The organism is Achromobacter sp., assembly GCF_050285565.1.
Lineage (GTDB): Bacteria > Pseudomonadota > Gammaproteobacteria > Burkholderiales > Burkholderiaceae_B > Achromobacter.
On the sequence record NZ_JBLZXG010000013.1, the window covers coordinates 1 to 55,512 of the forward strand.

Below are 55,512 nucleotides of genomic sequence, written 5' to 3' on the forward strand. Positions count from 1 at the left end.
CCAAGAAGCAAGGCCGTATCAAGGAATCGCTCGACCTGGCCACCAGCATCGGCATCCCCCAGTGGGTGGAAGTCGACACGACCAAGCTGACCGGCACCTTCAAGTCGGTTCCCGACCGCGCTGACGTCGCTCGCGACATCAACGAATCGATGGTCGTCGAACTGTACTCGCGTTAATCACGCTGGCCGGCGTCTCCTTTGCAAGGCGCCGGCGAGCTGGTTTCGCGACCGGTTTGCAAGTCTCGCAGCAGCCCGCTTTCCGTCATTTGGCGGGGCGGGCTTTGCGGTAAGTATCGGGCGGTGTTTTGTCGCTGCCCGCGATTCACGTTTCAACCTGTCCATCAGCCTTATCGGTGTAACGAGCCGAGGGTATTGAAAAGGAACACAGTACATGTCCACTCAAGGTTTCCTGAAGCCGCGCTCCATTGAAGTCGAACCGGTCGGCACCCACCATGCCAAGATCGTGATGGAGCCGTTCGAGCGTGGCTACGGTCATACGCTGGGCAACGCCCTGCGCCGCATCCTGCTGTCTTCGATGACCGGCTACGCGCCGACCGAAGTCCAGATGACCGGCGTGGTGCACGAATACTCGACCATCCCGGGCGTTCGCGAAGATGTCGTCGACATCCTGCTGAACCTGAAGGGCGTGGTCTTCAAGCTGCACAACCGTGACGAAGTCACCCTGGTTCTGCGCAAGACCGGCGCCGGCACCGTGCTGGCCAGCGACATCGAGTTGCCGCATGACGTCGAGATCATCAATCCCGGCCACACCATCTGCAACCTGACGGACGCGGGCAAGCTGGAGATGCAGATCAAGGTCGAGAAGGGCCGCGGCTATGTGCCGGGCAACGTGCGTGCGCTGTCGGAAGACCGCACGCACACCATCGGCCGCATCGTCCTGGACGCCTCGTTCAGCCCGGTCCGCCGCGTCAGCTACGCGGTTGAAAGCGCCCGTGTGGAACAGCGCACCGACCTGGACAAGCTGGTGCTGGACATCGAAACCAACGGCGTCATCTCGCCCGAGGAAGCGGTGCGTCAGTCGGCCCGCATCCTGATGGACCAGATCTCTGTCTTCGCTGCCCTGGAAGGCGCTGGCGATTCGTACGAAGCCCCGGTTCGCGGCACGCCGCAGATCGACCCGGTGCTGCTGCGTCCGGTCGACGACCTGGAACTGACCGTGCGTTCGGCCAACTGCCTGAAGGCCGAAAACATCTACTACATCGGCGACCTGATCCAGCGTACCGAAAACGAGCTGCTCAAGACCCCGAACCTGGGTCGCAAGTCGCTCAACGAGATCAAGGAAGTGCTGGCTGCACGTGGCCTGACCCTCGGCATGAAGCTCGAGAACTGGCCGCCCCTGGGCCTGGAGCGTCCCTAAGTCTTGAAAGGGTGCCGCCCCTGCGAAGGGGCGTCTCCCGCAGCGCCCGGCCTTTGTTGCCGGGCGATTTGCGAAATCGTCGTAAAATGCCCCGTTTTCTACCGGACCGCAGCCTGATTGCAGGCTGATAGAAGAGCCGGCAACCCGATGGCGGAAACGCCGTCTTTAGATTCAAAGGAAACTTATCATGCGTCACGGTAATGGCTTGCGTAAGCTCAACCGCACCAGCAGTCACCGTCTTGCCATGTTCCGCAACATGGCCGTTTCGTTGATCACCCACGAAGCCATCAAGACCACGCTGCCCAAGGCGAAAGAACTGCGCCGCGTCATCGAACCCCTGATCACGCTGGGTAAAGAACCGACCCTCGCGAACAAGCGTCTGGCTTTTGCCCGTCTGCGCGATCGCGATGCCGTGGTGAAGCTGTTTGCCGAAATCGGCCCGCGCTACGCGGCCCGCAACGGCGGCTACACCCGCGTGCTGAAGATGGGTTTCCGTCAAGGCGACAACGCTCCCATGGCTTTCATGGAGCTGGTCGACCGTCCGGAAGTCGATGAAGCCGCTGAGGACAGCGCCGAATAAGTTTCGGTGTCTAGATAAGCGACAAGGGCGGGTCTTCGGACCCGCCCTTGTTTTTTGGGCGGCGCCTGCGGGCCGTCCAGGCGGCGCAGGCGCGCCGATCGCTACGAGGCGTGCAGTTCGCCCCGCAATTGCGCGGCGGTGGCCGCCAGCGTTTCCTGGGGCGCCTGCGGCGGCATGCGGAAGGTCAGGTCCTGCTGCTCGATGTACTGGGTCGAGGTGACGTCCTGCGGGTGATGCATCGGGATCACGTGCGCGTGGGTGTGGGCCACATGAATGCCGGTGAAGGCGAAGCCGACGCGGTCCACGCCATACAGCCGCTTCATGTGGCGGCCAAGCTTCTGCCCCAGGTTGACGATGTGGCCGGCCAGGTCGGCGGGCATGTCCTCGTAATAGGGATAGTGCTGCTTGGGGATGATGAGCGTGTGGCCGGGCCGCACCGGTTGGATGTCCAGGAAGGCCATCAGGCGGTCGTCTTCGTGGATGATGTGGGCCGGGATCTCGTGGCGGGCGATGCGGCAGAACAGGCAGTTATCGGACATGCTTGCCTCGTTGGGAATGGATGCGCGGTGGCCGCGGGCCCGGCTGCGGGCGGACGCGGGCGGCGATACCGATAAAATACCCCGAGTTACATCCCACACGGGTATTCCCAGGAGGCTCCATGTTGCGCGATGACGACGTCGTGCTGGTCATCAGCAACGCGCCGGATCTGTTGCTGGCCAAGCGTATTGCCCACGTGTTGGTCGAGGATGGCCTGGCCGCCTGCGTGAACCTTGGCGCACCGGGCCTGTCCATCTACCAGTGGCAAGGCGAGGTGGAGGGGGCCGAGGAAATCCCCATCCACATCAAGACCACCTACGCGCGCCACCAGGCCGTGGTCCAGGCCCTGGCGCAGATGCACCCCTACGACGTGCCCGAAATCATCGTGCTGCCGGTCATCGGCGGCGCCGCGCCCTATCTCGACTGGGTGCGCCAGCAGACGGCCGTCGTGCAGAACAAGAGAGACTGATGTTGCAACCCGCGGTCCGGCTCCACGCTCCGATGCGTGCCTTTTTCCCCAAGCTGCTGGCGTTGCTGGCCATGGCCATGCTGTGGCTGGCCTGGAGCGCGCCGGCGCGCGCCGAGGCCGAGTTCCTCGAGCCCGAGAAGGCCTTCGTCTTCAGTGCGGCGATGGCTACGCCCGATACGGTCGAACTGCGTTTCCGCGTGGCGCCCGGCTATTACATGTACCGCGAGCGCTTCGGCATCAGCATCAGCCCGCTGGGCGCGGCCACGCTGGGCGAGCCGGTCTATCCCAAGGGCGACGTCAAGTACGACCCGACCTTCGAGAAGGACATGGAGGTCTATCACCAGGACGTGTTGATCCGCGTGCCGGTGACGCCCGGCGGCCAGCCGTTCACGCTGACGCTGACCGGCCAGGGCTGCGCCGATGCCGGCCTGTGCTATCCGCCGATGGACAGCAGCGTGAAGCTGACGCCGGTAGCGGGCGGCTACGCGCTGGCGGGCAGCGGCGGCGCATCCGCCGCGCCGGCCGGGGCCTCGGGTGGCGGCCTGAGCGCGCTGGTGAGCGCCGGCGACACCGGCCTGGCCGACGCCCTCGGGGGCCTGGGCTGGATCAAGACGGCCGGCGTGTTCCTGGTGCTGGGCCTGCTGCTGGCGTTCACGCCGTGCGTGCTGCCCATGATTCCCATCCTGTCGTCGATCGTGCTGGGCGGCGCCAGCCAGGAGCGCCCCTCGCGTGGCCGTGGGCTGGCCCTGGCGGCAACCTATGTGCTGGGCATGTCGGTGGTCTACACCGCGCTGGGCGTGGCCGCGGGCCTGAGCGGCGCGGGCCTGGCCGCGTGGCTGCAGACGCCGTGGATCCTGACGCTGTTCGCGATCCTGCTGGCGGCGCTGGCGCTGGCGATGTTCGATGCCTTCACCTTCCAGATGCCGTCCGGCATCCAGGCGCGGCTGACGGAACGGTCGTCGCGCATCCCCGGCGGCCGCTATACCGGCGCGTTGCTGATGGGCGCGCTGTCGGCGCTGATCGTCGGGCCATGTGTGGCCGCGCCGCTGGCCGGGGCGCTGCTGTACATCTCGCAGACCGGCGACGTGGTGCTGGGCGGCTCGGCCCTGTTCGCGATGGCGTGGGGCATGGGTGTGCCGCTGCTGATCGTCGGCGCCTCGTCGGGCGCGCTGCTGCCCAAGGCCGGGCCGTGGATGGATGGCGTCAAGCGGCTGTTCGGCATGCTATTGCTGGCGACCGCCTGGTGGATGCTGATCCCGGTGGTGCCGACCTGGGTGCAGATGACCGGCTGGGCTTTCCTGGCGATCGTCGGCGCGGTGATGCTGCGGGCTTTCGACGCGCTGCCGGCCGGCGCCGGCTCGGCGCGCATGTTCGGCAAGGGCATCGGCCTGTTGCTGGCGCTGGCCGCCGCCGCGTGGCTGATCGGCGCGGCCAGCGGCGGCCGCGACGTGTTGCAGCCGCTGTCGCATTTTGCGTCCGGCGGTCCGGCCGCGGCCGGCACCGCGGCGCATGCCGGCCAGGTGCAGTTCAAGCGCGTGCGCAACAACGCCGAGCTGGACGCGCTGCTGGCGCAGAGCCAGCAGCCGGTGATGCTGGATTTCTACGCCGACTGGTGCGTGTCGTGCCGCGAGATGGAACGCTTCACCTTCACCGATCCGGGGGTGGCACAACGCATGGCCGGCATGCTGCTGGTGCAGGCCGACGTGACCGCCAACAACGCCGATGACCGCGCATTGCTCAAGCGTTTCCGCCTGTTCGGCCCGCCGGGCATCATGTTCTTCGAACCGGGCGGCAAGGAATTGCCGGACGCGCGCGTGGTGGGTTTCCAGGACGCCAAGCGCTTCACCGAGTCGCTGGACCGCGTGCTATTGCGTTGAGCGGCGGCCGGCCGCTACCATGAGGGTTCGCGTCGCGTGGGCGGCGCCTCCCACCCTCAGGCCGGCGCCCGTGACGTCTCCGACAGTCGATGCAAGTCAGGACCGCACCGGTCTGATCTATCTGCAACTGATGTTCGTCATGGCCACCTGGGGCCTGAACATCGTCTCCATCAAGTACCTGACGCAGCACATGGATATCCGCGCCCTGGCGGCCTTGCGGATCGCCGTGGCGTTCGTTGCCGTCACGCTCATCGTCAAGGCACGGCGCGGCCGCATTCCGAAGCTGGGGCGGGTGGAACTGGGCTGGGTCGCGCTGGCCGGCTTCCTGGTGGTGTACGCGCATCAGACCGCGCTGGTGTACGGCTTGCAGTTTTCCTCGGCCGCCAATGGCACGCTGCTGATGGCCACCAGTCCTTTGCTCTCGGCTTTGCTGGCGGCGCTGTTCTATCGCGAACGGCTGACGTGGCCGCGGATCGCCGGCGCGCTGTTGGGCCTGGCCGGTGTGGCGCTGGTGGTGGTGGGCGGGGGCGCCCAACTGGGACTGACCGGCTGGGGCGACGCCATCGTCTTTCTGGCGGTGGCCGTGTTCGTGTTCGGCGGATTGGTGATCCAGCGCATCTCGCGCACGCTCGATCCGCTGGCCATGCTCTGGTACATGTATCTGGCTGGTGGCCTGATGCTGGTCGCGCACGCGGCCATGACGCCGTCTTCGTATGCGGCGGATAACTGGAGCATGGCGTGGTGGCCCTGGATTGTGCTGCTGTTCTCGGCGGTGATCGCCTCGGGCGTCAGCAACATCCTGTGGAATGCGGGCATTGCGAAGCTGGGCATCAGCCGCGCGGCGCTGTTCGTGAACTGGTTGCCGATCTTCGGCCTGCTTTTCGCCGCGCTGTTTCTGGATGAGCACGTCACGCTGGTGCACGTGGTGGGGCTGGCCTGCATCCTGGGCGGCACCTGGCTCGGCCTGCGCCGCGGCGCGCCGGCGGCGCGTTGAAAACGCGGCGGGCCGTCCGGACCCGCCGGCGCTGTGCGCGCATCACGCCGATGCGCGCGGACAACAAGCGGGGCAGGGCCGTGAAGGCCCCGCCATTGGGGGCTCAGCGTTGCTGCTTGAGCAGCCGCGCCGCTTCGATCGCGAAGTACGTCAGGATGCCGTCGGCGCCGGCGCGCTTGAACGCCAGCAGGGCTTCCATCATGACCTTGTCGTGGTCCAGCCAGCCGTTGGCCGAGGCTGCCTTGATCATCGCGTATTCGCCGCTCACCTGATAGGCGAAGGTCGGCACGCGGAAGGTGTCCTTGACGCGGCGCAGCACGTCCAGGTACGGCATGCCGGGCTTGACCATGACCATGTCGGCGCCTTCCTGCAGGTCGGCGGCCACTTCGCGCAGCGCCTCGTCCAGGTTGCCCGGATCCATCTGGTAGGCCATCTTGTTGGACTTGCCCAGGTTGCTGGCCGAGCCCACGGCGTCGCGGAACGGGCCGTAGAAGGCGCTGGCGTACTTGGCCGAGTACGCCATGATCTGGGTGTGGATGTAGCCGTTGGCCTCGAGCGCGCGGCGCACGGCACCGATGCGGCCGTCCATCATGTCGCTGGGGGCGACCATGTCGACGCCGGCGGCGGCCTGCGTCAAGGCCTGCTTGACCAGGATCTCGACAGTCGGCTCGTTCACGACGTAGCCGTTTTCATCGATGACGCCGTCCTGGCCGTGGCTGGTGTAGGGATCCAGCGCCACGTCGCACAGCACGCCGAGATCGGGGAAATTCTTCTTCAGCTCGCGCACCACGCGCGGGATCAGGCCATCGGGGTTGGTGGCCTCGATGCCGTCGGGCGTCTTGAGCGCCGGGTCGATGGCGGGAAACAGCGACAGCACCGGGATACCGAGCGCCACGCATTCCTCGGCCACCGGCAGCAGCGTGTCCAGCGAATGGCGCACCACGCCCGGCAGCGACGGCACCGCCTGCTTCAGGCCGGTGCCCTCGGCCACGAAGACCGGATAGATCAGGTCGTTGACGGTGAGGGCATTCTCGCGCACCAGGCGGCGGGTGTAGTCGTCGCGGCGCAGGCGGCGGGGGCGGGAAACCGGGAAGTCGGGGGTGATGATCTGCGGGTTCATGGTACGACCTTGGGAGAAATCCAGTTTTCTATGTGCGCGCCAGCTTCTTCCAGACCGATGCGCTCCGGCGCCGAGAAGGGGATGGTGTGCAGGGCGCCGATGTCCGCCAGGTCTTTGCGCACCGAGAACACGGTACGCATGCGTTGGCCATAGGGCAGCTTGTCGGCTTTGGTGAGCAGCGCCAGCACCGGACGTCCGGTGGGGGCGATGAAGTTGGCCAGGCGGCGGTCCAGTTCGGTGACGCCGCGGCGGATGTCGATGAGCAGCACGATGCCGACCAGTGATTCGCGGTCGCGCAGGTAGCCGCCCAGGATGTCGGCCCATTTCTCTTTTTCGTCGCGGGCCACGGACGCATAGCCGTAGCCGGGCAGGTCGACGAGATAGCCGATGTGGCCTTCCGGATTCAATGGGTCGGGCAGGCCGAACATGTTGATCAGCCGCGTGCGGCCTGGCGTCTTGCTGGAAAAGGCGAGACGGCGCTGGTTGCACAGCACGTTGATGGCCGTGGACTTGCCGGCGTTGGAGCGGCCGACGAAGCAGACCTCGGGCGCGTCAGGAGGCGGCAACTGGTCGAGGCGAGCGGCCGACGTAAGGAAAGAGGCGCGATGTAGGAGGGACACGGATGGCTTTGGCTACAGTTGGTTTCGAGCCCTATTGTATAATCCGGCGTTTGCAACAGTGGTCCCCGTGCGCGGAGCCGTCTCTTTTGCTTACCGTTGAGGGCATTTCGTACCAGCCGGCAGTCCGGTGTTCCAGGTACCCCCGCCTTTGACGCGCAGGCAGACAGGCAAATCAGGTTCGATACGGTTTTCCAGATGTGCGGGCAGGCGTGGGCGCCTTTTTGCGCCTTGATCGATGTGATCGTCGAGGTCTTCATGAAGCGTGTGCTGTCCCGGATGTTGGTTGCGAGTGGGCTGTTGCTCGGCGCCTCCGCCTTTTCTACTACGACTCTCGCCGCCGACGGCGCCGCGGGCCCGGCCAAGCCAGATGCCGCCAAGGGCGGGCAACTGTTTGACCAGGGCGATGCCTCGCGCGGCATCATTGCCTGTGCTTCCTGTCATGGCGCGGCGGGTAACAGCACCATCCCGGTGAATCCCAACCTGGCCGCGCAACCCCACGAATACCTGGTCAAGCAACTGACCGACTTCCAGGTCAAGCAGGGCGCCAAAATGCCGGTGCGCAACGGCCCCGGCGGCAATCCCACCCCCATGACCGCCATGGCGCAGAACCTGACGCCGGCCGACATGCAGAACATCGCGCTGTACCTGGCGCAGCAGCCGCTGAAAGAGCCCGCCACCGCCGGCCAGGAGAAGTTGGTTGATCTGGGTCAAAAGATCTGGCGCGGCGGTTTGCCCGAGCGCAATGTTCCGGCCTGTGCCGCATGCCATTCTGCCAATGGCGCGGGCATTCCGGGCCAGTATCCCCGCCTGTCGGGCCAGTTCCCCATGTACATCGAAGAGCAGCTCAAGCTGTTTCGCAGTGGCGATCGCGCCAACGACGTGATGCGCGCCGTGGCCGATCGGATGTCGGATGCCGACATCAAGGCCGTGGCGGACTACGCGGCGGGCCTGCGGTAGCCATACGCCGGGCAGGCGCGCGGCTGGTCCGCGTTCACGCAACCTGAGCATGGCGGAACCTGGTTCGGTCATGCGCTGTCTACGAGGGGGGTAGCCGATCGTGCGGACCCCCCTTTTTTCATGAATTCGACTCCTCAGACACACTCCCGTCCCTCCCTGCGCAACCTGCCCCGCGACCTGTTTGAATTGCTGGGCTCGATGCGTTTCGCGGTCAGCCTGCTGATGTTCATCTGCGTGGCGAGCCTGGTGGGGACGGTGCTGCAGCAGAACCGGTCATCGAATAACTACATCGACCAGTTCGGCCCGTTCTGGTTCGAGGTGTTCGACAAGTTCTCCATCTGGCACGTCTACAACAGCTGGTGGTTCCTGCTGATCATGGCGTTCCTGGTCATTTCGACTTCGGTCTGCCTGATCCGCAATGCGCCCAAGATGCTGCGCGACGCGCGTTCGTTCCGTGAGCACGTGCGCGGCGGCAGCCTGCGGGCCTTTCCGCATCGCGTCGAGACCGAGGCGCCCACCGGCGTGCCGCAGACCGCCGCCGGTCTGACGGCGCTGCTCAAGCGCATGGGCTATGCGGTGCGCGAGCGCCGCGACGACACGGGTGTGCTGCTGGCCGCCAAGAAGGGCAGCGCCAACCGGCTGGGGTATGTGTTCGCCCATGCCGCCATGGTCATCATCTGCATCGGTGGGCTGCTCGACAGTGAGTTGCCGGTACGCTTGCAGGTGATGTTCGGCGGCAAGAAGCCGATCGTCGAAAACATGCTGATTTCCGAGGTGCCGGAAAGCGGCCGCCTGTCGGTCGACAACCCGAGTTTCCGCGCCAGCGTGCTGGTGCCGGAGAATGGGCAGGCCAGCACCGCGGTGGTGATGGTGGGGGACGGTGCCCTGGTGCAGCCGATGCCCTTCACGCTGAAGCTCAAGAAGTTTGTTGTCGATTACTACTCGACAGGTATGCCGAGCCGCTTTGCCAGCGAGGTGGAGGTGACGGACCCGGACACAGGCAAGCGCTTCGATTCGACCATCGAGGTCAACGAGCCGCTGCGCTTCAAGGGCATGACCGTGTATCAGTCCAGTTTCGATGACGGCGGCAGCACGGTGGTGCTCAAGGGCTATCCACTGGTGGGCGCGGGCAGCGCCACCTTCAATGTTGACGGCACCGTGGGCAAGACGTCCGAAGTAACCGCTCACACTGCCCGTGGGCCGCGTAGCATGGGCGTGGAAATCACCGCGCTGCGTCCGATCAACGTCGAGGACCTGACCCGCGGCGAGCCCAAGGGGGGCAACCAGAGCTTCGCCGAGCACGTGGCCTCGGTGGCCGGCAGCGCCGCCGGCAAGAAGAACGAGAACCTGCGCAACGTGGGCCCCAGTGTCGAATACAAACTGATCGACGAGGCGGGCCAGGCGCATGAATTCCAGAACTACATGCTGCCGGTGCAACTGGACGGCGCCAGCGTGTTCCTGGCCGGCGTGCGCAACAATCCGTCCGAACCGTTCCGCTACCTGCGGATCCCGGCCGACGACGACAGTTCGGTGGCGGAATTCATGCGTCTGCGGGCCACGCTGGCCGATCCGGCCGCGCGCCAGGAGGCAGCGCGCCGCTTCGCCGAGCGCAACAGCCCCAGCGGCACGGATCGCCAGCCGTTGCAGACGGCCGCCGAGCGCGCCCTGGAAACCTACGCTGGCGGCGGCCTGCAGGCCGTGGCGGCATTCCTGCAGGCCAATACCCCGGCGGCCGACCTGGAACGCGCGGCTGACGTGGTGATCCGGCTGATCGGTGCCAGCATGAACGAACTGCGCGCCATCGAGCGCGAACGCGCCGGGCTGCCGCCCGTGCCCACCGATGGCCCCGAGGCCGAGCGCGCCGCGCTGTGGTCGCGCCTGGCGGTGGCGGCGCTGTCTGATCTGACCGTCTATCCGGCGCCGGTGTTCTTCTCTCTGGCTGATTTCAACCATGTGCAGGCCAGCGTGTTCCAGGTCAGCCGCACGCCGGGCAAGAACACGGTCTACCTGGGCTGCCTGCTGCTGGTGCTAGGCGTGTTCTCGATGTTCTATATTCGGGATCGTCGCGTCTGGATCTGGGTCAAGCCGCAGCAAGGCGGCGGCAGCGACATCCTGGCGGCGATGACGTCGCAGAAGCGTACACTCGACTTCAATCAGGAGTTCGATCGCTTCAAGCAGGCGCTGCTGCGCCAGAATGGGTCTTAAGGTTTCCTATGTCCACGACCACCACGCAATCCCCCACGCCCGAAAACCTTTGGCAGGATAGTCTGTCCGAAACCGGTGACAGCCGCGCGCAGCGCGGCCGGCCGGACTGGACGGACGTCGTGTTCTTTCTGCTGCTGGCGGCGGGCGCCGGTTTCGCGCTGACCCGTTTCAGCGGCGCCATGGATTATTACGAGAAGATCATCCTGTGCGGCACGGTGCCGGTGCTGGCCTGGATGGGCTGGCTGTGGCGGCCCCTGCGCCGCCTGATGGTGGCCTGTGCGATCGCGGCCGGCCTGGCGTTGATGCTCTACGGCAACGACCTGGCGCGGGCCGAGCAGGTGTTCTTCCTGAAATACCTGTTTTCGTCGCAGTCGGCCATTCTGTGGATGAGCGCGCTGTTCGCGCTGGCCATGGTCTGCTACTGGATCGGTTTCTTCAGTCCGACCGCGGCCTGGCTGGGCACGGCGTTGACCTGGGGCGCGGTGTTCGCGGGCGTCACCGGCCTCCTGGTGCGCTGGCGCGAAGGCCACCTGATGGGCCCGGATCTGGGCCACATCCCGGTCAGCAACCTATACGAAGTGTTCGTGCTGTTCGCGCTGATCACGGCGCTGTTCTACCTGTACTACGAACGCAAGTACGCCACCCGCGCACTGGGCGGCTTCGTGCTGCTGGTGGTGACGTCGGCGGTGGTGTTCCTGCTGTGGTATTCGTTCACGCGCGACGCGGGGCAGATCCAGCCGCTGGTGCCAGCGCTCAAGAGCTGGTGGATGAAACTGCACGTGCCCGCCAACTTCATCGGCTACGGCACCTTCTCGCTGGCGGCGATGGTCGGCTTCGCCTACCTGGTCAAGCAGCACGGCCAGACCTCGTCATGGCTCAAGTTGACGCCGCTGTTCGTGCTGGGCGTGCTGCTGTGCGCCGAGCCCATGGTGTTCCGCACCGACGGCCTGTCGGCCACCTGGATGCTGTATTTCGGCATCGGCGCGGTGATCGTCGGCGCCATCCTGCTGGGCCGGCGCCGCATCGCCGCCGCGCTGCCGCCGCTGGAGGTGCTGGACGACATCATGTACCGCGCCATCGCCATCGGCTTCGCTTTCTTCACCGTGGCGACCATCCTGGGCGCGCTATGGGCCGCCGACGCCTGGGGCGCGTACTGGCAGTGGGATCCCAAGGAAACCTGGGCCCTGATCGTCTGGTTGAACTATGCGGCCTGGCTGCACATGCGCCTGATCAAGGGTCTGCGCGGCACGATGGCGGCGTATTGGGCGCTGACGGGCCTGCTGATCACCGGCTTCGCCTTCCTGGGGGTGAACATGTTCCTGTCGGGCCTGCATTCCTACGGCCAGCTCTGATCCTGGCATGCATCGCCATAGGCTCCGTCGAGACGGGGCCTTTTTCATGGCGTGGGAACGGGTTCAGGGCAGGGTGGATTCGCCGCGCAGCAGGTCGTCCAGCGTCTCGCGCTGGCGCACCACGTGGTAGCGGCCGCCGTCGACCATGACTTCAGCCGCGCGCGGGCGGGTGTTGTAGTTGCCGGCCATCGTCATGCCGTAGGCGCCGGCCGATTCCAGCGCCAGCACGTCGCCTTGTTCTAGCACCAGCGCCCGTTGTCGCGCCAGCCAGTCGGCGCTTTCGCAGACCGGGCCGACGACGTCGTAAGCGAGCGCGTCACCGGCGCGCGGGCGCAGCGGCAGCAAGCCGTGCCAGGCGTCGTACAGCGCCGGGCGCAGCAGATCGTTCATGGCGGCGTCGACGATGGCGAAATTGCGTGCCTCGCCGTGCTTGAGGTATTGGACGGTGGTCAGCAGCACGCCGGCGTTGCCCACCAGCGAGCGGCCGGGTTCCAGCACCAGACGCAAATGGCCCTGGCCACGCGCCTGCAGGCGCTGGAACACGCCGTCCAGCAGCGCCTTGGGCGAGGGCGGTGTTTCGTCGCTGTAGCGGATGCCCAGGCCGCCACCCAGGTCCAGGTGCGACAGGCGGATGCCAATGTCTTCCAGGTCGGCGACCAGGTCGAGCAGCTTTTCAAGCGCATCGAAATAGGGACTGATGTCGGTCAACTGCGAGCCGATATGGCAGTCCAGGCCGGTGATTTCCAGGCCGGGCAGCAGACGGGCGCCGCGATAGGCGTCCAGCGCCGCCCCGATGGGGATGCCGAACTTGTTTTCCTTCAGGCCGGTGGAGATGTAGGGATGGGTCTGCGCATCGACGTCCGGGTTGACCCGCAGCGCCACCTTGGCGCGCCGCCCCGTTTCCCGGGCCACGTCGGACAGCCGTTGCAGTTCTGCCTCGGATTCGACGTTGAAGCACATGACGCCGGCATCCAGTGCCGCGCGCATTTCCCAGGCCTGCTTGCCGACGCCGGAGAAGACGATGCGGGCGGGATCGGCGCCCACGGCCAGGGCGCGTTTGAGTTCACCGCCGGAGACGATGTCGAATCCCGCGCCGAGGCGGGCGAATTCCTTCAGGACGGCCAGGTTGGAGTTGGCCTTCATGCCGTAGCAGATCTGCACGGGGCGCTGGCCGACGGCACTGTGGTAGGTGTTCCAGGCCGCGCGCAGGGCGGCACGGGAGTAGACGTAGAGGGGGGTTCCCAGTTGTCCGGCCAGGTGGTCCAGCGGCACATCTTCGGCGTACAGCACATTGTTGCGGTACTGGAAGAACGGATGCCCGGCCAGTTCGGGCGGAACCGGGAACGCGGTGGTCATGGCAGCGTGGGCGCGGATGGGATCTGCGGCACCTGGGGCGTGGTCTGGCCCTGCCCGGGGGGCGGCGGCTTGCCGTCAGGGGTGGGCATGTACAAAGGGCCCTTGTAGCCGCACGCCGCAACCATGGCGGTCAGCGCGAGCGTGGCTACAATGCGGAGAGACATGCGGCTGAATGCCAATTGGAACACTGGGAACTCCGTAATTCTTGCAGGCTCGATTATGACCGAATCCGAATTTCTTGCGTTGATCGACCAGGTGCTGAACAGCATCGAAAGCCAGGCCGATGACTGGGCGGCTTCGCTCGACGTCGACGTCGAAACCAGCCGCAGCGGCAATGTGCTGACCATGGTGTTCGAAGACAATACCCACGTGGTGGTGAACAGCCAGGCCGCCATGCAGGAACTGTGGGTGGCCGCGCGCAGCGGTGGTTTCCATTATCGCTACGACGGCCAGCATTGGAACGATACCCGAGGCGGCCCGAAGCTGCCGGACGCGCTTTCGCAGATCTGTTCCGCCGCGGCGGGCGTGCCCGTCACGATCCGCCTGTAGCGTTCAACAACAAGGCCGGCGAATCGCCGGCCTTTTTCATTGCGCTCAGAACGGGATCTTCTGCGACCAGGGCTGGGCATTCTGGGTGCCCACGCCCGGCGCGACCTTGATGCGGTTGTCTTCGCCGCTGTCGCTGTTCAGGCCGTTCAGGAACTCGCCCAGCGTATCGGCCTGCGGCAGGCCCAGTCTGGCCACCGCCTGTCCCGGCGGGAATTCCGAGAAGTAGTATTCGCCGTTCTCGACGATGATGCCGTCGGGACGGGGGCGCGGCTTTTCTTCCGGCACGCCCTTGAGCACGTCCTGCATGTAGTCGACCCAGATCGGCATGGCCACGCCGCCGCCGGTTTCGCGCGAACCCAGCGACTTGGGCTGGTCGAAGCCGAGCCAGGCGGTGGCCACCAGCGACGGCGTGTAGCCCGAGAACCAGGCGTCCACCGATTCGTTGGTGGTGCCGGTCTTGCCGGCGATGTCGTTGCGCTTGAGCAGCACGCGGGCGCGGGCGGCGGTGCCGTAGGTGGCCACGCCGCGCAGCACGTCGTCCATGATCCAGGCGGTGCGCGGGTCGATGGCGCGGGCGGCGGCGTCGCCGGCCACGGTGGGCTTGGCCTGCATCACGATCTTGCCGCTGCTGTCGGTGACACGGTCGATCAGGTAGGGCGTGACGCGGTAGCCGCCATTGGCGAACACCGAGAAGGCGCCGGCCAGTTGCAGCGGGGTCACCGAGCCGGCGCCCAGCGCCAGCGGCAGCACCGCGGGCTGGCGCGCCTTGTCGAAGCCGAAGCGGGTCAGGTAGTCCTGCGCGTACTGCGGGCCGATGGCCTGCAGGATGCGGATCGAGACCATGTTCTTGGACTTGTACAGACCCTGGCGCAGCGTCAGCATCGGCTCGTACTGGTTGCCGTAGTTCTTCGGGTTCCAGGCCTTGGAGCCGGTTTGCGCCGCGGTCAGTTCGAACGGCAGGTCGGAGATCTGCGTGGCCGGCGTCAGGCCGCGCTCGAGCGAGGCGGCGTAGATGAACGGCTTGATGTTGGAACCTGGCTGGCGCCAGGCTTGCGTCACGCGGTTGAAATTGCCGCGGTAGAAGTCGAAGCCGCCGACCATGGCGCGGATCGCGCCATCCTGCGGCGACAGCGCCACGAACGCGGCCTGCACCGACGGCAGATTGATGATCTCCCAGTTGTCGCCCAGCTTGCGGATGTAGACCACCGAGCCGCGCTTGATGCGCTGCTCGGGCTTGGCCTTGTCGTTGAGCGCGCGCGCCACCACGCCCAGCACCTTCTTGTCGGTGACGGTGATGATCTCGCGCGAGCTGCGCGCCAGCTTGACTTCGGTGGGGCTGGCCGACAGCACCAGCGCGGTCAGCAGGTCGCCGCTGTCGCTGAACTTGTCGAACACGCCGTCCAGGAATTCGTCCAGGGCCTGCGGGTTGTTCTCGGTGCCCGGGGGCAGGTCGAGCTGTTCCTCGGGACCGGGGTAGGGCGCGCGGCGGGTGTATTCGAGCACGCCTTCGCGCACCGCGCGGTAGGCCGCTTCCTGGTCCTTGGACTGAACCGTGGTGTAGATGTTGATGCCGCGCGAATAGACGTTGTCCTGGTACACGTTGAACAGCAGTTGGCGCGCCAGTTCGGCCACGTATTCACCGTGGATGCTGTAGCCGCCCGCCGGCGTGCCTTCGGCCGACTTCATGACGATCTGCTGCGCCATCGCCGTCTTGTATTCGGGCTCGGTCAGGTAGCCCAGCGACAGCATGCGGCCCAGCACGTAGCGCTGGCGCAGTTCGGCGCGGGGGCGGTTGGAGATCGGGTTGAAGCGCGACGGCGCCTTGGGGATGCCGGCCAGCATCGCGGCTTCGGCCGGCGTGACTTCGGACAGCGGCTTGCCGAAATAGGTGCGCGAGGCGGCGGCAAAGCCGTAGGCCCGGTGGCCCAGGTAGATCTGGTTCATGTAGAGCTCGAGGATCTGGTCCTTGGTGAGCTCGGATTCGATCTTGAACGTCAGCAGCAGTTCGTAGAACTTGCGCGAGTAGGTCTTTTCGGACGACAGGTAGAAGTTGCGCGCCACCTGCATGGTGATGGTGCTGGCGCCCTGTGTCTTGGACATGTTGATCAGGTTGGTCAGGCCGGCGCGCACCACGCCGGTCCAGTCGATCCCGCCGTGCTGGTAAAAGCGGTCGTCTTCGGCCGCCAGCACCGCGGACTTCATCACGTCTGGAATTTCATTGAAGCGCAGCACGTTGCGGCGTTCTTCGCCGAATTCGCCGATGAGCACCTTGTCCGCCGTATACACGCGCAGCGGCACCCGCGGGCGGTAGTCCGTCATGGCGTTCAGGTCCGGCAGGTTGGGCCAGGCCAGCGCCAGCGCCATGCCCGCCAGCAACACGCCGCACAGGAACAGGCCGGCAAAGAAAATGCCGGTCTTGACGAAAAAACGCAATATCGGGGAACCGTTATTGGCGGGCTTGTCTTTTTTGGAGGAATTCTGCGGCTTGCTCATCGCGGCGATTTTACGGGTATCTCCGGTCCCGCCTCAGTGTGGCGGATCGGTTTCTGTAACAAGATAGTTCAGTGTGGCGCGCGGGCAACTTGGCGGCAGATGTGATAATGCCGTCATGAACTTTTCCGCTCACTCATGTCCGGAGGCTGACCCGGACCCGGCGCCCACCGGCGAGGCGCCCGAAACCCCGCCTTGCGCCTCGGATTGCGCAGGCAAGGCCGTGTCGCTGCCGCACGATCTGCCCGTCTTCCTGGTGGGAATGATGGGGGCGGGCAAGACGACCATCGGCCGTGGCCTGGCGCGCGCCCTGGGGCGCGAGTTTGTCGATCTGGACCATGAGCTGGAGGCGCGTTGCGGCGTACGGGTGCCGGTAATTTTCGAAATCGAGGGCGAGGCCGGTTTTCGTCGCCGGGAATCCGCCGCCCTGGAAGAGTGTACCCAACGGCGCAACATAATTCTCGCCACCGGCGGCGGCGCCATCCTGGCCGCCGAGAACCGGGCGCGCCTGCGCGAGCGGGGCATCGTGGTCTATTTGAGGGCCAGCGTGGACGAATTGTTCCGCCGCACCTGCCGCGACCGTAACCGGCCGCTGCTGGCCACCGCCGATCCGCGCGGCACGCTGCGGGATCTGATGACCCTGCGCGAACCCCTCTACAAGGAAGTCGCCGACCTGGTGGTGGAAACCGGCTCCATGCCGATCCACACCCTGGTCAAGGCGCTGCTGCCGCAATTACAAGCCTTCGAGAAGCAGATATGAACGTTGTTGAGGTCGATACCCCGGGTGGGCAATACCCGATCCGCATTGCGCCGGGGCGCCTGGATGCCCTGGACCAGAGCATCCCCGCCGACGCCACCGCCATCGCCGTGGTGACCAACCCGACCGTGGCGGCGCTGTACGGCGCACGCGCCGAGGCCGCCCTGGCGCGCACCGGCAAGCGGGTGCTGCGCATCGAACTGCCTGACGGCGAATCGTACAAGGACTGGCAGTCGCTGAACCTGATCTTCGATGCCCTGCTGGGCAATCGCTTGGATCGCCGCTGCGTGCTGGTGGCGCTGGGCGGCGGGGTGATCGGCGACATGACCGGCTTCGCCGCCGCCGTGTACATGCGCGGCGTGCGTTTCGTGCAGGTGCCCACCACGCTGCTGGCACAGGTCGATTCGTCGGTGGGCGGCAAGACCGCTGTCAACCACCCGCTCGGCAAGAACATGATCGGCGCGTTCTATCAGCCGCTGGCGGTCGAGATCGACACCGCGGTCCTGGCCACGCTGCCGGCGCGTGAAGTGTCGGCTGGCCTGGCGGAAGTCATCAAGTACGGCCTGATCCTGGATCCGGAGTTCTGGGCCTGGTGCGAACAGAATGCGCAAAAACTGCGCAGCCTGGAGCCGCAGGCCATCGCCTATGCCATCCGCCGCTCCTGCGAGCTGAAGGCGCAGGTGGTGGGCAAGGACGAACGCGAATCCGGCCTGCGCGCGATCCTGAACCTGGGTCATACGTTCGGCCACGCCATCGAGGCGGGCCTGGGTTATGGCGTTTGGCTGCACGGCGAGGCCGTCGGTTGCGGCATGGTGCAGGCGGCGGAACTGTCCGCCGATGTGGCCGGTTTTCCGCGCGCCGACGTTGCCCGGGTGCGCGCCCTGGTCGAAGCCATTGGCTGTCCCGTGGTCGCGCCCGACCTCGGCGCCGACCGCTGGCTCGATCTGATGCAGGTCGACAAGAAGACCGAGGGCGGCGAGATCCGCTACGTGCTCATGACCCGCATCGGCGCAGCGATGATGCGGGCGGCGCCGGCCGATGCCGTGCGCGCCGTCCTGGCTCGAACCACTCAATAACAACCGCAGGAGAGACGGTGTCGCAGATGAAAGAACTGGCTTCCTACGCATCCGACCCGTCCCGAACGCGCGGCCGGGCCTATGCCGAACCCGCCCCGGAAAACCGCACCGAGTTCCAGCGCGACCGCGACCGCATCGTGCATTCCGGGGCGTTCCGGCGGCTGGAGTACAAGACCCAGGTGTTCGTGAACCACGAGGGCGACCTGTTCCGCACCCGGCTGACCCACAGCCTGGAAGTGGCGCAGATCGCGCGCACCTTGGCGCGCAGCCTGGGGCTGTCCGAAGACCTGACCGAAGCCATTTCGCTGGCGCACGACCTGGGCCACACGCCGTTCGGTCATGCCGGCCAGGACGAACTCAACGCCTGCATGCGCGAACTGGCGCCCGAGGCCGGCGGCTTCGAGCACAACCTGCAGAGCCTGCGGGTAGTCGACGAGCTCGAAGAACGCTACGCCGACTTCAACGGCCTGAACCTGTGCTTCGAGACCCGCGAGGGCATTCTCAAGCATTGCTCGGCGGCCCATGCGCGGCAGTTGGGCGCCGTGGGTGAACGCTTCCTGGCGCGCACCCAGCCGTCGCTGGAGGCGCAGATCGCCAACCTGGCCGATGAAGTGGCCTACAACAATCACGATATCGACGACGGCCTGCGCTCGGGGTTGATCACGCTGGAGCAGTTGCAGGGCGTGTCCATCTTCCAGCGCCATCACGCCGAGGTGCTGGCGCGCTATCCCGGCCTGGCCTCGCGTCGGGCGGTGGCCGAGACGATCCGTCGCATGATCAATACGCTGATCGGCGACCTGACGCGCACGTCGCTGGCGCGCATCCGCGACGCGGCGCCGACCAGCGCCGACGATGTGCGTCGCGCGCCGCCGCTGGCGGGGTTTTCGGATGACATCCGGCGCGAGGCCGACGAACTGAAGAAGTTCCTGTTCGACAACCTCTATCGCCACTATCGCGTGTTGCGCATGACCACCAAGGCGCGGCGCATCGTGCGCGAGCTGTTCGCGGCGTTCCTGGACGATCCGCGGCTGTTGCCGCCGGACTACCGCCGCGCGGTCTTCAACGACCAGGCCCGCGCCATCGCCGACTACATCGCCGGCATGACCGACCGCTACGCCATCCGCGAACACAAGCGCTTGTTCGACATGGCCTGAAGGCCGGCCGCGCCCGCGGGTCAGCGGTGCTTGCGGTAAGGTTCGTCGGCCTCGACGAAGGTGGCTTCGGCGCGCGCATCGCGCATCCATTCCTGCATCGCCGGCAGCGCCAGCACCGCGTCCATGTAGTCGCGCACCGGACCGGCCGCGGCGATGCCGTAGGTGACGAAGCGCGACACGACGGGCGCGAAGAAGGCGTCGGCGATCGAGAACGCGCCGAACAGGAACGGGCCGCCCTGGCCGAATTCGGCGCGTGTGTCCTGCCAGATGGCGTGCATGCGGGAAATGTCCTGGCGCGCGGCCTCGGAGATGTCGATACCGGGCAGGTGCGCTTCGATGTTCATCGGCAGCGCCTGGCGCAGCGCGCCAAAGCCGCTGTGCATTTGCGCGGCCAGCGAGCGGGCGCGGGCCCGGGCGCGGACGTCCTGCGGCCACAGGCGCGCCTCGGGCCGCTGTTCGGCCACGTATTCGCAGATCGCCAGCGAATCCCACACCGCCAGGTCGCCGTCAAGCAGCACCGGCACCAGCCCGGCGGGCGTGATTGTTGCCAGGTGGCGGGCGAAGGCCTCGGTGAACAGGCCGAGCTTCTGTTCGGTGAAGGCGACGCCGGTGGCGCGCAGCGCAAGCCAGGGGCGCAGCGACCACGAGGAGTAGTTCTTGTTGCCGATGATCAAGGTGTACATGTCGATTCCCCTGAGTGACTGGCCCTGTCGCGCCGCGCGGTTCAGCCGCCTGGCGCGCGCCGCAGCAGTTTGCCGAGATAGTGTCCGGTATGGCTTTCGGGTGTGGCCGCCACGTCTTCCGGCGTGCCTTGCGCCACCACCCGGCCGCCGCCGTCGCCGCCTTCCGGGCCCATGTCGACGAGCCAGTCCGCGGTCTTGATGACGTCCAGGTTGTGCTCGATGATGAGCACGGTATTGCCGCTGTCCACCAACTGGTTGAGCACCTGCAGCAGCAGTTCGATGTCGCGGAAATGCAGGCCGGTGGTCGGTTCGTCCAGGATGTACAGGGTGCGGCCGGTGCTGCGCCGCGACAGTTCCTGCGACAGCTTCACGCGCTGCGCTTCGCCGCCCGACAGGGTAGTGGCGCTCTGACCCAGCCGGATGTACGACAGGCCGACGTCGATCAGCGTGTGCAGCTTGCGCGCGATCGCCGGCACCGATTCAAAATACTCCAGCGCCTGCTCGACCGTCAGGTCCAGCACTTCGCTGATGTTGCGGCCGCGGTAGCGGATCTCCAGCGTCTCGCGGTTGTAGCGCTTGCCGTGGCAGACGTCGCAGGGCACGTACATGTCCGGCAGGAAGTGCATCTCGACCTTGACCACGCCGTCGCCCTGGCAGGCCTCGCAGCGCCCGCCCTTGACGTTGAAGCTGAAGCGGCCGGGGTCATAGCCGCGGGTGCGGGCCTCGGGCACGCCGGCGAACAGCTCGCGGATCGGCGTGAACAGGCCGGTGTAGGTGGCCGGATTGCTGCGCGGCGTGCGGCCGATCGGGCTCTGGTCGACGCTGATGATCTTGTCGAAATTTTCCAGGCCCTGCATCGCGACGTAGGGCGCGGGCTCGCTTTGCGCATGGTGCAACTGGCGCGATACCGCCACCGCCAGCGTGTCGTTGATCAGGGTCGACTTGCCCGAGCCCGACACGCCGGTGACGCAGATCAGCCGGCCGGCGGGCAGGCGCAGGTCGACGTTCTTGAGGTTGTTGCCGCTGGCGCCCGTGAGCGTCAGCCAGGGCAGGTCGTCGGTGACCGGGCGCCGCTTGGGGATGGCGATGGCGCGCTGGCCGCTCAGGTACTGGCCGGTGAGCGAATTCGGGTCGCGCTGCACGGTTTCGGGATCGCCCTGGGCCACCACTTCGCCGCCGTGCTCGCCCGCGCCCGGCCCCATGTCCACGACCCAGTCAGCCATGCGGATCATGTCTTCGTCGTGCTCGACCACGATGACGCTGTTGCCCAGGTCGCGCAGGTGCTGCAGCGTGCCGATGAGGCGGTCGTTGTCGCGCTGGTGCAGTCCGATGGAGGGCTCGTCCAGCACGTACATCACGCCGGTCAGGCCGGAGCCGATCTGGCTGGCCAGGCGGATGCGCTGGGCCTCGCCGCCGGAGATGGTGTCGGCGCTGCGATCCAGCGACAGGTAGTTCAGGCCGACGTTGTTCAGGAAGCTCAGGCGCGCCTCGATCTCGCGCACGATGCGCTGCGCGATCTCCTGCTTGGCGCCGGTCAGGGTCAGGTCGCGGAACCACGCCAGGCAGGTCGACAGCGGCATCGCCTCGACTTCGTAGATGGCCTGGCCGTGGCGCTCGCCGCCGCGCGGGTCCTGGCCGATCAGCACGTTGCGCGCTTCCGGGCGCAGGCGCGAGCCGCCGCAGTCCGGGCAGGTCTTGATGTTGCGGTACTTGCCCAGTTCCTCGCGCACGGTGGCCGAATCGGTTTCGCGCCAGCGGCGCTCCAGATTCGGGATCACCCCTTCGAAGGTATGGCGCTTGACGGTGCTGCGGCCCTTTTCGTTCAGGTACAGGAACGAGATTTCCTCTTCACCCGAGCCGTACAGCACCTTGTCGCGCAGCGCTTCGGGCAGATCCTCGAAGGGCGCCTCGATGTCGAATTCGTAATGCGCGGCCAGGCTGGTCAAGAGCGAATGGGTGAAGGCGTTGCGGCGGTCCCAGCCGCGGATGGCGCCGGCCGCCAAACTCAGCTCGGGGAAGGCGACCACGCGCTTGGGATCGAAGAAGCCCACCTGGCCGATGCCGTCGCAGCTGGGGCAGGCGCCCATCGGGTTGTTGAAGCTGAACAGGCGCGGTTCCAGTTCCGGCAGGCTGTGACTGCACACCGGGCAGGCGTAGCGGCTGGAGAAGACCTGTTCGCGGCCGCCATCCATGTCCAGCGCCAGCGCGCGGCCATCGGCCAGTTGCAGCGCGGTCTCGAAGCTCTCGGCCAGGCGCTGCTTGCTTTCGGGCTTGATGCGCAGGCGGTCGATGACCACGTCGATGTCGTGCTTCTCGGTTTTCTTCAGCGGCGCCATGCCGTCGATTTCCACCATCTGGCCGTCCACGCGCAGGCGCACGTAGCCCTGCGCCTGCAGGCTGGCGCATTCGTCCTCGAAGCTGCCCTTCTTGCCGCGGGCGATGGGGGCCAGCACCGCCAGCCGGCTCTCGGCCGGCCAGGAAAGTACCGCGTCCACCATCTGGCTGACGCTCTGCGCCTGCAGCGGCAGGCCGTGGTCCGGGCAATAGGGGGTGCCGACCCGCGCATACAGAAGGCGCAGGTAATCGTGGATTTCGGTGATGGTGCCGACGGTGGAGCGCGGATTATGGCCCGCCGCCTTCTGTTCGATCGAGATGGCCGGCGAAAGGCCCTCGATCAGGTCGACGTCGGGCTTGTCCATCAGCTGCAGGAACTGGCGGGCATAGGCGGACAGGCTTTCGACATAGCGCCGCTGCCCTTCCGCATACAGCGTGTCGAACGCCAGCGAGGACTTGCCCGAGCCGGACAGGCCCGTGACCACCACCAGTTTGTGGCGCGGCAGATCCAGCGAGACGTTCTTGAGATTGTGGGTGCGGGCACCCCGAATGCGTATGGTCACGTCTATCGGGCTCTTTTAAGCGGTTGCAAAGGCCAACTTGGTACTATAGCGCGCCGAGTCCTCAGGCCATAGATCAGACCGCAAGCGCAAGACATCCGCGCGCGAACGGCCTTCGTCATCGTTGAAAATTCGCATGCCGGCAGACACGAAACTGAAATTGACCCCTTCCGAGCGCCGCGCCAGCGTGGCGCTGGCCGGTTTGTTCGCCGCGCGGATGCTGGGGTTGTTCCTGTTGCTGCCGGTGTTCGCCGTGGCCGCGCGTGGCCTGCCCGGCGGCGACGACCCCGCCCGCGTGGGGCTGGCGCTGGGCATGTACGGCCTGACCCAGGCGTTCATGCAGATTCCCTTCGGGCTGGCCTCGGATCGCTGGGGGCGCCGGCCCGTGGTGCTTTTCGGTCTGTTGCTGTTCGTGGCGGGCAGCGTGGTCTGTGCGCGGGCCGATGACGTGTTCTGGATCACCATCGGCCGCGCTATCCAGGGCGCCGGGGCGATTTCGGCCGCCGTGACCGCCTGGCTGGCGGACGCCACCCGCGACGCGGTGCGCACCCGCGCCATGGCCATGGTGGGCGGCTCGATCGGTCTGTCGTTCGCCGCCTCGCTGGTGTTGTCGCCGGTGCTGGTGGGCTGGTGGGGGCTGTCCGGGCTGTTCTGGACCATCGCCTGTCTGGGCGTGGTCTGCCTGGCCGTGGCGCGTTGGGTGGTGCCAGTGGTGCCGCGTTCGCAGGCGCGCAGCATGCAGGCCGCCAGTCCGCGCCAGGTGCTGACCCACACCGACCTGCTGCGGCTGAATTTCGGCGTGTTCGTGCTGCACCTGATCCAGGTGTCGCTGTTCGTGGTGGTGCCGGCCCTGCTGGCCAAGGTCGGCGGGCTGGATGCGCGCGAACTCTGGAAGGTCTACCTGCCCGTCATCCTGGTGTCGTTCGTGCTGATGGTGCCGGTGGTGTTCGTGGCCGAAAAGCGCCGCGCGCACCGGGGCGCGCTGCGTGCCGCCGTGGCCGGGCTGGTGCTGGTGTGCGCGCTGCTGCCGGCGGCCAGCCACGGCTTTTTCACGCTGGCGGCGGCCTTGACCGGCTTCTTCGTGGCGTTCAACGTGCTGGAGGCGTTGCAGCCCTCGCTGGTGTCGCGCGTGGCGCCGCAGGCCTACAAAGGTCTGGCGCTGGGGTTCTACAACACAGCGCAGGCCGCCGGCCTGTTCACGGGCGGTGCGCTCGGCGGCTGGGTGGCCTCGCACTCCGGCGCCGGCGCGGTGTTCATCGGCGCGGCCGTGCTGGCCGCCGTCTGGCTGGCCGTGACCTGGGCGCTCAAACCGCTGGCATAGGCCGCGTTGCCGCGCGAAGCGGAAAGTCGCGGATCGCGCCGCCAACGGTGTCCAACAGCGGTGAAATCGTTTCCCTTGGTGGACGGCTTTGTCACCATTCCCGTTTGGCGCGGCGGACGCTTTTCGTCGATAATAGAAGGCAAATTAGGGCTTCACCGGCGTCGCCGGTCACCGCTGCGGTGACCGGCGAGTTTCATGAAGCCGGTCTTCAACATTGCTATTTATGTTGTTGCCGGCGCGCCCGCGGCAACGCGTGGCACAGGCTGACAACAGAGGGACAACGGCATGGCATCGGTTAACAAAGTCATTCTCGTGGGCAACCTGGGTCGCGACCCGGAAGTCCGCTACAGCCCCGACGGGGCCGCAATCTGCAACATGTCCATCGCCACCACCTCCACCTGGAAGGACAAGGCCTCGGGCGAACGCCGCGAAGAAACCGAATGGCATCGCGTGGTCATGTACAACCGCCTGGCCGAGATCGCTGGCGAATACCTGAAGAAGGGCCGCTCGGTCTACATCGAAGGCCGCCTGAAGACCCGCAAGTGGCAGGACAAGGACACCGGCGCTGATCGCTACAGCACCGAAATCGTCGCCGACCAGATGCAGATGCTGGGCGGCCGCGAAGACGGCGGTGGCGGTGGCGGCAGCTACGGTGGCGGCGGCGGCTACGACGACGCGCCCGCGCGCCAGCCGCAGCAGCGCGCCCCGGCCCAGCGCCCGGCGCCGCAGCAGCGTCCGGCACCGCAGGCTGCGCCCGCCGGTGGCGGCGCCAACCTGGCGGACATGGACGACGACATTCCGTTCTGATCCCGCGCCCGCGCGGCCATTCAAGAACAAAGCCCGGCAAGCCATGCGCTTGCCGGGCTTTGTGCTGTTTGGACGTGGCGCTTGTCCCTGTCTGGTGAGAATCCGCACTCGCCCTCTGCATCGGGGAGGCTGTCCACAGGCTGTGCACCGTATTTCCACAGCTTTTCCACAGATTTTCGGGCCTTTTCCACAGCTTGTGCACAAGCCTCCGGCTGGCCGGGTTTGGGCCGTATCGCGGTCCGCGGGCCCATCCACCCGCCGGGTTTCCCCGGCCGACGTCGTGGCCGGCTGGGAAGCCGCATGCAGGCTGGCGCCGAGCCAACGCGGGCGCCGCGCTATCCACAAGCTGTGCACAACATCTGCACAGCTTGTGCACCGCTATCAGGGGCTTTTCCACAGCTTTTCAACAGCGCCTGGACTCCGCACATCGACGACACGCCGCTGGGCCGACGAGCAGGGGGCTGCCAGCATCCTCGGCCTGCACCTGCCGCCGCAGCGTATCGACCTGGTCTACAGCACGTGGATCCTGCATTATCTTGAACGGTTGCCCGTCCTGATCGCCACCGTGCATCAGACGCGGCGGCCCGGCGGACGATTCATCTTTCCTGCGAACACCCCACGCTTCCATGTGCGCTGAAATATTCAGTTTCACAAAACCCACTTGCGCTATCTATCTACTAGTAGGTAATATTCATCCATCGACGCAGCACCCAGACAACACCGCGGCGTCGCCCCGAACCAGAAATACAGTAGCACCCGTTTTTTATTTGCCTTGATATCTACCTATAAGTAGATAGTTTAAACAAACCAACGCATCATCGTTATTCGGAGATCCCTCATGAAAACCCTCGTATCCGCCCTGATCCTGTCCGCTTCCTTCATCGGCGCCGCCCACGCCGGCGAACTGGACTATCCGCCCGCCTTGGACACCCACAGCACGGTGACGCGCGCCCAAGTGCAGCAAGAACTGGCCGCCGCCCGCGCCAACGGTGAACTGGCCACGACCGAAGAAGGCTACGCCGCCACCGCCTTCGCCAGCGCCGGCGACAAGAGCCGCGCCCAGGTCACGCAGGAACTGGCCGCCGCCCGTGCCCAAGGCCTGACCGAAAGCGGCGAACTGGACTATCCGCCCGTCCAAGGCTGATTTTTCTGTCCGCGAATCTATCTACAGATAGATAGTAATTTCTGAATCGCAGTTCCGATCCTTACCGGAGATCAACCATGAAGACCCTCGTATCCGCCCTGATTCTGACCGCCTCGTTCCTAGGTGCCGCGCATGCCGGCGAACTGGATTACCCGCCCGCCGCCGATACCCAAAGTTCAGTGACCCGCGCTCAGGTGCAACAAGAACTGGCCGCCGCCCGTGCCAGCGGTGAACTGGTAAGCACCGAAGATGGTTCTGCCGCCACCGCCTACGCCAGCGCTGGCGACAAGAGCCGCGCCCAGGTCACGCAGGAACTGGCCGCCGCCCGCGCCCAAGGCCTGACCGACAGCGGTGAATTGGACTACCCGCCCGTGCAAGGCTGAGTCCGATGCCGGCCACTGCGAACCCCGGGGGGCGGGAACATTCCCGGCCGGGGTTCGCACGGTTGCATCGGAGCGCCGCATAGGGATTACCGCCGATGACGTACCGACCTATTAGTAGGTAATATTCAGCCATGGACACTCCGACCCCCAACACCACCCGCGACCAGCTGCTGGCTCATGCCGAGAAGCTGATCCGTACTCGCGGCTGCAACGGCTTCAGCTATCGTGACCTGGCCGAGCATGTGGGCGTGAAGACGTCCAGCATCCACTATTACTTCCCCGGCAAGGACGACCTGCTGTACGAGGCCGTCGAGGCCTACAGCGCCCGGGCCCTGGCTTCGGTGCGCAGCATCGATACCGCGCAGCCTGCGCATGCCCAGCTCGACGCCTATCTGTCGATGATGGAGTCCAAAGCCTGCGGCCAAGGCGAACTGTGCCTGGGCGGCATGCTGGCCGCTGAAATGATGAGCCTGCCCGACCGCGTGCGCGGCGCGTTGCAGGGCTTTTTCCGCGCGCACGAAGCCTGGCTGGCTCGCGTGCTGGCGCAAGGCGCCGCGGAAGGCACGCTCAAGTTCTCGGGCTCCGCCGAAGCGGCCGGCCGGGCGGTGTTCGCCACGGTGCAGGGTTGCATGCTGGTGTCGCGCCTGTTTCAGGCGCCGCCGGCCTTGTGCGAGGCGATCAGCGCCCTCTACGTCCAGTGCCAGGACAAGCCCGCCGCCTGATCCTTTCCATTTTCCCGCCGCCACGGCCGCAACGCGCAAGCTTGCGGCCGTTGTGTTTGCGGGTGCGCACGACGTTATCGTGTTGGCTGCCGCCGGTCGCGGACGCCGGGCGGCATCAGGCCGCCAGCGCACGCGCCATGTCCGTGCTGCTGCGCGCTTGCATGCCCAGGTCGCGCATGCGTTGCAGGAAGCCGGCCTGGGCCTCGCCAAAGCCCGTGACCGGGCTGATGCAATCCGTCAGCAGGACCACGCGCGACAAATTGCCTCCCGGCAGGTATTCGGCAATGTGTTCGACGGTGGCCTTGACGCAGTGGCTGCCGGCCTCGCCGGCCACGATGATGAGATCGGCGCGGTCGAGCGCATCGAGCAGCCGGCGGTTGAGCTGGCTGCGCGGATCGTCGGGGTCGGGCACTTCGGCCATCAGCGCGCTGTAGTGCTCCGTCCATGGGTTGGCGCCCTTGGGCACCTTGCGCACGATGAACTGGTGCTCGTCTTCCCAGCGGGCATAAGCCGCGCGCACATCGGCGTGAACGTTGTGGCCCCAACTGCCGATCTCGCAATGCACCGGCCATACCATCAGGGTGTAGCGGCCACGCGCCTCCAGTTCGTCCAGGTAGGTCAACGTGCGTGGCAGGTCATCGACATGGCGCGGCAGGAAGGCGCCCGAGCGCACCTGACCCGCGGTGATGGGGGTGAAGGGGGCGACCGCGCGGCCGTCACCCGTGCGCCAGAACGTGGGGTGGGCGATGTCCAGCCGATGGTGCGAGTCCAGGGTGACGGTAATGGCGGACAGCGCGGGTGCGGTGGCGTCGATGAAGCGTGCCAGCCGCTGCATATCAGCGTGCGCGCCAGGGACCGGCAGCGCGGGGGCCATGGCCCGGCCGGTCAAGGGATCGACAGGCAGGTGGCTGGCGGGCAGGTCACAGAAATCATTCTGCGGATCGACGATCAGGAGATGAGCGGAACGCGACATGTAGGCACGGGCGGGGAGTGAATACGAAATATAGACCGGGAGACACGCTCCGCGCGAGCGTCTTGCCCGGTTCCCGGCCGGCTCCGCCCGGTCGGCGCGGACCGCTCAGAACAGTACCAGGTGGCGCGACAGGTCGGGCAACTGGCGCAGCAGCGCGCGCCACGACAGCCACATGCGGGTCAACCCCGCCACCACCACTGCCGCCGCGCCGAGATAGAAAACCATGATCCGCTCCATGTCGCATAAAATCGCACGATCGTGCGAAATTGGATGAAAACTACACCGGCCCACGCCGGCTTCCGGGTGACGATTACTCGATGTACTTGAAACTGCGATACGTGGAAATCAGGCGCTCGTAGGCGGCGCGTACCCGTTCGCGCGCCTTGGGCTCCCGCAGGAAGCGGGCGTCGTGCATCAGCCCGATCATGAGGCTGTAGACCTCGAACACCAGTTGCTCGGGGTCGGTGTCCGGGCGCAGGTGGCCTTCATCGAGCGCTTGGCGCACCGTGCGCACCATGACCCCGCGCCAGCACCGCAGGTTGTTTTCCAGGATTTCGCGCAAAGGCGATTCGACGTCGTCGAACTCGAACGCGCCGGCGATGTAGATGCAACCGGTCAGCAGTTCGACATTGCAGGCCCGCTCGATCCAGAGACTCATCAGCGCGTTCAGTCGGGGCAGGCCACGCGGCTGCGACATGGCGGGGGTGAAGACGGCGGCCACGAAGCGGCGTTCGTACTCGTCCAGTACCGCCTGCTGCAAGGCCTCACGCGAGCCCACCCGCGAAAACACGCCGCTCTTGCTGATATCCAGGCGCTTGGCCACCTGGCCGAGCGACAGGCTCTCGAGACCCTGGGCGGCTGCCATGTCCAGGGCCGCGTCCACGATGGCCGCGAACGTCAGCTCGCTTTTTTCGGTCTTGGCAGTCATGCGGTCAATTTAGCACAGGCGTGCGAAAAATTCGCCGTACCCAAGCCGTAAAGCAAAAAACCCGGACAGCGTGAGCTGTCCGGGATACGAAGCGCGCCGCGGTTGCAAGCGGCCAAGCAAGCCGTCCTGCAATTAGCCCCGGGCGGCCTTGAATTCCAGACGGAACTTGTGCAACAGCGGTTCGGTGTAGCCATTGGGCTGGGTCAGGCCCTCGAACACCAGGGCGCAGGCCGCCTTGAACGCCAGCGAACGATCGAAGTTGCCGGCCATCGGCAGGTAGTGCGGATCGCCGGCATTCTGGCCGTCGACCACCTTGGCCATGCGCCGGAAGGTTTCCATGACCTGTTCGCGGTTGGTCACGCCATGGCGCAGCCAGTTGGCGATGTGCTGACTGGAAATGCGCAGCGTGGCGCGGTCTTCCATCAGGCCGACATTGTGGATGTCCGGCACCTTGGAGCAGCCCACGCCCTGATCGATCCAGCGGACCACGTAGCCCAGGATGCCCTGCACGTTGTTGTCCAGTTCCTGCTGGATGTCGGCGGCGGACCATTTGGAACGGTCGCCCACTGGCACCGTCAGCAGGCCGGCCAGCAATTCGTCGCGCACGCTGTCGAGCCGGGTGTGCTCGAGTTCCTGCTGCACCGCCTGCACATCCACCTGGTGATAGTGCAGCGCGTGCAGCGTGGCGGCGGTGGGCGAGGGCACCCAGGCGGTGTTGGCGCCCGCCTTGGGATGCGCGATCTTCTGTTCGAGCATGGCGGCCATCAGGTCGGGCATGGCCCACATGCCCTTGCCGATCTGGGCGCGGCCGCGCAGCCCGGCGTCAAGGCCGACCAGCACGTTGTTGCGCTCGTAGGCGGTGATCCAGGCGGTGGACTTCATGTCGCCCTTGCGCAGCATGGGGCCGGCTTCCATGCTGGAGTGCATTTCGTCGCCGGTGCGATCGAGGAAGCCCGTGTTGATGAACGCCACGCGTGACGCCGCGGCCGCGATGCAGGCCTTGAGGTTGATGCTGGTGCGGCGCTCCTCGTCCATGATGCCCATTTTCAGGGTGTTGCGCGGCAGGCCCAGCAGGTCTTCGACACGGTCGAACAGCTCGCTGGCGAACGCGGCTTCGGCGGGGCCGTGCATCTTGGGCTTGACGATGTAGACCGAGCCGGTGCGCGAGTTGAGCTTGCGCTCGCGATCATGCAGGGCCGCCAGGCTGGTGACCACGGCGTCGAGGATGCCTTCCGGGATTTCCTGGCCGTCGCGGTCGAGCACGGCCGGGTTGGTCATGAGGTGGCCGACGTTGCGCACGAACATCAGCGAGCGGCCGTGCAGGGTCAGCGCCGAGCCGTCCGGACGCGTGTATTGGCGGTCCGGATTGAGCTTGCGGGTGAAGGTTTTGCCGCCCTTGGTCACCGCTTCGGTGAGGTCGCCCTTCATCAGGCCGAGCCAGTTGCGGTAGATGTGCACCTTGTCTTCGGCGTCGACCGCGGCGACCGAGTCCTCGCAATCCATGATGGTCGTCAGCGCGGCCTCGACCAGCACGTCCTTGACCCCGGCGGCGTCGGTTGCGCCGATGCTGTGAGCGCGATCGATCTGGATCTCGAAGTGCAGGCCATTGTTCTTGAGCAGGATGGCGCCAGGCGCTGCCGCGTCACCCTGGTAGCCGGCGAACTGGGCCGGCGTCTTGAGCGTGGTGATGCCGCTTGCCAGCGTCACCTTGAGCTGGCCGTTTTCGACCGCGTAGCCGCGGGCGTCGGCATGCGACCCCTGCGCCAGCGGCGCGGCGCCATCGAGGAAGGCGCGGGCCCGGGCGATGACGGCGCGGCCGCGCTCGGGGTTGTAGCCGGTACCGCTGTCGCCGGGCGTGGCGGGAATCGCGTCGGTGCCGTACAGCGCGTCGTACAGGCTGCCCCAGCGCGCATTGGCGGCATTCAGAGCATAGCGGGAGTTGGACACCGGCACCACCAACTGCGGGCCGGCCTGTTGCGAGATTTCGGTATCGACATTGTCGGTGGTGGCGCGCACGCTGGCCGGCTGGGGCTGCAGGTAGCCGATGCCCTCCAGGAACTGGCGATAGGCGGCCGGATCGGCGATGGGGCCGGGATGCGCGCGATGCCAGGCATCGAGTTCCGCCTGCAGGCGATCGCGTTCGGCCAGCAGGGCGCGGTTCTTGGGCGCCAGGTCGTGCACCAGGGCCGCGAACCCCTTCCAGAACGCGTCGGCGGCCAGGCCGGAGCCGGGCAGCGCCTCTTGTTCGATGAACTGACTGAGATTGGCCGCCACTTGCAGGCCGTGGTGCTGGATGCGTTGAGTCATGCGGGTCTCTGACGATAGTAGGTCGGGGCGGCGCGCGCGCCGGGCGAATCTGTCCTGACATCATCGTTCGCGCCCGTTCCAAAGTCCATATCAAAACCTGCTGGTCATACCAGTTTGTTCACGCTGATGCCGGCAAACATCGTTTTTTTATGGTTTGATATCAGCCACTTACGATGGGAGTATGAGTCGGGTGGCTTGCGCCGTGCACTTGGTCATACCACTGGTCCGGAGAACGCATGCACGCGGAAAATGAAGCGAAACCCCGCCAGGTGGCGGACGAAGTGGCGGAGCGCATCGAGCGCCTGATCCTGGACGGCGTCCTGAAGGCCGGTCAGGCGTTGCCGTCGGAACGACGCTTGACCGAGAAGCTGGGCGTGTCGCGCACCGCGCTGCGCGAAGGCCTGAAGCTGTTGCGTGCGCGCGAGATCATCCACACCTCGCAAGGCAAGGGCTCGTTCGTGGCGCGTATCTCGAAGGTGGACGCCGGCCCGTTGATGCACCTGTTCAATTCGCAGCCGCGCACACTCTATGATCTGCTGGAAGTGCGTTCGTTGCTCGAGGCCGATTCGGCGCGGCTGGCGGCCTTGCGCGGCACCGAGGCCGACTTCATCATGATCCGCCGGCGTTACGACGAAATGGTGAATGCGCGGGCTGCCGACACCGCTACGCACGCGCATCTGGATCATGCTTTTCACCTTGCCATCTGCGAGGCCTCGCACAACCCGGTGCTGGTGCATACGCTGCAGTCGCTCAACGACCTGATGCTCGGTTCGGTGTTCGCCTGTGTCAACAATCTGTACCATCGCGAACCCGAAAAGCGTCAGATCGACAAACAGCATGCGCGTCTGTTCAATGCCGTGATCGGTCGCCTGCCGGAGCAGGCCCGCCGCGCCGCGGCCGACCATGTCGACAGCGTGCGGCAGAACCTGGCCGAGATCGAGCAGGAAGAACAGCGCCTGGTGCGGGCGACGCTGCGCCTGGAAGGCTGGACTTAGCGGTCCTCGGTCATGGCGTTGGCCAAGGCCAGCGGTTTGCCAGCGTAGACGCGGCCGAAGCGGTTGCCCAGCAAGGCTTCCAGCGAAATCTGTTCCTGGCCCACGAAACCCCGCTGCGGCAGCACGCCCTGCGCCACCAGATCCAGCGCGGCGCAGATGCCGGCGGCCGTGGATAGCTGGATGGCGCTGAGCCGGTGGCCATCGACTTCCGTGCCGAACACGCGGATGGGATACGACTCTTCTTCCAGCCGGCCGTGGCGGTGGCCCGAGGCCTGGGCCTGGATGACGATGACATCCTGCTCGGTGGTGGGAATGGCGGTCTCGAAAATGTCCTTGAGCAGGTCGCGCCGGTCGCGCAGGCGCAGGTCGTTCAGCAGCAGCTTCATCAGATTGCAGTGGCCCGGATAGCGCACCGACTTGTAATCGACGTTGCGCGCGCGGCCCAGCAGGGTCGCGGGCAGCGTGCCCAGGCCGCCCGAGGTGTTGAAGGCCTCGTATTCGACGCCATCCAGCGCGAAAGTCTCGTAGCCCTCCAGCGCGGGGACGCTGGTCAATTGGCCGTCGACGATGGCCTCGCAGGGATTGCAGTACTCGTTGATCAGCCCCTCCGTGCTCCAAGTCAGGTTGTAGCGCAGGCTGTTGGACGGATAGCGCGGCAGCGCGCCGACGCGCATGCGCAGATCGAGCAAGGTATCGAAGCGTCGCGCCAGTGCATTGCCGACGATGCCGATGAACCCCGGCGCCAGGCCGCATTGCGGCATCAGTACCGCGCTGGCGTTGGCGGCCAGCGCCTGGATGGCGTGGGTGCTGGCAACGTCCTCGGTCAGATCGAAATAATGCACGCCGGCCTGCGCGCACATTTGCGCAACCGCGATGGCGCGATGGAACGGCAAGGCGTTGACGACCGCGTAGCGACCCTCGATGCAGCGCGCCAGCGAGGCGTCGTCCGAAATCTGGCGGGTGTCGCAGCCCAGTTCGGCGACGGCGCGCAGGCGCGCCGGATCCTGGTCGGCAACCAGGACCGAGTAGTCGCCGCTGCGCTCCAGCATCAGGGCAATGGCGAAACCGATTTTTCCGGCACCGAGGAGAAGAACGGGCTTGGAGGAAGGGGACATGGCGCGGCTCCTGCAAAGAGGGGAATGGGGTGGCCCCATCCTATGCGCGGCCGCTGTCGATTTGTAGATGCCAAAGCGTCGTAACGGTTTTAAGTAACGTCGTTATGACTTAAATCGATGTCGAAACGTCAAAAATAAAAGCCCTCCGGGTGAGGCCGGAGGGCTTGGGGGGCGATTGCCGTGGCCTGGAACCCAGGCCGGCGCAATCAGCTGCCCATGGGGGGGTAGTCCATGTTGCCGAAGGTGACCAGGCCTTCCGCCTTGGCCTGAGCCAGTTCGGTTTGAACTTCGCTGCGGCTCAGCGACGTGGTGTTGGCTGCGTGGGCGACCGGCGGGTAGTCCATATTGCCGAAGGTGACTTCACCCGCGTTCTTGGCCTGAGCCAGTTGCTCCTGCACTTGTTGCGAGCTCAGGCTCGACTTCTGGGCGATGGCGGCGGGGTAGCCTTCTTCGCCGAAGGTGTACTGACCGGAAACCTTGGCTTGTTGCAGTTCGGCCTGAACCTGGGCGCGCGTCGGGCCCTGGTTGGCTTCAGCGGCTTGGGCGCCCGCGGCGGCCAGGACGGACATGGACAGCATCAAAGCGGTAGCAAGGGTTTTCATAGCAGACCTCCATATGTCTTGAGCTTGGGATCCGATCCTCTGGCCTGATTGCCGGGGGTCGCTTGCTGTGTCCCGATGAGATGCATTCTCGGCCTAAATTACCCTGGGATAAACCCTTATTCTCTGAAAACATCTTTCCAAAATGAGTGCTAATCGGTTGGGAACTTACCGAATGGCACCATAGATGGCGATATTTCCATTTGATGACGCAATAGGTAGTGGGCGGGCGTGGGGGAGCGTTCCTCCGGCCGGTGTGATGACCCGGGTTGCGGCCGCGGCGGGTCGCGCGGCAAGGCTGGAGCCGCAGGGGCAGGCCGGGGGGAAGTCCAGAGGGGGCGAGCGTGGCGCGGCGCCCCAAGGGCCGGGGCCCTGGGAGCGCGCAGGGTGGGGGTCAGCGGTTCAGGTCGGCCAGCGCGTCGTTGTATTCGGCGCGGGCTTCGTCCAGCTTGCGCTGGGCTTTGTCGATCTTTTCCTGTTTGCCCTTGGCGCGGGCGGCCTTGAGCTCGTCTTCACGCTTGGATACCTTGTCTTGCTTGTCGCGGACCTTGGCTTCGCGATCCGATTGCAGGCGGTCTTCGGTGCAGTAGGCCTTGGCATCGGCCAGCGCTCTTTGCAGGCCGGCCACGCGATGCGCGTTGTCGTGAACGTGCGCGTAGGCGATTTCTTTTTCGAGATGGCAGAACTTGGCGGCGCAGCCGCGTTGCGCCTCGCAATCCGGAGTGGCCTGGGCGTGGGCGGGCACGTTGCCGAGCAGGGCGCCGACCGCGGCGGCGGCCAGCAGGGTTTTGGTCAAAGCGGACATAGGGAGTCTCTGTGAAGCATGTTGGAGCGACCATCATCCCCCAAGCATGGGGCGTCCGCAATGCACCGGATCAGGCGATCAGGGTACCCGCCAGGGCTGCCGCGACCAGGATTGCGCCCAGCCAGAGGTTGGCGCGGAACAGCATGAAATTGCGATCCGGACGCTGGATGTCGAACACCTTCAACTGCCATGCGAGGTGCGCGGAGATTGCCGCCATGCCGACGTAATAGGCCCACGACATGCCGATGGCATAGCCGCCCCAGACCCACAGGATCACGGTGGCCAGGTAGAAGCCGCCGATCCATAACTTGCCCTGGTCGCCGAAGCGCATAGCCGTGGAATGCAGGCCCAGACTGCGGTCATCGCGCACATCGACGTAGGCGTAGATGCTGTCGTAGCCCACCTGCCAAAGCACCGCGCCGAACCACATCGCGAGGGCGGCCAGGGGCACATGATTCTGCGTATCCGACCAGGCCATCAGCATGCCCCAGTTGAAGCAGATGCCCAGCACGACCTGCGGCCAGTAGGTGACGCGCTTGCACAGTGGATAGATGAAAACGAACGGCAGAACGGCCACGGCGAGCCAGCGGCTCATGCCATTCAGGAAGAACAAAAGCGAGCCGCAGACCAATAATTGGCCGATCAAAAACCAGACCGCATTACGCATGCTGAGCTGGCCACTGGTCAGCGGACGGAAGCGGGTGCGTTCGACGTGCTTGTCGAAATTGCGATCGCACATGTCGTTGACGGTACAGCCGATGCCGCGCATCAGCAGCGCGCCCAGCGAGAACACCACCAGGCGTTGCAGATCGGGCAGGCCGCCGGCCGCCTGGATCAGGGCGGCGATACAGGGCAGCAGCGTCAGCCAGGTGCCGATGGGACGATCGAGCCGGCACAGCCGGGCGTAGGGGCGCCACGATTTGGGCAGCCAACGTTCGACCCAGTCGGTGAAAACGATGTCGCTGAGGTCGACGGGAGGGGATTGCGGAGCGCTCACTGTCACGGCGAAAGAAATGGAAGGAAAGCCGACAGCATAAAACAACGGCCGGGCAATGCGCCCGGCCGTGGAGCCGTCAGGGATGGTCAGAACCCGGTTTTCAGGCCGTGTATTCCTTGAGCAGCTTGCCCAGGATGGCGATGCCGGTGCGGATCTTGTCTTCCGGCACGGTGGCAAAGCTCAGGCGCAGCGTGTTGGCGCGGCCGGCGCCGCAGTAGAACGGCGCGCCCGGCACGAAGGCGACGTTCTGGGCAATGGCCTTTTCCAGCAGCTTGGTGCTGTCAATGTGCTCGGGCAGCGTCACCCAAATGAACATGCCGCCTTCGGGCTTGGTCCAGCTGACGGTGGCCGGGAATTCGCGGGCGATGGCTTCCAGCATGCAACTGCCCTGGGCGCGGTAGATCTCGCGCACGTTGGGCAGGTGTTCTTCGAGGAAGCCGTCCTTGACGATTTCGTACACGGCCATCTGGGTCAGCGTGGGCGTGTGCAGGTCCGTGGCCTGCTTGGCCTGCACCAGCTTGTTGATCAGCGGGCGGGCGGCGGCGATGTAGCCCAGGCGCAGGCCGGGGGCCAGCACCTTGGAGAACGTGCCCAGGCGCACCACGTTGGCGCCGTACTCGGCGGCCAGCGCGATCAGGCCCGGTTGCGGCTCGCCGGCGTAGCGCAGTTCACCGTAGGGATCGTCCTCGATGATGGTCAGGCCCAGTTCGGCGGCGCGCTTGACCAGCGCGATGCGGCGTTCCAGGCTGAGGGTGCGGCCGGTGGGGTTCTGGAAGTTGGGCAGCGCATACAGGAAGCGGGCGCCGGCGGCCAGTTCGGGGGTGATGGCCTCGGGGATCAGGCCGCCGTCATCGGTGGGCACTGGCACGAACTTGGGCTGGTACAGGCTGAACGATTGCAGCGCGCCGAGGTAGCTGGGGTCTTCGACCAGCACCTTGCTGTCCTTGTCGATCAGCACCTTGCCCAGCAGGTCCAGGGCCTGCTGCGAACCGGACACGATCAGGGTCTGGTCGGGGGTGATGCGGGCGCCGGCGCGATTCAGGTCGTCGGCGACCCATTGGCGCAGCGGCGCGTAGCCTTCGGTGGGGCCGTATTGCAGGGCCGCGCGGCCGTTGGTGGACAGTACCTTGTCGAATGCCGCACGCACCACTTCCACCGGGAAGCCGCCCGGGGCCGGCAGGCCGCCCGCGAACGAAATGACTTCGGGCCGCTCGGTGACCTTGAGGATCTCGCGGATGGCGGAGCTGGTGAGTTGCTGGGCGCGTTCGGAAAAGGCGAACGTCGGTTCGAGAGGCTTGTCCATGGCTTGCTTCTTAATCAAGAAGGGGGGTGACGGGGGGTGACAACGAGGCGGTAAAGACGTTACTGCGTAAACTATTGTCCCACAGCGTAGCAAGGCGGCCCCTTTATCGCGGGCCGCCCCTAAAATCACTTGCACCGATAATCGCCTGTACAGTTACATTCAGATATATGTTCGAAGCCGCCCCGATTGCCGCCGACTCCAAGGCCGCCCTGTATGCCGAACTGGCCAAGCAGGCCCGCGCCCTGCTCGACGGCGAGCACGACCGCATCGCCAACGCCGCCAACCTGAGCGCGCTGGCCTACCAGGCGCTGCCCGACCTGAACTGGGTGGGCTTCTACTTTTTTGACGGCAGCGAGCTGGTGCTCGGGCCGTTCCAGGGCAAGCCGGCCTGCGTGCGCATTCCGCTCGATCGCGGCGTGTGCGGCGCGGCCGCCAGCCAGCGTCAGACCCAGGTGGTGCCGGATGTGCATGCGTTCCCGGGCCATATCGCCTGCGACGCAGCTTCGCGCTCCGAGATCGTGGTGCCGCTGGTGCGCCAGGGCCAGTTGATCGGCGTGTGGGATGTGGACAGCCCGGTGCCGGGCCGTTTCGACGAAGACGATCGCCAGGGCATGGAAGCGCTGTGCGCGGTCTTCCTGGCCAGCCTGCGTTGACAGCGTGGCGGCGGCCCGGTAGATTTGCGCATCGGCCGCCCGCGGCCGGTTGCCACCCTTTATTCCATTCATGATTTCCCAGGCCATCCAATCCGCTTTCCTGTCCCGCGCCCTTGGCGTGGCGACGGTTCGCGCCGGCCTGAAATCCAAAAAACAGCCGCTCATCTGACCGGAGCATGCTGTTCCGTCAGATGGGCGACGGAACAGCGGCCTCACGGCGGCGCCACGGCGCCTTCGCGCGCACCCCCTGATATCCCGAGCACTTCTGTACGGCCCAACCACGGTCCGCTTACACCGAAGGAGTGTTCATGCAAACTCAACAATCCCCGTTCCAAGGCGTCTGGATCCCCCTGGTGACGCCGTTTTCCGGCGGCGCCGTCGATGGCGGGGCCTTGCGCCGCCTGGTGCGCCATGTCGCGGCCGCGGGCGTCGACGGGCTGGTCGTCTGCGGCAGCACCGGCGAAGCCGCGGCGCTCGATGACGCCGAGCAACTGGCGGTGCTGGACGCGGTGCTGAACGAGGCCGGCGCCATGCCGGTGGTGATGGGGCTGGCCGGCAATCACCAGGGCCACGTGCTGCAGCGCCTGGCCGCGTTCGGCACCCGGCCGCTGGCCGGCATCCTGGCGCCGGCGCCCTACTACGTGCGGCCAGGCCAGGACGGCGCCGCCGCCTACTTCCGCAACCTGGCCGATGCTTCGCGTTTTCCCCTGGTGCTGTACGACATTCCGTACCGCACAGGGACGACGCTGGAAACTTCGACCCTGTTGTCGCTGGCCGCGCATCCGAACATCGCGGCCATCAAGGACTGTGGCGGCTCGCTCGACAAGACCCTGGCGCTGATCGCCGATGGCAATATGAACGTGCTGGCGGGTGAAGACCTGCAATCGCTGGCGCTGCTGTGCCTGGGCGGCAGCGGCATGATCGCGGCGGCCGCGCACATCCGTCCCGATCTGTTCGTGGCCATGTACCAGGCGGTGCGGGCGCAGCAACTGGATCTGGCGCGCAAGCTGTTTCAGGCGCTGGCGCCGGTGATCCAGTTGACCTTTGCCGAACCCAATCCGGGGCCGGTCAAGGCGCAGCTGGGGCGCCAGGGGCTGCTCAGCGACGAATTGCGCGAGCCCATGCCGCCCGCCAGCGCGGCCCTGGCGCGGCGCATGGACGCGGCGGTAGCGGGGCTGAACCGGCAATTTCCCTGCCAATAGCGGCAACTTGCGGCCGCGGCCCGCAGCTTTGTGGCGCCCGGATTCATTTTGTAATAAATGTCTCACCGCGCGGCTGACGGATTGCTTATGATGCGGCCATTCTCCGGGGTGACACAAAACGTTCATGGCCCAAGCTTTTGTCGCGTTGTCCGCCTGGCAGGTCATGCTGGCGGGCCTGCTGTTCTTCGGCGGCATCTACCTGCTTTTCGGCGCGGCTACCTGGCTGCTGACACAGCGCATCCTGCCGGCGCTGGGCATCGGCCGGCCGCTGGATCCGCGGCCGCTGGCGCCGGGCCAATTGCGGCGCGAGTTCATGCAGTCGGGGCTGTCGATCCTGCTGTTCGGCACCGGCATGATCTTTCCCTGGGGCCTGCTGCAGCTGGGCTGGGCGCACCTGGATCCGGACGCCAGCTGGCAGCAGATCACGCTGGAGATCCTGGCGCTGGTGGCCTGGAACGACGTGCATTTCTGGATCAACCACCGGCTGTTGCACACCAAGCTGTTGCGCCGTTTCCACCTGCCGCACCACCGCTCGGTGGTGACCACGCCGTTCTCGACCTACAGCTTCCACCCGATCGAGGCGCTGATGCTGGGCAACGTGATCATGCTGCCGATGGTGGTGCATGACTTCAGCTTCTGGTCGCTGGCGTCGGTGCCGCTGTTCAGCCTGTTCTTCAACTGTATCGGCCACGCCAACTACGACTTCTTCCCCAGCGTGTCCTATTCGCACTGGTTCGCCGCCAGCCGCCGGCATCACCTGCACCACGCCTGCTACAACGGCAATTTCGGCTTCCAGTTCACCTTCATGGACCGCCTGTTCCGCACTCGGCTGAAGGCCGAGGCGGCCGCGCCCCAGTTGGAGGCTTTCCGGCAGCGAGAATCGCTTGGCGGACGGGCGTAGCAGGGCGCGCCGGCTGCCCGCGCTGCGCAACCGGCGCGATTGGCAGAGCCTGGCCTACCTGGCCGCGCTGCCCGCCCTGGCGGCGTGGCAGTGGTTGCACGGCTTCTGGTGGCCGCTGTATGCGCTGATGCTGTTCCTGACGCTGGGCATCGGCGTGATCCACCACAACCACACGCACCTGCGCATGTGGCATGGCCGCTGGAGCAATCGCGCCACCGATTTCTGGATCACGCTGCTGCAGGGGCACCCCACCTTCGTGTTCTATCCGGCGCACGTGGCCAATCATCACCGTTTCAAGCACGGCGCGCGCGACGTGGCGCGCACCTATCGCTTCGGCGGCGACACCAATCACCTGTGGGGCTACCTGATCCATCCGGTGCAGGCCGTGTGGGTGCTGTATCCGCTGTTCTTCGCCTGGCTCGGACGGTTGCGTCGGCACTGGCCGGGCGCGTGGCGCTATTGCATGTGCCAGTACGGCGCCTGGCTGGGGCTGTGGGGCGGCCTGCTGGCGATCAATCCGGTCAAGGCGCTGGTGTTCGTCATCATTCCGCAACTGCACGGCCTGCACTGGCTGCTGGCCACCAACTACCTGCAGCACGCGCACGCCGACGGCGGCCCGCGTGCCGCGGCGGGCCTGAACTACGCTCGCAATTTCGAAGGACTGGTCAATCCGCTGTTGTTCAACATCGGCCTGCACACCGCGCATCACGAGAACCCGCGCGCGCACTGGTCGGCATTGACCGCGCTGCACCGAGACCACTACCGCGCCCGCGTGACACCCGCGTTGAACGAGGGCGGCCTGACGCCCTACATGTTCCGCGTGTTCGTGCTGGGGACATTCCTGCCGCGCTTTCGCAGCCGCTCGTGCATGGCGCCCGAGCACGTGCGCTAGCGCCGCCTATCTACCTGCCACTAGAGACCCGCCATGCCCATCGCGTTCAATCGTGTCTACCTGGAAAGCGCCGGCTACTTCATGCCGGGCGAGCCCGTCTCCAACGAGGCCATGGACAGCTATATCGCGCCGTTGAACCGCATGTCCGGCCGCATCAAGAGCCGCATCCTGGCCGAGAACGGCATCAAGCAGCGCTACTACGCCATCGATGCCGAAGGCGCCACGGTCTTCACCAACGCGCAACTGGCCGCCAACGCCATCCGCGACTGCCTGCGGCGCAACGATGGCGACCTGGCGGACGTGTCGCTGCTGACCAGCGGCTCATCCGGCGGCGACGCGCTGATGCCGGGTTTCGCCAACATGATCCAGGGCGAACTGGCCGCGCATCCGATGGAGACGCTGTCGGTGCATGGCATCTGCGCGGCGGGCGTGTCGGCCATCCAGGTGGCGGCGCAGGGCGTCGAGATGGGCGGTCATGCCAGCGCGCTGGCGGTGGCGGCCGAGCTGCCGTCGCGCCTGTTCAAGCGCTCGCGCTTCGCCGCGCGCGGCTACGACGCCGACTTCGATGCGCATTTCCTGCGCTGGATGCTGTCCGATGGCGCCGGCGCGCTGCTGCTGGGACGCGGCGGCCGGCCGCTGCCGGGTGCCTCCAAGGGGGTGCGGCTGCGCCTGAAGTGGGTGCACCAGCGTTCGTTTTCGGGCGATTACCCGGTCTGCATGCAGCTGGGCCTTTCGGCCGACCGGCAGAAGGGCCACCTGGACTATCCGTCGTGGAACGAGGCGGAGGCCGATGGCGCGCTGTCGCTGCGCCAGGACATCCGCCTGTTGCCGCACCTGTTCGACATCGGCATCCACGAGTACGCCAAGCTGGTGCGCGATGGCTGGCTCGACCCGGACCAGGTGGATCACTTCCTGTGCCATTACTCGTCCGAGAAATTCATTCCGGTGGTCGAGGACCTGATGGAAAAGGCCGGCCTGGTGATCCCGCGTGAGCGCTGGTTCAGCAACCTGGCCTGGCGCGGCAATACCGGCGCGGCCTCCATCCTGATCATGTTGGCCGAGTTTCTGGAAACGCGCGAGATCAAGCCAGGCGAGCAGATCTTCTGCTACATCCCCGAGTCGGGCCGGTTCATGGCGGCCTACATGCTGCTGGAAGCCGAGGCGGCGCATGATGCCGCCCCGTCGGTGGCGGTTGGTGCCACGCCGGCCGCGGCCGGACGCGAGGACGCCCATAGCGCCGATGCCGACGCCATCGCGCCGCCGCACGATCCGGACATGGCGCCGCAGGGCCTGGGCCAGTTGCTGACCGAGCTGGCGGCGATCTGGCACGACTACCGCTCGCGCGTCTGGCGCACGCCGGTGGTGCGGCGCCTGCGCAACCGCCGCTTCCAGACCGCCGACTACCTGAACTGGATGGAGAACTGGATCCCGCAGGTGCGCGAGGGCAGCAAGTGGATGCGCGAAGGCGCGGCCTCGCTGCCCGAGCAGTACCAGCCGCTGGCCGCGCTGATCGATATGCACGCCGGCGAGGAGCAGAACGACTTCCAGATCCTGTTCCAGGACTACCGCACCGCCGGCGGCGCCATCGACAGCATCGACGCGCTGCGCCGCAATCCCGGTGGCGAGGCGCTCAATGCCTACCTGCACAGCTTGGCCGCCACGCGCGATCCGATCGGCCTCTTGGGCGCCATCTACATCATCGAGGGCACCGGCCAGCGCATCGTGCCGGCCCTGCTGCCACTGCTCAAGGCCAGCCTGAAGCTGCCGCCGGATGCCTTCCGCTTCCTGGAATACCATGGTCACAACGACGAGAACCACCTGGCGCGCTGGCTGAGCGCCGTGGAGCTGGCGCTGGACTGCGACGAGGACGGCCGCGCCGAGCAGCGCATCGTCGACACCGCGCGCCGCACCGCCGCGCTGTACCTGATGCAGTTTCATCACGTGATGGAGGATGACGCCGCATGAACAAGGAACCCGAATTCCTTGCCAACGGGCACGATCCCGCCGATCCGAGCCCGTGGCTGGCGCTGTACCTGGACCGCAGCACGCCGCTGCCGGACAAGGTCAAGAAGGCCTGGCTGACCGATTCGAGCTGCGGCTCGCGCCAGTACCTGCTGCCGTTCCTGCGGCCGCTGGCGCGCGCCTGCATCATCCTGATCCAGGTCATCAAGACCTTCCTGCCGCGCCGCTGGTCGCATTCGCGGCTGCTGCACCGCATCCTGGCGTGGGGCCTGAAACGCTTCGTGTCGCCCGAGGCCAACTGGCTGATCCTGCGGCATTTCCATCTGGGCGCGCAGATCCTGGCGTTCATCGCGGCCAATTCGCCGGTGCGCATCAGCACCACGCCGCTCGAACCGATGGAGATCGATGACCTCAAGGACGAGTTGTTCGTCAAGCACGACCTGAACCTGTTCAATTTCGTGATCCGCCTGAACCAGGCGCTGCGCGATGCCGGCGTGGAGATGCACGCGCCCGAGCGCGTCGATTTCTCGATGATCCGCGATCCCGATCTCAAGCTCGAGGACATGCCGCGGGGAAAACTGAATTTCCTCGACCTGCAAAGCGCCATCGAACTGTTCACGCCGCTCTACCAGCTGATGCTGACCGACAATGACTTCTGGCGCGCGGCCAATTCGCTGCAACTGGACGAGACCATCGGCATCTACGCGGCCAAGCTGCTGGGGGCGCCGCAGCACCTGATTCTGGTCAACAACAGCCATCCGCTGGTGCCGATGTCGACGCTGCGCGCCGGCTACCGGCTGGTGCTGCATGGCCTGTCGACCGAGATGTTGCACAGTCTGCTGATGGAGATGCGCGACGCGCAGCTCGGCGGCGAGCCGCCCGCGCCGATTGCCTGAAAAGTGGCCGAATCCTAGCGTTGTCCCTGTAGGGCGGGGCGGGCTCGCTACGCTATAGTGCGACCCTTGTCCGCCGATTCCGGGTCGCGTGCGCGCGGCCCGGGTCTTCATTCCGGAAGCGCTTTCGATGCCCCAGTCCATAGAACTCATCGCCACCCTCCTGTTCGCCGTGGCGGTGCTGCACACCTTTTCCGTTCCCATGTTCGCCCGTCTGGCCCATCGCGGCGGGCCCCACGCCGGTTTCTGGCACCTGCTGGCGGAGGTCGAGGCGGTGTTCGGGGTGTGGGCGTTCGCCCTGATCGTGGCGATGGCGGCGCTGTCGGGGCCGTCCGCGGCCATCGGCTACATGGACACGCGCAACTTCACCGAGCCGCTGTTCGTGTTCACCATCATGGTGGTGGCGGCCAGCCGGCCGATCCTGGAGCTGGTGGGACTGCTGGTGCGCGCCACCGCGCGCGTGCTGCCCCTGCCGCGGGAGCTGGCGACGTTCTTCGTGGTGATGGCGCTGGTGCCGCTGGGCGGTTCGTTCATCACCGAGCCGGCAGCCATGACGCTGGCGGCGATCCTGCTGCGCGACGCCTACTTCCGCACCAGCGGCCGCGCCGGCTTCAAGTACCTGACGCTGGGCGTGCTGTTCGTCAACGTTTCCATCGGGGGGGTGTTGACCTCGTACGCCGCGCCGCCGGTGCTGATGGTGGCGTCGACCTTTGGCTGGGATTCGAGCTTCATGGTGCAGCATTTCGGCTGGCGTGCCGCGGTTGCGGTATGCCTGAATGCGGCCCTGCTGACCTTCGTGTGCCGCAAGGCGCTGCTGGAGCGGTCAGTGGGCACGGGGGGCGGGGTCGACGCGCCGGAAGGCAAGGACAACCGCCCGCCGGTGCCGTTCGTGGTGATGCTGATTCACCTGGTGTTTCTGGTGGCGGTGGTGTTGACCGCGCACCATCCGGCGATCTTCCTGGGGTTGCTGATGATGTTCATCGGCTTCGCTGAGGCCTACAAGCGCCACCAGAACCGCCTGCTGATCAAGGAGGGGCTGATGGTGGGGTTCTTCCTGGCGGGCCTGGTCGTGCTGGGCGGCTTGCAGAAGTGGTGGTTGCAGGATCTGCTCGGCGGGCTGGAGCCGTTCGTGCTGTTCTGGGGCGCGACCGCGCTGACCGCCATCACCGACAACGCCGCGCTGACCTACCTGGGCTCACTGGTGGAGGGCACCAGCGAGGCCTGGCGCTACATGCTGGTGGCGGGCGCCGTGACGGGCGGGGGGCTGACGGTGATCGCCAACGCGCCCAACCCCGCCGGTTTCGCCATCCTGAAGAATCATTTCCCGGACGGCAGCATCTCTTCCGGACGACTGTTTTTGTCGGCCCTGGGGCCGACCCTGGTCGCCGCCTTGATGTTCCTGCTGCCCGTGTGACGGGACGGGGCGTCTGCCCCTGGCGGGCCCCCCGTGGCGTGCGCCATGGGGGTGCCGCCGGCCTTTCACGAAAAACCGCTAAAATTCAAGACTTTCCCGTATTTTTCCGGCCTTGCCCGCCCGTTGTCCGGTTCGGAGCCAGTTCCGGCCCCGGGGCCTTCCGTTGGAGGACCCCTCGCGCCCCTGGCTGTGCCCCGTGTCCGGCCGACGCTCATTGATACCGGGCCCGCGCCTGGGAGCTCTCGATGCCCATCTACGCTTACAAGTGCAGCGCCTGTGGCCATGCCAAAGACGTTCTGCAGAAAATTTCCGACGCACCGCTTTCGGTTTGCCCCGAGTGCGGTCAAAGCACGTTTTCCAAGCAAGTGACCGCCGCCGGCTTCCAGCTCAAGGGATCGGGCTGGTACGTCACCGATTTTCGTGGCAATGGCAGCGGCGGCCAGCAGGCCACGGGCGCCAGCGCGCCGTCGACCTCCGCTGACAGCGCCGCGCCGGCCGCCAGCGCCCCGGCCCCGGCCGCTGCCCCCGCGCCCGCCGCGGGACCGACGGCCACGTCCTGAGCACCCGCGCGATGCGTATGCGCGTCATCAAGAAGTACTTCATCACCGGCCTGCTGATCTGGGTTCCCCTGGTCATCACGGTGTGGGTGCTGGGGTTGCTGGTCGCCACCCTCGAAGGGTTCGTGCCTGGCTTCCTGTCGTCCGAATCGTTGTTCGGTGTCGACATCCCCGGCTTCCGCTTCGTCCTGGTCATCGTGGTGGTACTGTTGACGGGCATCTTCGCGGCCAACCTGATCGGCCGTACCATGGTGGATCAGTGGGAGAATCTGCTGGGCCGCATTCCCCTGGTGCGCTCGATCTACAACTCGGTCAAGCAGGTCAGCGATACCGTGCTGGCGCCGAACGGCCAGGCGTTTCGCCGCGCCGTGCTGGTGCAGTATCCGCGGGCCGGAAGCTGGACCATCGCGTTCGTCACCGGCACGCCCAGCGGCGAAGTGGCCGAACGGCTATCCGGCGACCACATCAGCGTGTACGTGCCTACCACGCCGAATCCCACGTCCGGCTTTTTCCTGATGGTGCCCCGTGCCGACACGGTGGACCTGCAGATGAGCGTGGACGCGGCCCTGAAGTACATCGTTTCCATGGGCGTCGTCGCCCCGGGTCCGGCAGCGCCGGGCGCCCGGCCGGCGCCGCTCCCTCCGACGCCGGACGCGCAGCGCGCGCCGGGTGTCGACCTGTAACCCTTTACGCTACTACCAAGCACACAACGGAGTTATCCCGATGCGTACCTGCTACACCGGCCAGGTTTGCCGCGACCATCTCGGCCAGACCGTCACCCTGTATGGCTGGGTGAACCGCCGCCGCGACCACGGCGGGGTCATCTTCATCGACTTGCGCGACCGCGCGGGCCTGGCGCAGATCGTGTTCGATCCGGATAACGCCGCCTTCGCCACCGCCGAGCGCCTGCGCAACGAATTCTGCATCCGCGTCACCGGCCTGGTGCGCGAGCGTCCGGCGGGCACCGCCAACGCCGAGCTGGCCTCGGGCGAAGTCGAAGTGCTGTGCAAGGAAGTCGAGATCCTGAACGCGTCGGTCACGCCGCCGTTCCAGCTGGACGACGACAACCTGTCCGAAACCACCCGTCTGACGCACCGCGTGCTGGACCTGCGCCGCCCGCAGATGCAGCGCAACCTGATGCTGCGCTACCGCGTCTCGATCGAGACCCGCAAGTTCCTGGACCAACTGGGCTTCATCGACATCGAAACCCCGATGCTGGCCAAGAGCACGCCGGAAGGCGCGCGCGACTATCTGGTGCCCTCGCGCGTCAACGCCGGCCACTTCTTCGCGCTGCCGCAATCGCCGCAGTTGTTCAAGCAGATGCTGATGGTGTCGGGCTTTGACCGCTACTACCAGATCACCAAGTGCTTCCGCGACGAGGACCTGCGCGCCGACCGTCAGCCTGAATTCACCCAGATCGACTGCGAAACCTCGTTCCTGAACGAGCTCGAGATCCGCGAGATCTTCGAGAACATGATCCGCCACGTGTTCAAGGTGGTGCAGGGCGTCGACCTGCCGTCGCCGTTCCCGATCATGAGCTGGACCGAAGCGATGCGTCGCTACGGTTCGGACAAGCCCGATCTGCGCGTGCAGCTCGAATTCACCGACATGACCGACGTCATGCGTGACGTCGACTTCAAGGTGTTCGCCGCCGCCGCCACGGCGCCCGGCAGCCGCGTGGTGGCACTGCGCGTGCCTGGTGGCGCCGAGATGTCGCGCAGCGAGATCGACGCCTACACCCAGTTTGTCGGCATCTACGGCGCCAAGGGCCTGGCCTACATCAAGGTCAACGAAGTGGCCAAGGGCCGCGACGGCCTGCAATCGCCCATCGTCAAGAACCTGCATGACGCCGCCCTGGCCGAACTGGTCAAGCGCACCGGCGCGCAGGACGGCGACATCATCTTCTTCGGCGCCGACCGCGAGAAGGTGGTCAACGACGCCATTGGCGCGCTGCGCGTGAAGATCGGCCACAGCGAATTCGGCAAGAAGACCGGCCTGTTCACGGCCGGCTGGATGCCCCTGTGGGTGGTCGACTTCCCGATGTTCGAGTACGACGAGGAAGACGGCCGCTACACCGCCGCCCACCACCCGTTCACCAGCCCCAAGGACGGCCACGAGGACTTCCTGGAATCCGATCCCAGCAAGGCGTTCGCCAAGGCCTACGACATGGTGCTGAACGGCTGGGAAATCGGCGGCGGCTCGGTCCGTATCCACCGCGAGGAAGTGCAGAGCAAGGTGTTCCGCGCGCTGAAGATCGGCGCCGAGGAAGCCCGCGAGAAGTTCGGCTACCTGCTGGACGCGCTGCAGTACGGCGCGCCTCCGCACGGCGGCATCGCCTTCGGCCTGGATCGCATCGTCACGATGATGACCGGCGCCGAATCGATCCGCGACGTGATTGCCTTCCCGAAGACCCAGCGCGCCCAGGACCTGCTGACCCAGGCGCCGTCGGCAGTCGACGAGAAGCAACTGCGCGAGCTGCACATCCGCCTGCGCAACGCGGAACCGAAGTAAGCCCACCCCCGAGCGCCTGCGGCGCTCCCCCTCAAGGGGGCGCCGCGCGGGACCGGCGGCCTGGCTTGGAGCGCTATCTCGGGTTTGTGGCTTGGGCTTGCTGGCGCCCCGCCCGGCGTGGCCACTCTCGTTTCAGGGTGTCTCCGAGGTGGGAAGGGGGCATGGAATTGGAGTAATCTGGCAGACGCCGCCTGGGTTGGCGGCGCTTGCCGGGGCTCCTTTTTTTGTGGGCCGCGGTTGGCGGTTTCACTGTCTTGAGAGGCGCCATCTCTTCCATGTCGCTCATCCGTGTCGTCAGCTACAACATCCACAAGGGCCGCTCGGCGCTGGGCCGCCGCGACTCCCTGAACGAACTGCGCCTGGGCCTGTACGGCCTGCGCCCCGATCTGGTCTTCCTGCAGGAAGTGCAGGGCCGCAACGAGCAGAAATCGCTGCTCGATGCCCAGCACGAATCGCTGGCCGCCGCGCTCAAGCTCGAGGTGGCTTATGGCCGCAACGCCATCCGCCACGAGACCGACCACGGCAACGCGCTGTTGTCGCGTTTTCCCATTCTGGAGCACGAGAACCAGGACATCTCCGACCATCGTCTGGAGCAACGCGGGCTGCTGCACGCGCGCATTGAACTCGATGGCCGTGCCGTGCATTGCTTCGTGGTGCACCTGGGCCTGTTCGCTGGCAGCCGCAGCCGCCAGATCCTGGCGCTGACCGAACGCATCCGGCGCATGGTGCCTGACGGCGAACCGATCCTGATCGCTGGCGACTTCAACGACTGGGGTGACCGGCTGGCGCCGCTGTTCGTGCAGCAACTGGGCCTGTACGAAGTGTTCTCGCACGCGCCGCGCAGCCATGGCGGCGAACTGCCGCGCCTGCGGGACTCGGTCAAGCGCCTGAGCAACGCCTTGCGCGGCCTGCCCAGCAGCGGCGTGTCGGTGCTCGAACGCACCAATCAACTGGGCATGGATGGCAGCTCGCGCCTGTTGTTGCCGCCGCCGCGAACCTTCCCCGCCGTCTTTCCCTGGTTCCGCCTGGACCGCATCTACCAGCGCGGCTTCGCCGTGCGCAGCGCGCGCGTGCTGCGCGGCCGCGAATGGGCGCGGCTGTCCGACCATTCCCCGTTGCTGGCCGAGCTGGAACTTCCGTGAAGGCCGAGCAGGTCAGGCTGGAGTGGACCGACGGCAACGACATCCGGCTGCTGCAGAACGGCACCGACTTCTTTCCGGCGCTGTGCCAGGCGATCGACGCGGCCCAGTCCAGCGTGCATCTGGAAACCTACATCTTCATGCTGGATCGCACCGGCGTGAAGGTGCTGGATTGCCTGATGGCGGCGGCCGCGCGCGGCGTCAAGGTGCGGGTGGTGCTCGACGGCTTCGGCGCGGCCGAGACCGCCGATACCTTGCGTGAGCGCCTGACCGAGGCCGGCGCGCAATGCCGCATCTTCCGCCCCGAGCCGCGCTGGTTCGCGCGCTTCATCCCCTCGCGCAGCCGCCTGCGGCGCCTGCACCGCAAGGTCACCATCGTCGATGGCAATGTCGCCTTCATCGGCGGCATCAACATCATCGACGACTACGACGACCTCGACCCCACCGATGGCATTTCGGCGCCGCGCTTCGATTTCGCCGTGCAAGTGCGCGGTCCGCTGGTGACCGAGGCGGCCTACGCCCAGGACCTGCTGTGGGTGCGCCTGAACTGGGCGCGCCTGCGGCGCCATCCGCGCGACTGGAACCGCATGCGGCTGACCAGGCCCAGCCATACGCCCGTGGCGCCCTGTGGCACCTTGCGCGCCGCGCTGGTGCTGCGCGACAACCTGCGTTTCCGCCAGACTTTCGAGCGCGCCTATCTGTACGGCATCAGCCAGGCGCGGCGCGACATCCTCATCGCCAACGCCTATTTCTTTCCCGGCCGCCAGTTCCGCCGCGCCCTGGCCAAGGCCGCCGCGCGCGGCGTGCGCGTGCGCCTGCTGCTGCAGGGCAAGGTCGAATACCGCATGCAGTACCACGCCACGCGCTCGCTGTACGATCAGCTGCTGCGCGACGGCATCGAGATCTACGAGTACATGCCGAGCTACCTGCACGCCAAGGTGGCGGTGATCGACAACGTGGCCACGGTCGGTTCGTCCAACCTGGATCCCTTCAGCCTGCTGCTGGCGCGCGAGGCCAATGTGGTGATCGACGACCAGCCGTTCGCCTGGGACCTGCAGGAGCGGCTGGAGGCGGCGATCCAGGAGGGCGGACGCTTCATCCGGCCGCTGGAGTATCAGCGGCGGGGATGGGTGCGGCGGTGGGTGGATGCGGTGTCGTATACATTGCTGCGGATCGGGGTGGCGTTGACGGGGACGTCGGATAAGTACTGAACCCGGCGTTCCTTACCCGCGCTTTTTCAACAGCCCCAGCGCGAGCGCGGTGCCAATCAGGATGATGGCGGCCCCCGCGCCGATCGGCGGCGTGATGGCCTCGTCCAGGAACCAGGCGCCCCAGATGACGCCGAAGATGGGCACAAGGAACGTGACGCTGACCGCGCCAGTCGGGCCGACATTGGCAATCAGTCGGAAGAACACGATGTAGGCCGCCCCGGTGCAGAGGATAGCCAGCAGCACCGTGGCACTCCAGGCCGCCAGGGAGGCGGGCGTGGCGGGCCAGGCGTAGATGGCAAGTGGTAGCAGCACCAACGAGGCGCCGATCATGCTGCCGGTAGCGTTGGCCAGGGCGTCCACTCCGTTCAGAAAGCGCTTCGTCCAGTTGGCGGCGACGCCATAGAAAACTGGCGCTGAAATGGCGGCGAGCACGGCGGGCCCGGTGCCGCCCGCCTGGAAATGCAGCTTGTCCCACACGAGCACGATGATGCCCACCAATCCGATCAGCAGGCCGAGCGCGCGCATCCAGGGCAGCTTGTCCTTGAACCACAGCCATCCCACTACCGCACCCCAAACCGGGGTGACCGCATTGGCCACGGACAGGAACCCGGCTCCGAGCGATTGCGCGGCGTATGCATACAGCAGGAAAGGCACCGCGGCGTTCAGCGTGCCAACCACCAACAGTGATTTCCAGTGTTGGCGAATGAGGGGCAGCTTGCCCCGCCACAGCGCGATCGGCAGCAGGAACAGCGCAGCCAGGCCCACACGCAGTTCGATCAGGGCGACCGGACCGAACTCCGCCACTGCCAGGCGCATGAACAAAAAAGAGCCGCCCCAGACGGCGGCCAGCACAAGAAGATCCAGCAGATCGCGTTGGCGCATGCGTTCAGTCCCGGTTCACGTCGACTTGCGGCCCGTGGTCAGATTCCTCATCTTGACCCGGTGCGCCAGCAGCGCACAGGCCAGGGACAGGACAATACACAGCACCAGGCCAGTGCGCACTCCGTTTAGTACATTGCTGTGCGAGATCAGGATACCGACCACGGCGGTTCCCAGCGCGCTGCCGATAGCGCGCGTGGTCTGCACCAGCGCCGACGCCACGCCCACGTCGCGGCGTTCGCTCAGCATCTGCATGAAAAGGGTCAGGTTGGGCAGCAGGAAGCCCAGCGCGCAGCCATTGACGAAGAAGGCCGCCAGGATCCACCAGGCCGAGGTGCCCGGGGAAATCAGCAGCACCATCAGCGAGCCGGTCGCCAGCAGGCCGCCGCCGAACACCATCAGGCGTTGGGGCTCGGTCTGCCGTGGGAACAGGCGGCCGTTGATGATGCTGCCTACCGAAATTGCGGCCACCAGCGGCGTCAGCAGCAGGCCTGCCTCGCTCGGTGTGTAGCCGAGCACTTGTTGCAGCAGCAGCGGGCTGTAGAAGATCAGTACGAACATGACCGCGCCGACCATCATGGCGGCCAGGTTCAGCAGCCGCGATTCCCAGGCCGCCAGCACGCGCAGCGGAAAGATGGGGGAGGCGATTCTGCGTTCCGTGGGTATGAGAATGGCGATCGCGACCGCGCCGGCCAGCGCGAGCATCAGCCCGAGCATGGGGTGGGCATGGTCTCCGCTGGCGAAGGCCAGTTCCAGCGCGGCCAGCGGCGCACCCACCGCGATGACCAGCAGGATGGCGCCCAGCCAGTCGATCTTGCGGCTTTCGTCGTGCAGCGGCCGGATCCGCGGAAAATAGCGCGCGAGCAGGAAGAGGGTGATGGCCGCCGCGATCGGGGAAATGAAGAATGCCGCCCGCCAGCCCATCGCCTGTGTCACTGCGCCGCCCAGCACCGGGCCGATCCCGCTCGCCATGGCGAAGGCGGCCGAGACCAGCGCCATCCAGCGCACGCGTTGCTTGGCGTCCGGGAACAGGTCGGCCGGCGCCGCGAACGCGGTCGCGATCATCATGCCCCCGCCGATGCCTTGCAGCGAGCGGAACACGATCAATTGCGTCATGGATTGCGACAGGCCACAGGCGATGGAGCCCAGCGCGATGATCAGAACCGACACCAGCATCAGTGGCTTGCGGCCGAACATGTCGCCCAGGCGGCCGAAGATCAGGATCGACGCCGCCGTGGCCAACAGGTAGCCGGTGCCCACCCAGGCGTACAGGGACATGCCATTGAGGGCCTCGGCTACGCGTGGCAGGGTGGTGCTGATGATGGTGGAATCGAACGCTGCCAGCACGACAGTGGCGGATACGCCCGCCATGGCCATCAGCAGGTCGCGGCGGGAATGTGCGGGGGCGGCGGGCTGGGGCGGTGAGGGGGGCGGGTTCATGCCGCCAAGCATATCACCGGCCCACTAGGGTTTTCACTTGTAGAAGGCGTGGTAGCTCCAGAACACCACGATCACCAGCACGACCAGCGCCCACGACCAGCGCGAATTCGACAGGCCGCGCGGTTCGGGTTCCGGGGGCGGGGGAGGGGGCGCGATGCGGGGTTGCGCGGCCATGTGGTCAATGAACGCCGTGAAAAAGCGGTCGATGATCTTTTCACCGGCTTTCAGCACCAGGCCTTCGCCGCATTCGGCCAGTTTGCCGCCGGTCATGCCCGCTACGGTATAGGCCACCCGGGTGCCTTCGTCCTTGGTGCTGAGATTGACCTGGGCGGTGCCGATCGCCAGGCAGGCCGCGCGGCCCTTGCCTTCGAAAACCAGGGTGCAACTGTTGGGGGGATCGACATCGGACAGGAGGATCTCGCCTTCGTAGTCGGTGTCGATTCCGGCCACTTTCGCCCGCAGGGTGACCGCGTACTCGGTGGCCGACCGCTGCGTCACGCTCACGCAACCCGGTATGCAGCGTTGCAACACTGCCGGATCCGTGAGGGCGTCCCAGGTTTGGTGCTGGGTGGAGGGAATCCATTGGGCATCTGCAATGCGCATGGCTGTCTCCTTGCTTGGCGTAGTTGTAAGCCCATTTTGGACTCAAAGCGCCGAAATGCCAACCAGACGCCGCTGGCCAGGGCGGGCAGGGCGCCGGCCCCGAGGCACAGAGGTAAAATGCAAGGTTCCGCCAGCCATCGCCGTAGGGGATGGCGGCAAACTACTCAGACGCACACTTTCATGAGCATTCTTGTTAGCGGTGGGGCCGGTTTCATCGGTTCGAATTTCGTGCTCGATTGGTTTGGCGACTCTGATGAACCGGTAGTCACGCTGGACAAGCTGACCTATGCGGGCAATCCCGCCAACCTGGCATCGTTGCAGGGCGATCCGCGGCATGAGTTGGTGGTAGGCGATATCGGCGATGCAGGGCTGGTTTCATCGCTGCTTGCCAAGCACCGTCCTCGGGCGGTGATCAACTTTGCCGCGGAATCGCACGTGGACCGGTCGATTCTCGGACCTGGTGCATTCATCCAGACCAATATCGTGGGGACGTTCAACCTGCTGGAAGCCGTGCGGGCCTATTGGGGCGAGCTGCCGGACGCCGAGCGGGCGGCGTTCCGCTTCCTCCATATCTCCACCGACGAGGTGTATGGTTCGCTGGCGCCCGGGGATGCGGCCTTCAGTGAAACGCATCGCTACGAACCCAACAGTCCGTATTCGGCCAGCAAAGCGGCCAGCGACCATCTGGTGCGCGCTTACCACCATACCTACGGGTTGCCGGTGCTGACGACGAATTGCTCGAACAACTACGGCCCTTATCATTTTCCCGAGAAGCTGATTCCCCTTGTGATCCACAACGCGCTCGGTGGCCTGCCCCTGCCGATATATGGCGACGGCCAGCAGATCCGCGACTGGCTGTACGTCAAGGATCATTGCAGCGCCATCCGCGCCGTACTGGCAGGGGGACTGCCCGGTGAAACCTATAACGTGGGCGGCTGGAATGAAATGTCGAATCTCGACGTGGTGCAGGCCATCTGCCGCCTGCTCGATGAACTCAAGCCGCGCGCCGACGGTCTGCCCTATGAGTCGCAGATCGCGTTCGTCAAGGATCGCCCCGGACATGACCGGCGCTACGCCATCGATGCGCGCAAGCTGGAAAAGGCGCTGGGATGGCGCCCGGCCGAAACCTTTGCGTCCGGCATCCGCAAGACGGTGCAGTGGTACCTGGACAATCCCCAGTGGGTGGCGGACGTGACCAGTGGCGCCTACCGGAACTGGCTGAAGGCGCAGTACGGCGTATGAAGATTCTGCTTATCGGTGCCAATGGCCAGGTGGGACACGAACTGCGGCGCACATTGCTGCCGCTGGGAGAAATCGTGGCGTGGCGGCGTGACGATGCCGACCTTGCCCACCCGGGGACACTGCCGTCGCGGCTGGCCGCCTGCGCGCCAGACCTGATCGTCAACGCGGCGGCCTACACGGCCGTCGACCTGGCCGAGAGCAACCAGGAGCTGGCCGAGGCGGTCAACGCCACCGCGGTCTCCGCGCTGGCGGCATATGCCGCGCAGGCCGGCATCCTGCTGGTGCATTACTCCACCGACTACGTGTTCGACGGCTCGGGGACGCAACCTTTTCGGGAATCCGATGTGCCCGCGCCGTTGAATGCATATGGCCGTTCGAAGCTGGCTGGCGAACAGGCCATCGCCCAGAGCGGCTGCCAGGCGCTGGTGTTTCGCATCAGCTGGGTGGTGTCGGCGACCGGCGCGAATTTCGTGAGGACCGTGCTGCGCTTGGCGGCCAGCCGCGACAGCCTGCGCATGGTCGATGACCAGTTCGGCGCGCCCACGTCCGCGGAACTGGTGGCGGATG

52 protein-coding genes and 1 pseudogene (1 of these 53 only partly in view) are annotated in these 55,512 nt (G+C 66.2%); 34 read left to right on the forward strand and 19 right to left on the reverse strand.

The features are described from left to right. From rpsD to rplQ, 3 genes and pseudogenes are all read left to right on the forward strand, one after another. Positions 1 to 176: pseudogene (rpsD, locus tag ACN6O8_RS23555) on the forward strand (30S ribosomal protein S4); the annotation flags it as partial. A 214-nt stretch (positions 177 to 390) separates the two neighbouring features. Then, entirely contained in the window at positions 391 to 1,377 is a 987-nt protein-coding gene (locus ACN6O8_RS23560) for a DNA-directed RNA polymerase subunit alpha (protein ID WP_169270117.1), read from the forward strand. 187 nt (positions 1,378 to 1,564) lie between these two features. After that, a complete protein-coding gene (gene rplQ, locus ACN6O8_RS23565) occupies positions 1,565 to 1,957 on the forward strand; it encodes a 50S ribosomal protein L17 (RefSeq protein ID WP_006389635.1) in 393 nt (130 codons plus the stop codon). A gap of 101 nt (positions 1,958 to 2,058) precedes the next feature. On the opposite strand, the gene ACN6O8_RS23570 is transcribed toward rplQ, so the two are convergent. Beyond that, the gene (locus ACN6O8_RS23570; RefSeq protein ID WP_427993403.1) at positions 2,059 to 2,496 is read right to left on the reverse strand and encodes an HIT family protein; all 438 of its coding nucleotides are present in this window, start codon (positions 2,494 to 2,496) and stop codon (positions 2,059 to 2,061) included. 119 nt (positions 2,497 to 2,615) lie between these two features. Between ACN6O8_RS23570 and cutA the strand changes: the two genes are divergently transcribed. From cutA to ACN6O8_RS23585, 3 genes are all read left to right on the forward strand, one after another. Continuing rightward, on the forward strand, positions 2,616 to 2,963 hold the full coding sequence (cutA, locus tag ACN6O8_RS23575; RefSeq protein ID WP_054430893.1) for a divalent-cation tolerance protein CutA: 348 nt from the start codon (positions 2,616 to 2,618) through the stop codon (positions 2,961 to 2,963). Positions 2,964 to 3,034: 71 nt separating this feature from the next. Then, positions 3,035 to 4,840: a protein-disulfide reductase DsbD gene (dsbD, locus tag ACN6O8_RS23580; protein ID WP_427993538.1), complete on the forward strand. Its 1,806-nt coding sequence runs from the start codon at positions 3,035 to 3,037 to the stop codon at positions 4,838 to 4,840. A 130-nt stretch (positions 4,841 to 4,970) separates the two neighbouring features. Beyond that, positions 4,971 to 5,834, forward strand: a complete 864-nt coding sequence (locus ACN6O8_RS23585) for a DMT family transporter (protein WP_427993539.1) — start codon at positions 4,971 to 4,973, stop codon at positions 5,832 to 5,834. Between the two features lie 103 nt (positions 5,835 to 5,937). Here the strand turns inward: ACN6O8_RS23585 and hemB are convergent, their stop codons facing one another. Together hemB and yihA are read right to left on the reverse strand one after the other, a co-directional pair. Beyond that, on the reverse strand, positions 5,938 to 6,954 hold the full coding sequence (hemB, locus tag ACN6O8_RS23590; RefSeq protein ID WP_427993404.1) for a porphobilinogen synthase: 1,017 nt from the start codon (positions 6,952 to 6,954) through the stop codon (positions 5,938 to 5,940). After that, entirely contained in the window at positions 6,951 to 7,574 is a 624-nt protein-coding gene (yihA, locus tag ACN6O8_RS23595; protein WP_427993405.1) for a ribosome biogenesis GTP-binding protein YihA/YsxC, read from the reverse strand. Before yihA ends, hemB begins: the two co-directional genes overlap by 4 nt. A gap of 255 nt (positions 7,575 to 7,829) precedes the next feature. On the opposite strand from yihA, the gene ACN6O8_RS23600 reads away from it, so the two are divergent. From ACN6O8_RS23600 to ccsB, 3 genes are all read left to right on the forward strand, one after another. Then, entirely contained in the window at positions 7,830 to 8,531 is a 702-nt protein-coding gene (locus ACN6O8_RS23600; protein WP_427993540.1) for a c-type cytochrome, read from the forward strand. A gap of 120 nt (positions 8,532 to 8,651) precedes the next feature. After that, positions 8,652 to 10,736, forward strand: coding sequence for a cytochrome c biogenesis protein ResB (locus tag ACN6O8_RS23605; RefSeq protein ID WP_427993406.1), 2,085 nt, complete (start codon positions 8,652 to 8,654; stop codon positions 10,734 to 10,736). A gap of 8 nt (positions 10,737 to 10,744) precedes the next feature. Beyond that, positions 10,745 to 12,088, forward strand: coding sequence for a c-type cytochrome biogenesis protein CcsB (gene ccsB, locus ACN6O8_RS23610; RefSeq protein ID WP_427993407.1), 1,344 nt, complete (start codon positions 10,745 to 10,747; stop codon positions 12,086 to 12,088). 63 nt (positions 12,089 to 12,151) lie between these two features. Here the strand turns inward: ccsB and lysA are convergent, their stop codons facing one another. Both lysA and lptM read right to left on the reverse strand, forming a co-directional pair. Continuing rightward, positions 12,152 to 13,444: a diaminopimelate decarboxylase gene (lysA, locus tag ACN6O8_RS23615; protein ID WP_427993408.1), complete on the reverse strand. Its 1,293-nt coding sequence runs from the start codon at positions 13,442 to 13,444 to the stop codon at positions 12,152 to 12,154. After that, on the reverse strand, positions 13,441 to 13,608 hold the full coding sequence (gene lptM / locus ACN6O8_RS23620) for an LPS translocon maturation chaperone LptM (protein WP_427993409.1): 168 nt from the start codon (positions 13,606 to 13,608) through the stop codon (positions 13,441 to 13,443). The genes lysA and lptM overlap by 4 nt, the downstream gene beginning before the upstream one ends. A gap of 55 nt (positions 13,609 to 13,663) precedes the next feature. Here lptM and cyaY point away from each other — a divergent pair, with 55 nt between their 5' ends. Next, positions 13,664 to 13,993, forward strand: a complete 330-nt coding sequence (cyaY, locus tag ACN6O8_RS23625) for an iron donor protein CyaY (protein WP_427993410.1) — start codon at positions 13,664 to 13,666, stop codon at positions 13,991 to 13,993. Positions 13,994 to 14,038: 45 nt separating this feature from the next. On the opposite strand, the gene ACN6O8_RS23630 is transcribed toward cyaY, so the two are convergent. Then, positions 14,039 to 16,486, reverse strand: a complete 2,448-nt coding sequence (locus ACN6O8_RS23630) for a penicillin-binding protein 1A (protein ID WP_427993411.1) — start codon at positions 16,484 to 16,486, stop codon at positions 14,039 to 14,041. 115 nt (positions 16,487 to 16,601) lie between these two features. Between ACN6O8_RS23630 and ACN6O8_RS23635 the strand changes: the two genes are divergently transcribed. The 3 genes from ACN6O8_RS23635 to ACN6O8_RS23645 are packed head-to-tail and all read left to right on the forward strand — an operon-like array spanning position 16,602 to position 19,470. After that, positions 16,602 to 17,243, forward strand: a complete 642-nt coding sequence (locus ACN6O8_RS23635; RefSeq protein ID WP_427993412.1) for a shikimate kinase — start codon at positions 16,602 to 16,604, stop codon at positions 17,241 to 17,243. After that, entirely contained in the window at positions 17,240 to 18,316 is a 1,077-nt protein-coding gene (gene aroB / locus ACN6O8_RS23640) for a 3-dehydroquinate synthase (protein ID WP_427993413.1), read from the forward strand. Before ACN6O8_RS23635 ends, aroB begins: the two co-directional genes overlap by 4 nt. 26 nt (positions 18,317 to 18,342) lie before the next feature. After that, a complete protein-coding gene (locus tag ACN6O8_RS23645) occupies positions 18,343 to 19,470 on the forward strand; it encodes a deoxyguanosinetriphosphate triphosphohydrolase (protein ID WP_427993541.1) in 1,128 nt (375 codons plus the stop codon). 20 nt (positions 19,471 to 19,490) lie between these two features. Here ACN6O8_RS23645 and ACN6O8_RS23650 read toward each other — a convergent pair whose 3' ends face one another. Further along, positions 19,491 to 20,153 carry a glutathione S-transferase family protein gene (locus tag ACN6O8_RS23650; RefSeq protein ID WP_427993414.1) on the reverse strand — a complete coding sequence of 221 codons (663 nt, stop codon included), beginning with the start codon at positions 20,151 to 20,153 and terminating at the stop codon, positions 19,491 to 19,493. Between the two features lie 41 nt (positions 20,154 to 20,194). Continuing rightward, positions 20,195 to 23,050: an excinuclease ABC subunit UvrA gene (gene uvrA / locus ACN6O8_RS23655; protein WP_427993415.1), complete on the reverse strand. Its 2,856-nt coding sequence runs from the start codon at positions 23,048 to 23,050 to the stop codon at positions 20,195 to 20,197. A gap of 133 nt (positions 23,051 to 23,183) precedes the next feature. On the opposite strand from uvrA, the gene ACN6O8_RS23660 reads away from it, so the two are divergent. The 6 genes from ACN6O8_RS23660 (at position 23,184) to ACN6O8_RS23685 (ending at position 27,424) form a co-directional block, all read left to right on the forward strand. Beyond that, positions 23,184 to 24,368 carry an MFS transporter gene (locus ACN6O8_RS23660; RefSeq protein WP_427993416.1) on the forward strand — a complete coding sequence of 395 codons (1,185 nt, stop codon included), beginning with the start codon at positions 23,184 to 23,186 and terminating at the stop codon, positions 24,366 to 24,368. A gap of 285 nt (positions 24,369 to 24,653) precedes the next feature. Then, positions 24,654 to 25,175 carry a single-stranded DNA-binding protein gene (gene ssb, locus ACN6O8_RS23665; RefSeq protein ID WP_026382027.1) on the forward strand — a complete coding sequence of 174 codons (522 nt, stop codon included), beginning with the start codon at positions 24,654 to 24,656 and terminating at the stop codon, positions 25,173 to 25,175. Between the two features lie 370 nt (positions 25,176 to 25,545). Then, positions 25,546 to 25,812: a methyltransferase domain-containing protein gene (locus tag ACN6O8_RS23670; RefSeq protein WP_427993417.1), complete on the forward strand. Its 267-nt coding sequence runs from the start codon at positions 25,546 to 25,548 to the stop codon at positions 25,810 to 25,812. A gap of 201 nt (positions 25,813 to 26,013) precedes the next feature. Beyond that, positions 26,014 to 26,319: a DUF4148 domain-containing protein gene (locus ACN6O8_RS23675; protein ID WP_427993418.1), complete on the forward strand. Its 306-nt coding sequence runs from the start codon at positions 26,014 to 26,016 to the stop codon at positions 26,317 to 26,319. A 77-nt stretch (positions 26,320 to 26,396) separates the two neighbouring features. Further along, complete coding sequence (locus tag ACN6O8_RS23680) at positions 26,397 to 26,702, forward strand: DUF4148 domain-containing protein (RefSeq protein ID WP_427993419.1); 306 nt, start codon at positions 26,397 to 26,399, stop codon at positions 26,700 to 26,702. A 131-nt stretch (positions 26,703 to 26,833) separates the two neighbouring features. After that, positions 26,834 to 27,424: a TetR/AcrR family transcriptional regulator gene (locus ACN6O8_RS23685; protein ID WP_427993420.1), complete on the forward strand. Its 591-nt coding sequence runs from the start codon at positions 26,834 to 26,836 to the stop codon at positions 27,422 to 27,424. Positions 27,425 to 27,539: 115 nt separating this feature from the next. On the opposite strand, the gene ACN6O8_RS23690 is transcribed toward ACN6O8_RS23685, so the two are convergent. From ACN6O8_RS23690 to ACN6O8_RS23700, 3 genes are all read right to left on the reverse strand, one after another. Further along, a complete protein-coding gene (locus ACN6O8_RS23690) occupies positions 27,540 to 28,397 on the reverse strand; it encodes a cysteine hydrolase (protein ID WP_427993421.1) in 858 nt (285 codons plus the stop codon). Between the two features lie 310 nt (positions 28,398 to 28,707). Next, positions 28,708 to 29,325 (reverse strand): TetR/AcrR family transcriptional regulator, encoded by a 618-nt coding sequence (locus tag ACN6O8_RS23695; protein ID WP_427993422.1) that lies wholly within the window; start codon positions 29,323 to 29,325, stop codon positions 28,708 to 28,710. 132 nt (positions 29,326 to 29,457) lie between these two features. Further along, positions 29,458 to 31,632 (reverse strand): malate synthase G, encoded by a 2,175-nt coding sequence (locus ACN6O8_RS23700; RefSeq protein WP_427993423.1) that lies wholly within the window; start codon positions 31,630 to 31,632, stop codon positions 29,458 to 29,460. 236 nt (positions 31,633 to 31,868) lie between these two features. Here ACN6O8_RS23700 and glcC point away from each other — a divergent pair, with 236 nt between their 5' ends. Beyond that, complete coding sequence (glcC, locus tag ACN6O8_RS23705; protein WP_427993424.1) at positions 31,869 to 32,627, forward strand: transcriptional regulator GlcC; 759 nt, start codon at positions 31,869 to 31,871, stop codon at positions 32,625 to 32,627. On the opposite strand, the gene ACN6O8_RS23710 is transcribed toward glcC, so the two are convergent. From ACN6O8_RS23710 to ACN6O8_RS23730, 5 genes are all read right to left on the reverse strand, one after another. Then, on the reverse strand, positions 32,624 to 33,742 hold the full coding sequence (locus ACN6O8_RS23710; RefSeq protein ID WP_427993425.1) for a saccharopine dehydrogenase C-terminal domain-containing protein: 1,119 nt from the start codon (positions 33,740 to 33,742) through the stop codon (positions 32,624 to 32,626). The two genes, glcC and ACN6O8_RS23710, sit on opposite strands and share 4 nt — an antisense overlap. Positions 33,743 to 33,948: 206 nt before the next feature. After that, a complete protein-coding gene (locus ACN6O8_RS23715) occupies positions 33,949 to 34,344 on the reverse strand; it encodes a DUF4148 domain-containing protein (protein WP_427993426.1) in 396 nt (131 codons plus the stop codon). Positions 34,345 to 34,735: 391 nt separating this feature from the next. Next, a complete protein-coding gene (locus ACN6O8_RS23720; protein ID WP_427993427.1) occupies positions 34,736 to 35,146 on the reverse strand; it encodes a DUF1090 domain-containing protein in 411 nt (136 codons plus the stop codon). A 70-nt stretch (positions 35,147 to 35,216) separates the two neighbouring features. Further along, complete coding sequence (ubiA, locus tag ACN6O8_RS23725) at positions 35,217 to 36,143, reverse strand: 4-hydroxybenzoate octaprenyltransferase (protein ID WP_427993428.1); 927 nt, start codon at positions 36,141 to 36,143, stop codon at positions 35,217 to 35,219. Between the two features lie 100 nt (positions 36,144 to 36,243). Further along, a complete protein-coding gene (locus ACN6O8_RS23730) occupies positions 36,244 to 37,446 on the reverse strand; it encodes a PLP-dependent aminotransferase family protein (protein WP_427993429.1) in 1,203 nt (400 codons plus the stop codon). Between the two features lie 167 nt (positions 37,447 to 37,613). On the opposite strand from ACN6O8_RS23730, the gene ACN6O8_RS23735 reads away from it, so the two are divergent. The 12 genes from ACN6O8_RS23735 (at position 37,614) to clsB (ending at position 50,781) form a co-directional block, all read left to right on the forward strand. After that, positions 37,614 to 38,099, forward strand: a complete 486-nt coding sequence (locus ACN6O8_RS23735) for a GAF domain-containing protein (protein ID WP_427993430.1) — start codon at positions 37,614 to 37,616, stop codon at positions 38,097 to 38,099. 308 nt (positions 38,100 to 38,407) lie between these two features. Beyond that, entirely contained in the window at positions 38,408 to 39,301 is an 894-nt protein-coding gene (gene dapA, locus ACN6O8_RS23740; protein WP_427993431.1) for a 4-hydroxy-tetrahydrodipicolinate synthase, read from the forward strand. Positions 39,302 to 39,425: 124 nt separating this feature from the next. After that, the gene (locus tag ACN6O8_RS23745) at positions 39,426 to 40,202 is read left to right on the forward strand and encodes a sterol desaturase family protein (protein WP_427993432.1); all 777 of its coding nucleotides are present in this window, start codon (positions 39,426 to 39,428) and stop codon (positions 40,200 to 40,202) included. After that, positions 40,186 to 41,094, forward strand: coding sequence for a fatty acid desaturase (locus ACN6O8_RS23750; RefSeq protein ID WP_427993433.1), 909 nt, complete (start codon positions 40,186 to 40,188; stop codon positions 41,092 to 41,094). Before ACN6O8_RS23745 ends, ACN6O8_RS23750 begins: the two co-directional genes overlap by 17 nt. Before the next feature lie 33 nt (positions 41,095 to 41,127). Next, on the forward strand, positions 41,128 to 43,059 hold the full coding sequence (locus ACN6O8_RS23755; RefSeq protein ID WP_427993434.1) for an iron-containing redox enzyme family protein: 1,932 nt from the start codon (positions 41,128 to 41,130) through the stop codon (positions 43,057 to 43,059). Beyond that, positions 43,056 to 43,952 carry a DUF6999 family protein gene (locus ACN6O8_RS23760; RefSeq protein WP_427993435.1) on the forward strand — a complete coding sequence of 299 codons (897 nt, stop codon included), beginning with the start codon at positions 43,056 to 43,058 and terminating at the stop codon, positions 43,950 to 43,952. The genes ACN6O8_RS23755 and ACN6O8_RS23760 overlap by 4 nt, the downstream gene beginning before the upstream one ends. Positions 43,953 to 44,079: 127 nt before the next feature. Further along, on the forward strand, positions 44,080 to 45,363 hold the full coding sequence (locus ACN6O8_RS23765; RefSeq protein WP_427993436.1) for a putative Na+/H+ antiporter: 1,284 nt from the start codon (positions 44,080 to 44,082) through the stop codon (positions 45,361 to 45,363). A 245-nt stretch (positions 45,364 to 45,608) separates the two neighbouring features. Next, positions 45,609 to 45,923 (forward strand): FmdB family zinc ribbon protein, encoded by a 315-nt coding sequence (locus ACN6O8_RS23770; protein WP_427993437.1) that lies wholly within the window; start codon positions 45,609 to 45,611, stop codon positions 45,921 to 45,923. A gap of 17 nt (positions 45,924 to 45,940) precedes the next feature. Further along, a complete protein-coding gene (locus tag ACN6O8_RS23775) occupies positions 45,941 to 46,603 on the forward strand; it encodes a DUF502 domain-containing protein (protein ID WP_427993542.1) in 663 nt (220 codons plus the stop codon). 40 nt (positions 46,604 to 46,643) lie between these two features. Further along, complete coding sequence (gene aspS, locus ACN6O8_RS23780) at positions 46,644 to 48,431, forward strand: aspartate--tRNA ligase (RefSeq protein ID WP_427993438.1); 1,788 nt, start codon at positions 46,644 to 46,646, stop codon at positions 48,429 to 48,431. A 275-nt stretch (positions 48,432 to 48,706) separates the two neighbouring features. After that, positions 48,707 to 49,573, forward strand: coding sequence for an endonuclease/exonuclease/phosphatase family protein (locus ACN6O8_RS23785; RefSeq protein ID WP_427993439.1), 867 nt, complete (start codon positions 48,707 to 48,709; stop codon positions 49,571 to 49,573). Continuing rightward, complete coding sequence (clsB, locus tag ACN6O8_RS23790; RefSeq protein ID WP_427993440.1) at positions 49,570 to 50,781, forward strand: cardiolipin synthase ClsB; 1,212 nt, start codon at positions 49,570 to 49,572, stop codon at positions 50,779 to 50,781. The genes ACN6O8_RS23785 and clsB overlap by 4 nt, the downstream gene beginning before the upstream one ends. Before the next feature lie 12 nt (positions 50,782 to 50,793). On the opposite strand, the gene ACN6O8_RS23795 is transcribed toward clsB, so the two are convergent. From ACN6O8_RS23795 to ACN6O8_RS23805, 3 genes are all read right to left on the reverse strand, one after another. Continuing rightward, the gene (locus ACN6O8_RS23795; RefSeq protein ID WP_427993441.1) at positions 50,794 to 51,663 is read right to left on the reverse strand and encodes a DMT family transporter; all 870 of its coding nucleotides are present in this window, start codon (positions 51,661 to 51,663) and stop codon (positions 50,794 to 50,796) included. 15 nt (positions 51,664 to 51,678) lie between these two features. Then, positions 51,679 to 53,037, reverse strand: coding sequence for an MFS transporter (locus tag ACN6O8_RS23800; protein WP_427993543.1), 1,359 nt, complete (start codon positions 53,035 to 53,037; stop codon positions 51,679 to 51,681). A 96-nt stretch (positions 53,038 to 53,133) separates the two neighbouring features. Continuing rightward, positions 53,134 to 53,703 carry an SRPBCC family protein gene (locus ACN6O8_RS23805; protein ID WP_427993442.1) on the reverse strand — a complete coding sequence of 190 codons (570 nt, stop codon included), beginning with the start codon at positions 53,701 to 53,703 and terminating at the stop codon, positions 53,134 to 53,136. A gap of 180 nt (positions 53,704 to 53,883) precedes the next feature. Here ACN6O8_RS23805 and rfbB point away from each other — a divergent pair, with 180 nt between their 5' ends. Both rfbB and rfbD read left to right on the forward strand, forming a co-directional pair. Continuing rightward, positions 53,884 to 54,945 carry a dTDP-glucose 4,6-dehydratase gene (gene rfbB / locus ACN6O8_RS23810; protein ID WP_427993443.1) on the forward strand — a complete coding sequence of 354 codons (1,062 nt, stop codon included), beginning with the start codon at positions 53,884 to 53,886 and terminating at the stop codon, positions 54,943 to 54,945. Continuing rightward, positions 54,942 to 55,512, forward strand: partial view of a dTDP-4-dehydrorhamnose reductase gene (gene rfbD, locus ACN6O8_RS23815; RefSeq protein ID WP_427993444.1) — the 5' portion only. The gene runs 320 nt beyond the window's last position; 571 of the gene's 891 nt are visible here — the first part of the coding sequence; it begins with the start codon at positions 54,942 to 54,944; its stop codon lies off the right edge, out of view. The genes rfbB and rfbD overlap by 4 nt, the downstream gene beginning before the upstream one ends.

Excerpts from the sequence above, each read along its gene's own strand:
- aroB (WP_427993413.1), top strand. The coding sequence starts at position 17,240 with ATGAACGTTGTTGAGGTCGATACCCCGGGTGGGCAATACCCGATCCGC.
- ACN6O8_RS23745 (WP_427993432.1), top strand. The coding sequence starts at position 39,426 with ATGGCCCAAGCTTTTGTCGCGTTGTCCGCCTGGCAGGTCATGCTGGCG.
- cyaY (WP_427993410.1), top strand. The coding sequence starts at position 13,664 with ATGACCGAATCCGAATTTCTTGCGTTGATCGACCAGGTGCTGAACAGC.
- ACN6O8_RS23650 (WP_427993414.1), bottom strand. The coding sequence starts at position 20,153 with ATGTACACCTTGATCATCGGCAACAAGAACTACTCCTCGTGGTCGCTG.
- dapA (WP_427993431.1), top strand. The coding sequence starts at position 38,408 with ATGCAAACTCAACAATCCCCGTTCCAAGGCGTCTGGATCCCCCTGGTG.
- ACN6O8_RS23795 (WP_427993441.1), bottom strand. The coding sequence starts at position 51,663 with ATGCGCCAACGCGATCTGCTGGATCTTCTTGTGCTGGCCGCCGTCTGG.
- ACN6O8_RS23730 (WP_427993429.1), bottom strand. The coding sequence starts at position 37,446 with ATGGACAAGCCTCTCGAACCGACGTTCGCCTTTTCCGAACGCGCCCAG.
- ACN6O8_RS23775 (WP_427993542.1), top strand. The coding sequence starts at position 45,941 with ATGCGCGTCATCAAGAAGTACTTCATCACCGGCCTGCTGATCTGGGTT.
- ACN6O8_RS23600 (WP_427993540.1), top strand. The coding sequence starts at position 7,830 with ATGAAGCGTGTGCTGTCCCGGATGTTGGTTGCGAGTGGGCTGTTGCTC.
- ACN6O8_RS23690 (WP_427993421.1), bottom strand. The coding sequence starts at position 28,397 with ATGTCGCGTTCCGCTCATCTCCTGATCGTCGATCCGCAGAATGATTTC.
- ACN6O8_RS23805 (WP_427993442.1), bottom strand. The coding sequence starts at position 53,703 with ATGCGCATTGCAGATGCCCAATGGATTCCCTCCACCCAGCACCAAACC.
- ACN6O8_RS23710 (WP_427993425.1), bottom strand. The coding sequence starts at position 33,742 with ATGTCCCCTTCCTCCAAGCCCGTTCTTCTCCTCGGTGCCGGAAAAATC.
- ACN6O8_RS23630 (WP_427993411.1), bottom strand. The coding sequence starts at position 16,486 with ATGAGCAAGCCGCAGAATTCCTCCAAAAAAGACAAGCCCGCCAATAAC.
- ACN6O8_RS23685 (WP_427993420.1), top strand. The coding sequence starts at position 26,834 with ATGGACACTCCGACCCCCAACACCACCCGCGACCAGCTGCTGGCTCAT.
- ACN6O8_RS23760 (WP_427993435.1), top strand. The coding sequence starts at position 43,056 with ATGAACAAGGAACCCGAATTCCTTGCCAACGGGCACGATCCCGCCGAT.
- aspS (WP_427993438.1), top strand. The coding sequence starts at position 46,644 with ATGCGTACCTGCTACACCGGCCAGGTTTGCCGCGACCATCTCGGCCAG.
- dsbD (WP_427993538.1), top strand. The coding sequence starts at position 3,035 with ATGGCCATGCTGTGGCTGGCCTGGAGCGCGCCGGCGCGCGCCGAGGCC.
- ssb (WP_026382027.1), top strand. The coding sequence starts at position 24,654 with ATGGCATCGGTTAACAAAGTCATTCTCGTGGGCAACCTGGGTCGCGAC.
- ccsB (WP_427993407.1), top strand. The coding sequence starts at position 10,745 with ATGTCCACGACCACCACGCAATCCCCCACGCCCGAAAACCTTTGGCAG.
- ACN6O8_RS23675 (WP_427993418.1), top strand. The coding sequence starts at position 26,014 with ATGAAAACCCTCGTATCCGCCCTGATCCTGTCCGCTTCCTTCATCGGC.
- ACN6O8_RS23785 (WP_427993439.1), top strand. The coding sequence starts at position 48,707 with ATGTCGCTCATCCGTGTCGTCAGCTACAACATCCACAAGGGCCGCTCG.
- hemB (WP_427993404.1), bottom strand. The coding sequence starts at position 6,954 with ATGAACCCGCAGATCATCACCCCCGACTTCCCGGTTTCCCGCCCCCGC.
- lysA (WP_427993408.1), bottom strand. The coding sequence starts at position 13,444 with ATGACCACCGCGTTCCCGGTTCCGCCCGAACTGGCCGGGCATCCGTTC.
- ACN6O8_RS23720 (WP_427993427.1), bottom strand. The coding sequence starts at position 35,146 with ATGTCCGCTTTGACCAAAACCCTGCTGGCCGCCGCCGCGGTCGGCGCC.
- ACN6O8_RS23635 (WP_427993412.1), top strand. The coding sequence starts at position 16,602 with ATGAACTTTTCCGCTCACTCATGTCCGGAGGCTGACCCGGACCCGGCG.
- ACN6O8_RS23605 (WP_427993406.1), top strand. The coding sequence starts at position 8,652 with ATGAATTCGACTCCTCAGACACACTCCCGTCCCTCCCTGCGCAACCTG.
- ACN6O8_RS23695 (WP_427993422.1), bottom strand. The coding sequence starts at position 29,325 with ATGACTGCCAAGACCGAAAAAAGCGAGCTGACGTTCGCGGCCATCGTG.
- ACN6O8_RS23660 (WP_427993416.1), top strand. The coding sequence starts at position 23,184 with ATGCCGGCAGACACGAAACTGAAATTGACCCCTTCCGAGCGCCGCGCC.
- ACN6O8_RS23765 (WP_427993436.1), top strand. The coding sequence starts at position 44,080 with ATGCCCCAGTCCATAGAACTCATCGCCACCCTCCTGTTCGCCGTGGCG.
- ACN6O8_RS23700 (WP_427993423.1), bottom strand. The coding sequence starts at position 31,632 with ATGACTCAACGCATCCAGCACCACGGCCTGCAAGTGGCGGCCAATCTC.
- cutA (WP_054430893.1), top strand. The coding sequence starts at position 2,616 with ATGTTGCGCGATGACGACGTCGTGCTGGTCATCAGCAACGCGCCGGAT.
- ACN6O8_RS23560 (WP_169270117.1), top strand. The coding sequence starts at position 391 with ATGTCCACTCAAGGTTTCCTGAAGCCGCGCTCCATTGAAGTCGAACCG.
- ACN6O8_RS23755 (WP_427993434.1), top strand. The coding sequence starts at position 41,128 with ATGCCCATCGCGTTCAATCGTGTCTACCTGGAAAGCGCCGGCTACTTC.
- ACN6O8_RS23735 (WP_427993430.1), top strand. The coding sequence starts at position 37,614 with ATGTTCGAAGCCGCCCCGATTGCCGCCGACTCCAAGGCCGCCCTGTAT.
- ACN6O8_RS23585 (WP_427993539.1), top strand. The coding sequence starts at position 4,971 with ATGTTCGTCATGGCCACCTGGGGCCTGAACATCGTCTCCATCAAGTAC.
- ACN6O8_RS23570 (WP_427993403.1), bottom strand. The coding sequence starts at position 2,496 with ATGTCCGATAACTGCCTGTTCTGCCGCATCGCCCGCCACGAGATCCCG.
- rfbB (WP_427993443.1), top strand. The coding sequence starts at position 53,884 with ATGAGCATTCTTGTTAGCGGTGGGGCCGGTTTCATCGGTTCGAATTTC.
- rplQ (WP_006389635.1), top strand. The coding sequence starts at position 1,565 with ATGCGTCACGGTAATGGCTTGCGTAAGCTCAACCGCACCAGCAGTCAC.
- ACN6O8_RS23800 (WP_427993543.1), bottom strand. The coding sequence starts at position 53,037 with ATGGCCATGGCGGGCGTATCCGCCACTGTCGTGCTGGCAGCGTTCGAT.
- ACN6O8_RS23770 (WP_427993437.1), top strand. The coding sequence starts at position 45,609 with ATGCCCATCTACGCTTACAAGTGCAGCGCCTGTGGCCATGCCAAAGAC.
- glcC (WP_427993424.1), top strand. The coding sequence starts at position 31,869 with ATGCACGCGGAAAATGAAGCGAAACCCCGCCAGGTGGCGGACGAAGTG.
- ACN6O8_RS23680 (WP_427993419.1), top strand. The coding sequence starts at position 26,397 with ATGAAGACCCTCGTATCCGCCCTGATTCTGACCGCCTCGTTCCTAGGT.
- lptM (WP_427993409.1), bottom strand. The coding sequence starts at position 13,608 with ATGTCTCTCCGCATTGTAGCCACGCTCGCGCTGACCGCCATGGTTGCG.
- ACN6O8_RS23715 (WP_427993426.1), bottom strand. The coding sequence starts at position 34,344 with ATGAAAACCCTTGCTACCGCTTTGATGCTGTCCATGTCCGTCCTGGCC.
- ACN6O8_RS23645 (WP_427993541.1), top strand. The coding sequence starts at position 18,343 with ATGAAAGAACTGGCTTCCTACGCATCCGACCCGTCCCGAACGCGCGGC.